This window comes from Oceanobacillus sp. NCCP-135, from assembly GCF_059698015.1.
On sequence record NZ_BAAKSZ010000004.1, the window covers coordinates 1 to 57,671 of the forward strand.

At 36.7% G+C, this 57,671-nt stretch carries 55 protein-coding genes, 1 pseudogene and 2 riboswitches (1 of these 58 running past the window's edge); of the genes and pseudogenes, 25 read left to right on the forward strand and 31 right to left on the reverse strand.

Annotation, left to right across the window (positions count from 1 at the left end; genetic code table 11):
- Positions 1-70: 70 nt before the first annotated feature.
- Positions 71-556, forward strand: a pseudogene (locus AC6HVZ_RS03860) (EcsC family protein); the annotation flags it as partial.
- 290 nt (positions 557-846) lie between these two features.
- Here the strand turns inward: AC6HVZ_RS03860 and AC6HVZ_RS03865 are convergent.
- Positions 847-2,013, reverse strand: a complete 1,167-nt coding sequence (locus tag AC6HVZ_RS03865; protein ID WP_497556823.1) for a pyridoxal phosphate-dependent aminotransferase — start codon at positions 2,011-2,013, stop codon at positions 847-849.
- A 119-nt stretch (positions 2,014-2,132) separates the two neighbouring features.
- On the opposite strand from AC6HVZ_RS03865, the gene AC6HVZ_RS03870 reads away from it, so the two are divergent.
- On the forward strand, positions 2,133-2,912 hold the full coding sequence (locus AC6HVZ_RS03870; RefSeq protein ID WP_497556824.1) for a carbon-nitrogen family hydrolase: 780 nt from the start codon (positions 2,133-2,135) through the stop codon (positions 2,910-2,912).
- Positions 2,913-3,415: 503 nt separating this feature from the next.
- On the opposite strand, the gene AC6HVZ_RS03875 is transcribed toward AC6HVZ_RS03870, so the two are convergent.
- Positions 3,416-4,078: a GntR family transcriptional regulator gene (locus AC6HVZ_RS03875; protein WP_497556825.1), complete on the reverse strand. Its 663-nt coding sequence runs from the start codon at positions 4,076-4,078 to the stop codon at positions 3,416-3,418.
- 211 nt (positions 4,079-4,289) lie between these two features.
- On the opposite strand from AC6HVZ_RS03875, the gene AC6HVZ_RS03880 reads away from it, so the two are divergent.
- Entirely contained in the window at positions 4,290-4,592 is a 303-nt protein-coding gene (locus tag AC6HVZ_RS03880) for an iron-sulfur cluster assembly accessory protein (RefSeq protein WP_497556826.1), read from the forward strand.
- Positions 4,593-4,697: 105 nt separating this feature from the next.
- Here AC6HVZ_RS03880 and AC6HVZ_RS03885 read toward each other — a convergent pair whose 3' ends face one another.
- A complete protein-coding gene (locus AC6HVZ_RS03885) occupies positions 4,698-6,302 on the reverse strand; it encodes a catalase (protein ID WP_497556827.1) in 1,605 nt (534 codons plus the stop codon).
- Between the two features lie 195 nt (positions 6,303-6,497).
- On the opposite strand from AC6HVZ_RS03885, the gene AC6HVZ_RS03890 reads away from it, so the two are divergent.
- Positions 6,498-7,088, forward strand: a complete 591-nt coding sequence (locus AC6HVZ_RS03890) for a lysophospholipid acyltransferase family protein (protein ID WP_497556828.1) — start codon at positions 6,498-6,500, stop codon at positions 7,086-7,088.
- A gap of 229 nt (positions 7,089-7,317) precedes the next feature.
- Positions 7,318-7,467, forward strand: a complete 150-nt coding sequence (locus tag AC6HVZ_RS03895) for a hypothetical protein (protein ID WP_497556829.1) — start codon at positions 7,318-7,320, stop codon at positions 7,465-7,467.
- Between the two features lie 124 nt (positions 7,468-7,591).
- Here the strand turns inward: AC6HVZ_RS03895 and AC6HVZ_RS03900 are convergent, their stop codons facing one another.
- Positions 7,592-8,362, reverse strand: a complete 771-nt coding sequence (locus AC6HVZ_RS03900; RefSeq protein ID WP_497556830.1) for a DUF3891 family protein — start codon at positions 8,360-8,362, stop codon at positions 7,592-7,594.
- A 283-nt stretch (positions 8,363-8,645) separates the two neighbouring features.
- The gene (locus AC6HVZ_RS03905) at positions 8,646-9,128 is read right to left on the reverse strand and encodes a QueT transporter family protein (RefSeq protein ID WP_497556831.1); all 483 of its coding nucleotides are present in this window, start codon (positions 9,126-9,128) and stop codon (positions 8,646-8,648) included.
- A gap of 7 nt (positions 9,129-9,135) precedes the next feature.
- Positions 9,136-9,180, reverse strand: a riboswitch (PreQ1 riboswitch).
- Positions 9,181-9,358: 178 nt separating this feature from the next.
- On the opposite strand from AC6HVZ_RS03905, the gene AC6HVZ_RS03910 reads away from it, so the two are divergent.
- The 4 genes from AC6HVZ_RS03910 (at position 9,359) to AC6HVZ_RS03925 (ending at position 14,519) form a co-directional block, all read left to right on the forward strand.
- A complete protein-coding gene (locus tag AC6HVZ_RS03910; protein WP_497556832.1) occupies positions 9,359-10,210 on the forward strand; it encodes a VOC family protein in 852 nt (283 codons plus the stop codon).
- 376 nt (positions 10,211-10,586) lie between these two features.
- Positions 10,587-12,095 (forward strand): BCCT family transporter, encoded by a 1,509-nt coding sequence (locus AC6HVZ_RS03915; protein ID WP_497556833.1) that lies wholly within the window; start codon positions 10,587-10,589, stop codon positions 12,093-12,095.
- A gap of 802 nt (positions 12,096-12,897) precedes the next feature.
- The gene (locus AC6HVZ_RS03920; protein ID WP_497556834.1) at positions 12,898-13,257 is read left to right on the forward strand and encodes a hypothetical protein; all 360 of its coding nucleotides are present in this window, start codon (positions 12,898-12,900) and stop codon (positions 13,255-13,257) included.
- Between the two features lie 308 nt (positions 13,258-13,565).
- Complete coding sequence (locus AC6HVZ_RS03925) at positions 13,566-14,519, forward strand: calcium/sodium antiporter (RefSeq protein ID WP_497556835.1); 954 nt, start codon at positions 13,566-13,568, stop codon at positions 14,517-14,519.
- Positions 14,520-14,561: 42 nt separating this feature from the next.
- Here AC6HVZ_RS03925 and AC6HVZ_RS03930 read toward each other — a convergent pair whose 3' ends face one another.
- The 5 genes from AC6HVZ_RS03930 to AC6HVZ_RS03950 form a co-directional block, all read right to left on the reverse strand.
- Positions 14,562-15,164 (reverse strand): alpha/beta hydrolase, encoded by a 603-nt coding sequence (locus AC6HVZ_RS03930; protein WP_497556836.1) that lies wholly within the window; start codon positions 15,162-15,164, stop codon positions 14,562-14,564.
- Positions 15,165-15,214: 50 nt separating this feature from the next.
- The gene (locus tag AC6HVZ_RS03935) at positions 15,215-15,643 is read right to left on the reverse strand and encodes a MarR family winged helix-turn-helix transcriptional regulator (protein ID WP_497556837.1); all 429 of its coding nucleotides are present in this window, start codon (positions 15,641-15,643) and stop codon (positions 15,215-15,217) included.
- Between the two features lie 180 nt (positions 15,644-15,823).
- A complete protein-coding gene (locus AC6HVZ_RS03940; RefSeq protein ID WP_497556838.1) occupies positions 15,824-16,585 on the reverse strand; it encodes an ABC transporter permease in 762 nt (253 codons plus the stop codon).
- Positions 16,582-17,313 (reverse strand): ABC transporter ATP-binding protein, encoded by a 732-nt coding sequence (locus tag AC6HVZ_RS03945; RefSeq protein ID WP_497556839.1) that lies wholly within the window; start codon positions 17,311-17,313, stop codon positions 16,582-16,584. Before AC6HVZ_RS03945 ends, AC6HVZ_RS03940 begins: the two co-directional genes overlap by 4 nt.
- 161 nt (positions 17,314-17,474) lie before the next feature.
- Complete coding sequence (locus tag AC6HVZ_RS03950; RefSeq protein ID WP_497556840.1) at positions 17,475-19,052, reverse strand: Vga family ABC-F type ribosomal protection protein; 1,578 nt, start codon at positions 19,050-19,052, stop codon at positions 17,475-17,477.
- A 559-nt stretch (positions 19,053-19,611) separates the two neighbouring features.
- Here AC6HVZ_RS03950 and AC6HVZ_RS03955 point away from each other — a divergent pair.
- The 4 genes from AC6HVZ_RS03955 (at position 19,612) to uppS (ending at position 22,873) form a co-directional block, all read left to right on the forward strand.
- Complete coding sequence (locus AC6HVZ_RS03955) at positions 19,612-19,944, forward strand: PadR family transcriptional regulator (protein ID WP_497556841.1); 333 nt, start codon at positions 19,612-19,614, stop codon at positions 19,942-19,944.
- Positions 19,941-20,573: an HAAS signaling domain-containing protein gene (locus AC6HVZ_RS03960; protein ID WP_497556842.1), complete on the forward strand. Its 633-nt coding sequence runs from the start codon at positions 19,941-19,943 to the stop codon at positions 20,571-20,573. Before AC6HVZ_RS03955 ends, AC6HVZ_RS03960 begins: the two co-directional genes overlap by 4 nt.
- 111 nt (positions 20,574-20,684) lie before the next feature.
- Entirely contained in the window at positions 20,685-22,148 is a 1,464-nt protein-coding gene (locus AC6HVZ_RS03965; RefSeq protein WP_497556843.1) for a DUF4153 domain-containing protein, read from the forward strand.
- A gap of 29 nt (positions 22,149-22,177) precedes the next feature.
- A complete protein-coding gene (gene uppS, locus AC6HVZ_RS03970) occupies positions 22,178-22,873 on the forward strand; it encodes an undecaprenyl pyrophosphate synthase (protein ID WP_497556844.1) in 696 nt (231 codons plus the stop codon).
- Positions 22,874-22,991: 118 nt separating this feature from the next.
- Here uppS and AC6HVZ_RS03975 read toward each other — a convergent pair whose 3' ends face one another.
- The gene (locus AC6HVZ_RS03975) at positions 22,992-23,378 is read right to left on the reverse strand and encodes an aspartyl protease family protein (RefSeq protein ID WP_497556845.1); all 387 of its coding nucleotides are present in this window, start codon (positions 23,376-23,378) and stop codon (positions 22,992-22,994) included.
- Positions 23,378-23,635 carry a hypothetical protein gene (locus tag AC6HVZ_RS03980; protein ID WP_497556846.1) on the reverse strand — a complete coding sequence of 86 codons (258 nt, stop codon included), beginning with the start codon at positions 23,633-23,635 and terminating at the stop codon, positions 23,378-23,380. Before AC6HVZ_RS03980 ends, AC6HVZ_RS03975 begins: the two co-directional genes overlap by 1 nt.
- Positions 23,636-23,999: 364 nt before the next feature.
- Between AC6HVZ_RS03980 and AC6HVZ_RS03985 the strand changes: the two genes are divergently transcribed.
- Complete coding sequence (locus AC6HVZ_RS03985; protein ID WP_497556847.1) at positions 24,000-25,352, forward strand: hypothetical protein; 1,353 nt, start codon at positions 24,000-24,002, stop codon at positions 25,350-25,352.
- Positions 25,345-25,833: a hypothetical protein gene (locus AC6HVZ_RS03990; RefSeq protein WP_497556848.1), complete on the forward strand. Its 489-nt coding sequence runs from the start codon at positions 25,345-25,347 to the stop codon at positions 25,831-25,833. The genes AC6HVZ_RS03985 and AC6HVZ_RS03990 overlap by 8 nt, the downstream gene beginning before the upstream one ends.
- A 269-nt stretch (positions 25,834-26,102) precedes the next feature.
- Here AC6HVZ_RS03990 and AC6HVZ_RS03995 read toward each other — a convergent pair whose 3' ends face one another.
- The 3 genes from AC6HVZ_RS03995 to AC6HVZ_RS04005 form a co-directional block, all read right to left on the reverse strand.
- Positions 26,103-26,291 carry a hypothetical protein gene (locus AC6HVZ_RS03995; protein ID WP_497556849.1) on the reverse strand — a complete coding sequence of 63 codons (189 nt, stop codon included), beginning with the start codon at positions 26,289-26,291 and terminating at the stop codon, positions 26,103-26,105.
- Positions 26,292-26,299: 8 nt separating this feature from the next.
- Entirely contained in the window at positions 26,300-26,893 is a 594-nt protein-coding gene (locus tag AC6HVZ_RS04000; protein WP_497556850.1) for a hypothetical protein, read from the reverse strand.
- A gap of 306 nt (positions 26,894-27,199) precedes the next feature.
- Entirely contained in the window at positions 27,200-27,781 is a 582-nt protein-coding gene (locus tag AC6HVZ_RS04005) for a Uma2 family endonuclease (protein WP_497556851.1), read from the reverse strand.
- Between the two features lie 157 nt (positions 27,782-27,938).
- Here AC6HVZ_RS04005 and AC6HVZ_RS04010 point away from each other — a divergent pair, with 157 nt between their 5' ends.
- A complete protein-coding gene (locus tag AC6HVZ_RS04010; RefSeq protein WP_497556852.1) occupies positions 27,939-28,175 on the forward strand; it encodes a hypothetical protein in 237 nt (78 codons plus the stop codon).
- Between the two features lie 42 nt (positions 28,176-28,217).
- Here AC6HVZ_RS04010 and AC6HVZ_RS04015 read toward each other — a convergent pair whose 3' ends face one another.
- The 3 genes from AC6HVZ_RS04015 to AC6HVZ_RS04025 form a co-directional block, all read right to left on the reverse strand.
- A complete protein-coding gene (locus AC6HVZ_RS04015; RefSeq protein ID WP_497556853.1) occupies positions 28,218-29,351 on the reverse strand; it encodes a conserved virulence factor C family protein in 1,134 nt (377 codons plus the stop codon).
- Between the two features lie 479 nt (positions 29,352-29,830).
- A complete protein-coding gene (locus AC6HVZ_RS04020) occupies positions 29,831-31,942 on the reverse strand; it encodes an MMPL family transporter (protein ID WP_497556854.1) in 2,112 nt (703 codons plus the stop codon).
- A 92-nt stretch (positions 31,943-32,034) separates the two neighbouring features.
- Complete coding sequence (locus AC6HVZ_RS04025; RefSeq protein WP_497556855.1) at positions 32,035-32,601, reverse strand: TetR/AcrR family transcriptional regulator; 567 nt, start codon at positions 32,599-32,601, stop codon at positions 32,035-32,037.
- Between the two features lie 118 nt (positions 32,602-32,719).
- A riboswitch (cobalamin riboswitch) is annotated at positions 32,720-32,904 on the forward strand.
- A gap of 126 nt (positions 32,905-33,030) precedes the next feature.
- Between AC6HVZ_RS04025 and AC6HVZ_RS04030 the strand changes: the two genes are divergently transcribed.
- Positions 33,031-33,525 carry an acyl-CoA thioesterase gene (locus tag AC6HVZ_RS04030; protein WP_497556856.1) on the forward strand — a complete coding sequence of 165 codons (495 nt, stop codon included), beginning with the start codon at positions 33,031-33,033 and terminating at the stop codon, positions 33,523-33,525.
- Between the two features lie 105 nt (positions 33,526-33,630).
- Here the strand turns inward: AC6HVZ_RS04030 and AC6HVZ_RS04035 are convergent, their stop codons facing one another.
- Positions 33,631-34,545 (reverse strand): DsbA family protein, encoded by a 915-nt coding sequence (locus tag AC6HVZ_RS04035; protein WP_497556857.1) that lies wholly within the window; start codon positions 34,543-34,545, stop codon positions 33,631-33,633.
- Positions 34,546-34,884, reverse strand: a complete 339-nt coding sequence (locus tag AC6HVZ_RS04040) for a winged helix-turn-helix transcriptional regulator (protein WP_497557028.1) — start codon at positions 34,882-34,884, stop codon at positions 34,546-34,548.
- 140 nt (positions 34,885-35,024) lie between these two features.
- Here AC6HVZ_RS04040 and AC6HVZ_RS04045 point away from each other — a divergent pair, with 140 nt between their 5' ends.
- Complete coding sequence (locus tag AC6HVZ_RS04045; RefSeq protein WP_497556858.1) at positions 35,025-36,437, forward strand: glycoside hydrolase family 18 protein; 1,413 nt, start codon at positions 35,025-35,027, stop codon at positions 36,435-36,437.
- A gap of 16 nt (positions 36,438-36,453) precedes the next feature.
- Here AC6HVZ_RS04045 and AC6HVZ_RS04050 read toward each other — a convergent pair whose 3' ends face one another.
- The 8 genes from AC6HVZ_RS04050 to AC6HVZ_RS04085 form a co-directional block, all read right to left on the reverse strand.
- Positions 36,454-36,897 carry a YaiI/YqxD family protein gene (locus AC6HVZ_RS04050; protein ID WP_497556859.1) on the reverse strand — a complete coding sequence of 148 codons (444 nt, stop codon included), beginning with the start codon at positions 36,895-36,897 and terminating at the stop codon, positions 36,454-36,456.
- A gap of 31 nt (positions 36,898-36,928) precedes the next feature.
- A complete protein-coding gene (locus tag AC6HVZ_RS04055) occupies positions 36,929-37,180 on the reverse strand; it encodes a type II toxin-antitoxin system Phd/YefM family antitoxin (protein WP_497556860.1) in 252 nt (83 codons plus the stop codon).
- Between the two features lie 282 nt (positions 37,181-37,462).
- On the reverse strand, positions 37,463-38,359 hold the full coding sequence (nikC, locus tag AC6HVZ_RS04060) for a nickel transporter permease (protein WP_497556861.1): 897 nt from the start codon (positions 38,357-38,359) through the stop codon (positions 37,463-37,465).
- A gap of 15 nt (positions 38,360-38,374) precedes the next feature.
- Positions 38,375-39,379: an ABC transporter permease gene (locus AC6HVZ_RS04065; RefSeq protein ID WP_497556862.1), complete on the reverse strand. Its 1,005-nt coding sequence runs from the start codon at positions 39,377-39,379 to the stop codon at positions 38,375-38,377.
- A 408-nt stretch (positions 39,380-39,787) separates the two neighbouring features.
- A complete protein-coding gene (locus AC6HVZ_RS04070; RefSeq protein WP_497556863.1) occupies positions 39,788-41,455 on the reverse strand; it encodes an ABC transporter substrate-binding protein in 1,668 nt (555 codons plus the stop codon).
- 18 nt (positions 41,456-41,473) lie between these two features.
- Complete coding sequence (locus AC6HVZ_RS04075) at positions 41,474-42,469, reverse strand: ABC transporter ATP-binding protein (protein WP_497556864.1); 996 nt, start codon at positions 42,467-42,469, stop codon at positions 41,474-41,476.
- On the reverse strand, positions 42,441-43,463 hold the full coding sequence (locus tag AC6HVZ_RS04080; RefSeq protein ID WP_497556865.1) for an ABC transporter ATP-binding protein: 1,023 nt from the start codon (positions 43,461-43,463) through the stop codon (positions 42,441-42,443). The genes AC6HVZ_RS04075 and AC6HVZ_RS04080 overlap by 29 nt, the downstream gene beginning before the upstream one ends.
- A 1,529-nt stretch (positions 43,464-44,992) precedes the next feature.
- Complete coding sequence (locus tag AC6HVZ_RS04085) at positions 44,993-46,099, reverse strand: M24 family metallopeptidase (RefSeq protein ID WP_497556866.1); 1,107 nt, start codon at positions 46,097-46,099, stop codon at positions 44,993-44,995.
- Between the two features lie 124 nt (positions 46,100-46,223).
- Here AC6HVZ_RS04085 and AC6HVZ_RS04090 point away from each other — a divergent pair, with 124 nt between their 5' ends.
- Positions 46,224-47,258, forward strand: coding sequence for a proline racemase family protein (locus AC6HVZ_RS04090; protein WP_497556867.1), 1,035 nt, complete (start codon positions 46,224-46,226; stop codon positions 47,256-47,258).
- Positions 47,242-48,213: an ornithine cyclodeaminase family protein gene (locus AC6HVZ_RS04095; protein WP_497556868.1), complete on the forward strand. Its 972-nt coding sequence runs from the start codon at positions 47,242-47,244 to the stop codon at positions 48,211-48,213. The genes AC6HVZ_RS04090 and AC6HVZ_RS04095 overlap by 17 nt, the downstream gene beginning before the upstream one ends.
- Positions 48,214-48,930: 717 nt before the next feature.
- Here AC6HVZ_RS04095 and AC6HVZ_RS04100 read toward each other — a convergent pair.
- The gene (locus AC6HVZ_RS04100) at positions 48,931-49,296 is read right to left on the reverse strand and encodes a DUF3899 domain-containing protein (RefSeq protein ID WP_497556869.1); all 366 of its coding nucleotides are present in this window, start codon (positions 49,294-49,296) and stop codon (positions 48,931-48,933) included.
- A 120-nt stretch (positions 49,297-49,416) separates the two neighbouring features.
- On the reverse strand, positions 49,417-51,123 hold the full coding sequence (locus AC6HVZ_RS04105) for a peptide ABC transporter substrate-binding protein (RefSeq protein WP_497556870.1): 1,707 nt from the start codon (positions 51,121-51,123) through the stop codon (positions 49,417-49,419).
- A 339-nt stretch (positions 51,124-51,462) separates the two neighbouring features.
- Between AC6HVZ_RS04105 and AC6HVZ_RS04110 the strand changes: the two genes are divergently transcribed.
- Genes AC6HVZ_RS04110 through AC6HVZ_RS04130 form a run of 5 tightly spaced genes read left to right on the forward strand, consistent with a single transcriptional unit; the run spans position 51,463 to position 56,527 of the window.
- Positions 51,463-52,392 (forward strand): ABC transporter permease, encoded by a 930-nt coding sequence (locus AC6HVZ_RS04110; RefSeq protein WP_497556871.1) that lies wholly within the window; start codon positions 51,463-51,465, stop codon positions 52,390-52,392.
- Positions 52,393-52,394: 2 nt separating this feature from the next.
- Positions 52,395-53,411 carry an oligopeptide ABC transporter permease gene (opp3C, locus tag AC6HVZ_RS04115; RefSeq protein WP_497557029.1) on the forward strand — a complete coding sequence of 339 codons (1,017 nt, stop codon included), beginning with the start codon at positions 52,395-52,397 and terminating at the stop codon, positions 53,409-53,411.
- Positions 53,412-53,443: 32 nt separating this feature from the next.
- Positions 53,444-54,463 (forward strand): ABC transporter ATP-binding protein, encoded by a 1,020-nt coding sequence (locus AC6HVZ_RS04120; protein ID WP_497556872.1) that lies wholly within the window; start codon positions 53,444-53,446, stop codon positions 54,461-54,463.
- Between the two features lies 1 nt (position 54,464).
- On the forward strand, positions 54,465-55,421 hold the full coding sequence (locus tag AC6HVZ_RS04125; protein ID WP_497556873.1) for an ABC transporter ATP-binding protein: 957 nt from the start codon (positions 54,465-54,467) through the stop codon (positions 55,419-55,421).
- A gap of 44 nt (positions 55,422-55,465) precedes the next feature.
- Positions 55,466-56,527 carry a M24 family metallopeptidase gene (locus AC6HVZ_RS04130; protein WP_497556874.1) on the forward strand — a complete coding sequence of 354 codons (1,062 nt, stop codon included), beginning with the start codon at positions 55,466-55,468 and terminating at the stop codon, positions 56,525-56,527.
- A 316-nt stretch (positions 56,528-56,843) separates the two neighbouring features.
- On the opposite strand, the gene AC6HVZ_RS04135 is transcribed toward AC6HVZ_RS04130, so the two are convergent.
- A protein-coding gene (locus AC6HVZ_RS04135; RefSeq protein WP_497556875.1) for an NAD(P)/FAD-dependent oxidoreductase crosses the window boundary here: on the reverse strand, positions 56,844-57,671 show its 3' portion. It continues 378 nt past the right edge of the window; the window shows 828 of its 1,206 coding nt (coding positions 379-1,206); its start codon lies beyond the right edge, outside the window; its stop codon occupies positions 56,844-56,846.

Here is a 57,671-nt window from a genome sequence, read left to right on the forward strand (position 1 = left end):
TAGATTAAAATAATATGTCAACTATTGATGATAGACATAATCGTTAACATATTATAGGGAACTAAATTGACGAGATGAATTTCTTAAGGAGAAACTGGCTTCTTATCGGAAAACCGCAGTAGTTGAAGGTGCTGGAACAGGTGCGGGTGGTATCTTCCTCGGACTGGCCGATTTTCCACTGCTTTTATCCATAAAAATGAAATTTTTGTTCGAAGCAGCAACGGTTTATGGATATGATACGAATGAATATGAAGAGCGTTTATTTATTCTTCATGTGTTCCAACTTGCTTTTTCCAGCGATGAAAAACGGAAGGAAACATTTTATATCATTGAAAACTGGGATAAGGAAAAGGAGAAACTTGTTGATATGGATTGGCATGTGTTTCAACAAGAGTACCGGGATTATATTGACTTGGTGAAAATGCTGCAACTCATTCCTGGATTTGGTGCTATTGTGGGAGCATATGCAAACCATAATCTCATGGATACACTTGGGGAAACGGCGATGAACGCCTATCGATTAAGGTTTCTAATGGTATCGCCAAGGGATTATTAAATGGAAAAACCATCCACTGTGCTTACATAGGATGTTTTTTTAGCCTTACAGCGGAGAGACATTCGCTCGAAGTTGAGAGAAAGCATTGTAAAGTTGAGAGATCCGCATCCAAAGTTGAGACATAAGACCGGAAACTATCATTATCTCTCAACTTTAAGGAAGTTTCTCTCAACTTTTTAGACTATCTCTCAATTTTAAGGAAGTTTCTCTCGACTTTTTAAACCCCACTTTATTTCTTATCCTGCAACTGTTCATTTATTGAAGCTTAAATTTTTTAAATGTAGTTATATTCAAGAAAAAATAGATAGTTTCTCAATCCGTTCGATAGCCTCCACTAAGCGTTCACCATCAACTAAAAGCCCAACTCGCACATAGCCTTCTCCGTGTTTCCCAAACCCATTTCCCGCAGCTACGGCTACATCAGCCTTTTCCAATAAGAGATCAGCAAATTCCTCACTTGTATATTCCTTTGGAACCGACAGCCAGGCGAAAAAAGAACCCTTTGGTGCCTTAACTTCCCAGCCAATTCGTTTACATTCCGTAACGAGTACGTTTCGACGGCTTTCATAAAGGTTAGTAAATTCAGCTACACATGATTGGCTATCCGTCAGAGCTGTTGCTGCCGCATGCTGTACCGCAGGAAACAAGCTGACAAAAAGATGATCTTGTATTAGATTAATTGCTTCTATCATATATTTATTCCCAACAGCAAATCCAACCCGCCATCCAGCCATATTATACGTCTTGGATAAGGTATAAAACTCTATACCGACTGCTTTTGCCCCTTCCGCCTGCATAAAGCTAACTGGCTTTGAATCATCGAAACCAATCGCCCCATAGGCAAAATCGTGAGCAATCATAATTTCTGATTCTTTGGCGAGCTCCACCGTTTCTTCAAAAAATTTGCGGGAGGCCGTTGCACCTGTAGGGTTATTTGGGTAGTTTAAATACATTAACTTCGCTTGTTGTTTCTGCTCTATGGTGAGTTTACGGTAATCAGGCAGGAAGTCATTCTCTTCCAATAATGGCATTGTTACATGATTTACGCCCGCAAGACTTGCCCCAGACAAATAATCTGGATATCCTGGATCTGGAAGAAGCATTAATTCTTTTTCGTTCAGTAATGCAAGAGGCAGTTCAACCAGTCCTGTTTTAGCCCCAAATAAAACTGCTACTTCGGTGTCGGGATCGATTGTCACATTGAATTCTTTTTTATAAAAGTCACTGGCAGCCTGTCTAAGTTCAACTGTCCCACGAAAAGGAGAATACTTATGTGTTTCCGGATTTTCAGCAGCTTTCTGCAGTGCTTTTATAATATGTAATGGTGTTGGTTGGTCTGGATTTCCTTGCCCAAGGTTAATAATATCTCGACCCTCACTGACAGCACCCGCTACTTTTTGAGCAAGAGAAGCGAAAAACTGTGGAGGTAGATTTTTCAATCGATCAGAAAAGATCATAATTAATGAAGCCTCCTTAAATTCACATGTGTATTTCTGAAAGTTTAAACTCATTCTAATTTAAAGTATAATACAATATAAGATTAAATTATATAATAATATCTACAGGTGGTGAAAGAATGAAAATTGCAGCTGTACAAATAGATGTAAGCTATGGAGAACCCAAGAAAAATTTCTCGCATGTAGAAGAAAAAATTAATGAAGCGGCTATGCTAGGTGCAGATATTGTTGTTCTACCCGAGATGTGGAATACAGGCTATGATTTAGCCCGTCTTGAAGAAAGCGCAGATGTGGAAGGGGAGCAAACCAAACAATTATTGACCAGATTATCAAAAAAGTTAGGTATTCACATCGTTGGTGGATCGGTTTCGACAAAGAAAGGAACTGACTTCTTCAACACAATGTATGTAGCAGATAAATATGGAGAAATTATTGCTGAATATGATAAAGCGCATTTATTTAAGCTAATGGATGAACATCACTATTTACAGCCAGGGAATCAATTAAATGTGTTCTCATTGGAAGGTGTCCAAATGGGTGGGATTATTTGCTATGATATACGTTTTCCTGAGTGGCTTAGGAAGCATGTGCTGGAGGGAAGCAGAATACTATTCATTCCTGCACAATGGCCGGCAGCTCGGATTGATCATTGGCGCATTTTATTACAGGCACGAGCAATTGAAAATCAATGCTTTATCGTTGCCGTGAATCGTGTCGGAGCAGATCCAAATAATGCATTTAATGGAAACTCCATGGTTATTGCTCCCTGGGGAGAAGTAAAATGGACTGGTTTAAATGAGGAAACAATAGGAATAGTAGATTTGCAATTGGAGGAAGTAGACGAGGTTCGAAAACAAATTCCTGTTTTTCAGGATCGACGAGAAGACTTGTATAAATAGACTTTTCGCAGTCTCTCTCTACCACAGAAGTGTTTTAATAAGGGCAGGGTGCTTTATTCTCTACCATCTCAAAACCACCAATAAATCATTTATACTATATTGCTTTTCACAAAAAAATAATAATCAGATAGATCTTACTGATATATTGCGTATAACGCATAACCTGATTTAGTAAATCTACTTCAAGTTGAAATTACATATCCAAGAGAATTATCCTATGAAGGAGAAGCTATCATTATTTTGATTTCCAATTCTTGATGATTTGAAACCGATATGTATATTGTTGGCAATGGATTATATCAGTTGGATGATAGCAATCATTTTCGTCTATGAACAGGAGTTGCTGTTTTATTGTCGGAACATGGGTGGTTTAATCCTGCCTTGGTAGTTATTGCTATCACCGGAGTAGTACTCTGGGTGCAGAAGCTATCTGCAGTAAAAGCATAGTTGTAAACATAATAACAGTCGGTTTCATTATTCATTTACGAAACCGACTTTCGTTATTATTTTGTTTTTAATGAGCGAAATTCCTCAATCGCCCGTAGCCAATTTTCCTTCATTATGGATGATGCGTCTGATGCAACCCCATTTTTCATTAAGCTGATAATTGCAGTATGCTCATCGATGGACTTTTTTGTTAAGACAATCGAATTGTGGAAAAATAATCTTCTAACATGTGCTTGCAAGGATGCAATCATCGAATGAATATATGAATTGTCTGCGGTGTTGACGATGATTTGATGAAACTCTTCATCAATTTTTAAGGCGGAATAATAATTTTCTGAATGGATAGCATCTGCAAACCGCTCATTTGTATTTTCCAGCATGCTAATAACTTCATCCGTCAGATTAGCAATAGCTAGTTCAGCAGATAAAGCTTGTAATACTGCTAGAGGTGGAAGCAGATCATTAATTGATTCTTTTTCTACTTCGGTTACTTGCGTTGCTTTACCAGGGTACATTTTCACAAAACCCTGTACTTCAAGGAGCTGCAGAGATTCACGGACGGGTGTTCTACTAACTCCCAATGCATGAGCAAGTTCTGTATCATTTAATTTTTCTCCAGGTTGAAGTGTCCCGTCGATAATCCATTGTTGCAGCTGATTGAATGCGCTTTCCTTTGCGGATTGACGAATTGGTTTTGAGTGATCAGCTGGTATTGGCATTTCAAATCCCCCTTCTTATTTATTACAAGTATGCCCTTTTTAATTAGTATACTATAAAACTCGCTGAATTTATATATACAATATATTGCTTGGATAAGGTTTTTTGAATCATTTTTGGGGATTATTTCCATATTTATTTGTGAAATTTGCAAATCGACTTAAGAACTGGAATAATATAGAAATAAATAACTTGGATAGGAGCTAAGTCAATATGCAATGTAAAATAAATCGTAACGCAGCAAAAGTGTTAAAAAAGATGCTGGAAAGTGAAGAAGCAGAAGGCAAAATGATTCGTGTTTATGTAACCCATCTTCACGGAGACCATGCACACTATGATATAAAATTAGACATTCCTACAGAAAATGATGAAGTTGTCAAAACAGATAAGGGTATTGATATTATTCTTGAAAAAGGTGACGGCTTTTTAGATGGTGTATGGATTCAATATTTTTACGTGCCAAAGGAAGAAATGTATATAACAAATCCTTCTATAAGCAAAGGGCATCACCACTAAAGCATCCAGCTTATGATTATAGAAGTACCCCTTTCTGTAATGGAAAGGGGCTTAATATTATTTATTAGAGTCTTTTATCATTTAAGGCAATGTGCTGTACGCCTATTAATACGGCTCTGCGTCATGCCCTTTATCCACAGCTTGTTCTGGTGCTTTTTCCGCATCCTTATTTCCAAGTGGATTTTTACTTGTGCCGTCTTTTCCTGTATGTCGGAGCCCCTCTCTTAAACGTCGACCGTATTCGTCATCTGCCTCCTCAGCAAGTGCTATCATTTTGTCCTGGAGTCTTTGATCACATCGTGAAAGATCCCCAACAAGATTTGAAATCAATTCATCCTTTTCCCAATCTTCAAAACGACGATAGGTTTCACCAGCCTGTTTTGTGTTATCATTGCGGTCAATCGATTCACGTACAAGGTTTCCTTCAACCTTTGGTGTATATTCCTTTCCGAGTTGCTCCGCTTCTTTTAAACCACCTAAAATAGAAGGTTCGTAGTTCACATGTGGATTTTGCCGAGGTGCTTTATCATTTTCGTAGCGCAGTTGCCCGCCTTCCTGGTTTGTGGCCACACGCTTCTTTGCTGCATTGACCGGTACTTGTAAATAATTCGCACCAACACGATGACGTTGCGTGTCGGAATAGGAAAATGTACGACCTTGTAGCATTTTATCATCTGAGAAATCTAGACCATCAACAAGAACACCTGTACCAAAGGCCGCTTGCTCTACTTCTGCAAAATAATTTTCCGGATTTTTATTTAAAATTAACCTTCCAACTGGCAACCATGGAAACTGATCTTCTGGCCATAATTTTGTATCGTCAAGTGGATCAAAATCGAGTTCGGGATGGGGACCGTCCTTCATAATTTGCACATACAGCTCCCATTCCGGATAATCACCAGCTTCAATGGCATCATATAAATCTTGTGTGGCGTGGTTAAAGTTTGTGGCCTGTATTTCATTCGCTTCTTTAGTGGTCAGGTTTTTAATGCCCTGCTTTGGCTCCCAGTGGTACTTCACCAGTACTGCTTCACCATCCTTGTTCACCCATTTATATGTGTTCACACCAGATCCCTGCATCATCCGATAATTTGCAGGAATTCCCCAAGGAGAATAAATAAATGTAACCATATGGAAGGACTCCGGCGAGTTTGCACAAAAATCGAAAAAACGCTCACTATCCTGTATATTGGTCACAGGATCTGGTCTAAATGCATGAATCATATCAGGGAACTTCATAGCGTCACGGATAAAAAAGATTTTTATATTGTTTCCAACTAAATCCCAGTTGCCATCTTCTGTGTAAAATTTAATCGCAAATCCACGTGGGTCCCGAAGTGTTTCTGGTGAATGCGTCCCATGTACAACCGTTGAAAAACGGACAAAAACAGGAGTCTGCTTGCCTTTTTCCTGAAAGACTTTAGCCCGTGTATATGTTGAAACAGGTTCATCGCCAACTGTTCCATATGTCTCAAAATAACCATGCGCACCAGCCCCACGTGCATGTACAATACGCTCAGGTACTTTCTCGCGATCAAAGTGGCTGATCTTTTCAATGTAGTCATAGTTTTCCAGCATTGCTGGACCACGATTCCCAACTGTTCTTAAGTTCTGATTGTTAGTAACCGGTTGTCCTTGTCTTGTGGTTAATGTGTCTTCATTTTCTATGTGTGTTTCGTTGTTTTTGTTATTTGCTTGATCTTTGTCCATTTTATTTCCCATCCTTTATAATTGATTCCTGAGCACACAGGGTATGAGTTTTCTTCCACTATGTTTAAGTGTGCCCAATTAGAACATAATAATGATAAAAAATTATAGATGCGTAATAATAATTTGGTACCAGATCTTAATACTATATGCTAAAATAGAGTTAATGTTATTTATCGATAGAAGAGGGGACCTAAGATGTATTATTTTGCAGCATATTTATTGAAGATAATTTTAAGTTTGTTTGGCAGAATAAAAATCTATCAAAAAGAAAATCTGCCCAAATCAGGCGGTTATATAATTGCGTGTACCCATACAGGCTGGGTTGATATATTATGGCTTGGTGTTTCTGTATTACCCACAAAAATATTTTATATGGCAAAAAAAGAACTATTTGAATCACGTTTTCTCAAATGGCTAATGGTAAAGCTACATGCATTTCCAGTGGATCGAAAAAATCCTGGACCAAGTACAATAAAAATTCCCCGAAGATTGTTAAAAGAAGATAAAGTAGTGGGGATATTCCCCAGTGGAACAAGAACGAGTGAGGAAGCACCATTAAAAAGAGGGGCAGTAACCATTGCGGCACATTCGAAGGTTCCGATTGTACCTGTCGCTTACACTGGACCAAATAATTTTAAAGAATTATTTAAACGAAAAAGACCAAAGATTATTTTCGGGGAACCAATAAATTTATCGGAAAGCCACCCGAAAAAGGAAGCCATGGAAATCATGATGGATGAGCTTAATACAGAATTACACAGGTTACAGAAGGAATTACAAAATTAAATCCACTTTAAAGCGGCTGCGTTTTCAATAATGCGGCTGCTTTTTTATTTGGAGTTTTTAACCATAAAAATACTCACCAATGAGCTCATCCATCCAAAGACGTAGACACCCTAATTTTAAAGGAGGGTATTTTTGCTGTGATATTTCAGTCGCCATGCCGAAGACTGGGGAGGTAATTACATATAGTATAAACATTATAAGAAATATAAAAACGAAGGGAAGAAGATAAATGATGAATTATCATTATAATGTTTATAAAGAGTTAGCAGAGGCACGGATGAAAGATTTGCAAAAGATTACCTTTGAAAAGAAACAATATGAAAAGGTAAAACGTATGAGTCCGGTAAAAAAAGAGTGCGTTCCATCTTTCAGAAAATAAAAGTTGGTGGGTTAAGAAGTAAGCTTGCAGTTCACAAGACGGCTCGTTGCAATGGGTAAGGAGGCAAAAGTGTGCGAGCTTTAAGTAGATACACTGTTTGTTTTGGCAAAAAACTGCAGGTATTTCAATCATCTGGGATTAATCGCACGGATATCTCTTCATAGGGTGTTTCTTCATAACCTTTACGTAATCCTTTATCAGCTATAAGCTTTTTTGTTACTATTTTCTGTTTCAAAGTGACAAGAACTTCATGCTCAAAAGGGAATTCACTCATAGCAATGGTCTTCCTATCCATCCAATATAGTTCTACTTTTTGTTGATTAAATCCAACTAATGATTCAGAGAGGGGTATTCCATTTTTAAAAAAGGGGTGTTCATTTTCCTTGGTAGCTCCAGGCTCATTTAAACAAATATAAAGGGATAGGTTATCACCAAGCTGAATAAGGCTATAGTGGTGGTTAAACAAACGTTTGTTTAACTTGCTTAAGCTATTGAAAATTCGTTTTTGCCTTAATTCTTCTGCTTTAACAAAAGATTGTGCTTCCATTGAAGTATGATTGAATAAAAAACGTTTATAATGCTCACTGCATAATAGTGCCGCATAAGCATCAACCTTCTCAACTTCATCGATGCCATTTTTATAAAGTACTATTTTGGGTGGTGTAGGAAAATCAATGAAGGTATATGGTGCTTGGCGTTCATCATTCCAAAAAGGCTGCTTGTCAAATGGCTCCCATCCACAGTCATGTTTGTAGATCGCATACTCAACAGATTTTTTAAAATCCTGTCCCTTAAATAATGAATTCTTCCAGTTGGACATTATATCTCCTGATACCTTAGCATGGTTGCCCTGCTCGATCAGGACAAAATCATCTGAGCGCTCTCTAACAATCATCGTAAATCATCCTTTCATTTTCTTTAGCTTATCGAAACTGATTATAATTGTAAACAAAAAATAAAGGTCAATCCAAACAAGGGATTGAGCTTTAAATGGAACAGATTAGATTTTTGTAGTTATCTATCTTTTTCCTTACTATCTAGTCCTGAAACCATTCATATTCCCATAAATGTAAAATCAAATAAAAAGTTACAACTATAAAAACTATTTAGGCCATCCCGAGTCCTGTACTTACAAAAACCGTTTCAATAAGGATACTTTCCCTCTGAAACGGTTTTACTTATACAAGCGTCTTAAATTGTAATCGTTTATTCAATGCATACATAATCGGTATTCCAATAGCTAACACTACTAATTCACCAGCAGCGGTTGTCCACCATGTAAGCATAAATGGAAATCCTAATGCTAAATTCAATTCAAATGCAATAATAAACATGTTGAATGAGAAAACGAGTGTGTTAGCAACAAGCAGAACCCATATGTTTTTGATGAATCTTGCCAATAAAATGGTAATGAGTAATGAAATAGCGGAATGGGATACACCAAAAACAAGGTCATATACACCAAGTGGTGAGAAAATATTGGTTATAAACACACCTAGTATGATGCCGAAAAAGTATTTCTTGCTAAACACGATGAGGTGGTTAAACATTTCCGGGATCCGAAACTGGATGCTTGAAAATGCAAGCGGCTCAATGGCTAGCGAAACGGCAATATAAAGCGACGCGATTAATCCATTAACTACCAATGTTTTTGATTTCATTATAATATCCTCCCTAGTTTTTTATCGTGGGATGGTTGCGAACCACGTGTTCTGAGGGATTTCTCAGAGACTATTATATTATAAAGGTTTGTGGTGCAAAATCAAGGGCGAAAAAATAATTTATTCGATTGACAAAATAGAGGTATATTATTATAATTATTTTACTTACATTTAGTAACTAAGTATATAATTGTAATAAAAATGTGCAATAGTAGGAGAGGGAGTTTAAAATGGAAAAGCAATTTTTCGAAAAACCAACTGTATATGTTGGTGAGGTTAATATAAATGTATCTGATCTGGAAAGGTCTCTTTCCTTTTATCAGACTATAATTGGCTTCACAGTGCTGAAGAAAACGGATAGAAAAGCAGTTTTAACCGTTGATGGCAATACACCTTTGCTGACGCTGGAACAGCCTGCTGATGTATTGCCAAAAGAGGAAAGAACAACAGGGTTATATCATTTTGCCATACTTTTACCCTCCCGCAGTGATCTTTCTGCATTCTTAAAATATATGGTTCAGACAAAAACCCGTATTGGTGCATCGGATCATTATGTGAGTGAAGCACTCTATCTTTCTGATCCGGATGGAAATGGAATTGAAGTATACCGTGACCGCCTTGCTTCTGAATGGAGCTGGACTGATGGGAAGGTTGCTATGGCAACAGAACCTCTTGACGGGGATGGACTGCTCGCAGAAAGCCAAAACGAGTGGGTGGGTCTTCCGAAAGCAACGGTGATGGGGCACATTCACTTACATGTTGCAGATTTAGAAAAGACGGAGGAATTTTACATTACTGGTCTTGGTTTTAAGGTTGTGACAAATTATCCTGGGGCACTTTTTACATCAACTGGTGGCTATCATCACCATATTGGACTGAATGTATGGAACGGTGTGGGAGCTAAATCTCCATCGAAGAACAGTGTTGGTCTAAACTGGTTCACACTAATTTTTTCGGATGAAATTACAAGGAATGAAGCAGTCAATCGCTTGGAGGAAATTGGTGCTAAAGTAAAAAAGGAAAATGATTATGTAGTGACAGAAGACCCGTCTGGAAATGTTATTCAGTTGAGAATTAAGTAAAGTTAGGGTGTAGAATAGATATGACAAGTAAAAAGCGAGGATATCAGATCTTCGCTTTTTATATTTCTCTGCGGTTTTTTCTAGTGAATAGTTTGTACTTGTCTTTGTTCCGCTTCACAAATAATCCTAGTACAGAACTAAAATTTCATGGAATATCCATCATCTTTTGTTTAGTAAAGTTTAGGTTTGGGTAAGATACTGTATAGCATTATTTTTGATTCACTTAGGCTACATAGTAAGCACTAAAAAATTGTATCTTTCACAAAGTACGGGGAAATTAATAGTTTTGTTTCTATAAAAACACATTATACCGGTTCCAAATAAACCAACTGAACCAACCTTCCCCGCAAAATGTGATTGAACCAAAAAAATTAGAATGGAAAGGATCATTATGAAGAAAAAAGAGTCTTATAAGAATCCAGTGTTTTTTATTTCAGCAATTATCGTTGGGTTATTAGTCATCATCGGAGCATTCATGCCAGAACAATTTGGTGCAGTCGCCCAGACACTTTTCGATTTCACAACAATTAATTTCGGGTGGTTTTATTTATTTGCAGTATTTATTATTATCCTGTTCCTTGTTGGCATTTCCATCAGTAAATACGGGAAAACGCGGCTCGGATCATCTGATTCACGTCCGGAATATCCATTTTTCACATGGATTGGCATGTTGTTTTCAGCCGGCTTTGGGGTGTCTCTTGTTTTCTGGAGTGTTGCAGAACCAATGAGTCATTTTTTTGTCCCTCCATTTCCTGACTTGGAAACTCAGACTGAGGAAACAGCAAGAGTCGCAATGGGCTATTCCTTTTTCCACTGGGGGATCAGTCAGTGGGCCGTCTTTGCAGTCGCAGGGCTGGCAATCGCATTTCTTCAGTTTAGAAAAAACAGAAGTGGACTTGTTTCTGCTGCAATAGAACCAGTAGTAGGTAAAAATAAGGCAGTAGCAAACACGGTTAATATTTTGGCTGTAATAGCTACTGTCATGGGGGTTGCGACAACTGTCGGTCTCTCATTTATTCAGCTAAACGGAGGGTTGTCATCAGTATTTAATGTGCCAAATAATATTGGCGTACAAGTCATTATTGCGCTTGTCATGCTGGCTGCATATATGACTTCCAGTGTTACAGGGCTGGACAAAGGAATTAAGTGGCTGAGCAATATCAATTTGGGGCTGGCCCTACTTGTGATGGTAATTGTATTTTTCCTAGGACCAACCGTATTTATTTTAAATTCCTTTGTACTTGGCATGGGTGATTATATTTCTAATTTTATACAGTACAGCTTGCGTCTGTCACCATATACCGGCGGTGATTGGGTTTACCAGTGGACCATTTTCTACTGGGCATGGGCAATTGCCTGGTCTCCATTTGTAGGAGCATTTGTTGCACGTGTATCCAGAGGCAGAACCGTCCGTGAATTTGTCGCTGGTGTGATGGTCGTACCACCAGCAATTGCCTGTGTCTGGATTGCAGTATTTGGTGGTACGGCAATATATAGTGACTTAAATAATGGAACACAAATTGCCGAGGCTGTTAACGATGATGTAACGGTAGCCCTCTTTGAAGCTTTAGGTGTTGTGCCGTTCACAGATATTCTATCGATTATATCTATTCTGCTTATTTTCACATTCATGGTAACATCTGCGGACTCTGCTTCCTATATTTTGGGCAGTATGACATCCAAGGGAACACTAAATCCAGCGCTGATAACGAAAGTCATCTGGGGAGTCCTTATAACTGCAATTGCCCTTGTATTATTATTTACAGGGGGACTAGATGCACTGCAAACGGCATCATTAACAGCAGCATTGCCATTTACAGTAATTCTTCTGATTATGATTGTTTCGATAGTTAAAGAGCTTAAAAGTAAAAAGACCGAAAAGTAGGATAGGAGCAGTTAAAAGATAATTCTTTTAGCTGCTGTTTTTTTGTTTAATTTGATTCCGAATGTTTTGCTATACTGTGTACATGCCGTACTCAGAAAAGAAGAATCTGCGTTTAAATTTTATTCCACAAAGGGTCAGTTAATGGAATAAGACTTTCCTTTATTGTTACAGAAAACCTTTAGACAATGGGAAATCCAAGGGGATAAAGCTTCCTATCTATTCTGTAAACATCCCACATAGAAATAAAACCCTTTAACTCGCAAGCCCTGCGAATTATATGTGAGAACTGTACCGTTTCCTCTTCTATAATTAAACTTACCGTGAACACTTTGTCCACCAATACTTTTGTATTTTTTATAAAATTCATACAATATACCTAGATGATTAACTAATTTACGTTTGATATAATCAGGAGCTTTGTACTATATACAGGGATGTAACTAAAAGCTAACTAGCTGTAAAATCACTAATTAATATCCGTCTGAGGGAGCAGGAATTTGTGGAGAAATGCAGAAGTGATTTTAGCAATTGTTATGGTGATAATTTAACAATATTGTAAAATGGCAGCTACCGATAACCTGTCTATAAACATTTTGCTTCTTATTAAAATTATTTTGGAGATCAAAATATTGTATATATTTCATTATTATAATATGATTTTGAATATTAATTAGACTATTTTTGAAAAGGTTATTTTTAGAAAATAGTAAATTTCATAGTGATATTTCCATATAAAAGTAATTAATAAGGATTTTGAATAAAGATTGAAAAAAATTAAAAATGTTTGAAAGGGATGTTGTAAATGAATTTTAGTAAAGTTAAACGTTTGATAATTTTGCTTGGCATTTCGCTTTTATTTGCTTGTTCACAGAACCCTCTTATATTTTTTGGGGAAAGTGACAACTGGAGTGTACATTATGAAGTCAATGAAAATGATGATTGTCGAGTAACCAGTGGAAACATTAAATATATTGGTGATGGATCTGTTCCAGAAGAGTTAGAGTACTCTATTTATCATTCAACGGGATCGGTTCCATTAGAGGAAAATGGAGTTTTTACGTTACCTCAGAGTGGATGTAGTAACATAAGTGAGAATTCGGACATTGAGGCAATAATAAAATGGGATAATAATTCAGAAACAATATCCTTAATTGTAAAATGATTACTATTTTATATGGAATATATGTAGAGTTTATATAACCGAGATTTTATAATTCCATGAAAGCAAAGAAGGATAGAAACGACGTTGAAATTGGTTAAATCAAAAGTTATTTTGATTTGGCTCTTAGGTATATGCCTTAGAAAAGCTTTATCTTTGAACAGTTCACATAATCCTGAGCACTAATACAATCTTTTGAAACTTAATTCCGAATCCATACGTAATATCTTATAATACATCATCAGAATTATTACACAGAAAATAGGGTATGGATATGGTAATGACTTTACTAAGAAAAGGAAGAACTATTTATGGCTTATGTATTTTTGCTCATTGGTTTTGGGTTATTAATTAAAGGAGCAGACTATTTTGTTGAGGCATCATCCAACATTGCAAGTTTGCTACGAGTCCCATCAATTTTGATCGGGTTAACTATTGTGTCGCTTGGAACCAGTTCTCCGGAAGCAACGGTCAGTATCATTGCTGCATTAGAAGGAAGTGCTGATGTTTCGCTGGGGAATGTGGTCGGAAGTAATGTTTTTAATATTACATTGGTTGTAGGGATAGCAGCGGTTCTGTATCCATTAAAAGTAGAAAATGAAACAATCAAGAAAGAAGTTCCATTTACATTGCTCGCAAGTGGTGTATTACTTGTGCTGATGAGTGATGTGGCGTTACAGGGATCTGGGAGTAATTTACTTACTCGTAGTGATGGGTTCATTTTTTTATTGTTTCTATCCATTTTTATGTATTATGTTATTGAAGTTGGGTTAAAAAGTCGTAAGGAATCAGCCGATGAATCAGTTCCAGATGATATAACCTGGGGTAAAAATATCGTGTTCACTGTGCTTGGTCTTGCGGCAATCATATTTGGTGGTGACCTGGTAGTAGATAATGGAACAAAAATTGCTTATTCGCTTGGAATGAGTGAAACACTGGTAGGGCTGACGATTATTGCTATTGGAACATCGCTTCCGGAGCTGGTGACTTCCATAACCGCTGCCCTTAAGAAGGAAAGTGAAATTGCACTGGGAAATATTGTAGGAAGTAATATTTTTAATATATTATTTGTGCTTGGTGCCTCATCTGTAATAACCCCACTGGCTGTTAATGGGAAGGTTTTTATCGATGTTGTCATAATGATATTCCTAACCATTTTATTATTGGTCTTTTCGAGAACTAGTTTTAAAATTGGTAAGACTGAGGGAATTATTTTTGTAGTTGGATATATCATTTATCTTGTATATATTATTTTGCGAAACTAAAAGAAAACCGTTCTGCAAATGTCTGCAGAGCGGTTTTTAATGTTATATGGATTTATACCATTTCTCAGCTGCTACCACTTCATCAAACGTTAGCTGATGGCCTTTGTTTTCCCAATGCAATACTACATTAGCGGCAGCATTTTCCAGTAGTGATTTAAGCTCTTCAGATTCCTGTGCCGAACAGATTGGGTCATTTTTTCCTGCTGCAATAAATATATCTTTACCTGAAAGCCCCGGTAAATCAATTCCTCTTCTAGGTACCATTGGGTGATGTAGGATTGCTCCTTTTAAGGCATCTTTATAATGAAATAGTAAGCTGGCAGCGATATTAGCCCCATTTGAATAGCCAATTGCTATGATGTTGTTTCGATCAAATTCATAATTCTCGGCTGCTTCATCAAGAAATTCGTTTAAGTCCTTTGTGCGGTTAATTAAATCTTCTTCGTCAAATACACCTTCAGCCAATCTACGGAAAAACCTTGGCATTCCATTCTCAAGTACATTTCCCCGTACACTTAGGACATTTGCAGCTGCATCAACTTTATCTGCCAGTGGCAGGAGATCCTGTTCCGTTCCCCCGGTTCCGTGAAGCAATAGGAGTGTTGGTTTTGATGGATTATTTCCTTTTTGAAAAATATGTTTCATTCGTTAATCTCCTTTCTTTATTTCGGATGTTCAATAGAAATACATCTTGATTAATTCTCTACTTTTTTCCCGATCCTTTTTAGCACATCAATAATTGTTTTCTTTTCCTCTGTTGAAATACCTTCAAAGATCTCTTCAATTACCTTTTGGTGCTTGGGAAAAATTTCATCCATAAGCTGCTTTCCCTGTTCGGTAATTTGAATATAAACAACCCGTCTGTCTTCTTTGCATGCACTTCGTTCCAGCAAGCCTTTGGTCTCTAATTTGTCGATTACATAGGTTATCGATCCAGTATTAATGAGAACTGCTTCTGAAATCTGCCGAACTGTTTGTCTGCCTTTGTGGTATATAGCTTCTAAAATAGTAAAGTCTGATGTTTTCATATCATAACTGCTGATATCTTTTTTTACCTGTTCCTGGATTGACTTTGAGGATTTCATTAACACAACAAAAGCTTTTAATGATAAATTTTCACTCATATTTACCATCCTTATCATTTAAATTTGTATTGAATAATCTTATTATGAATTAATTTATTTTGAATTCATGTTAATTGTATAATAATAATTCATAGAAGTCAAATTTCCGGATAACATTATTAAGAAAAGGTATCACATGGGGACTTTCTTCCAGTGATACCTTCTTTGCACATTTACAGTTTAGCTGTCCATATCAAGCTTCAGCATCTGCATTTGTTTATTGAACAATGTCGGGTATGATAGAAAACCGAGCATAATACTAGTTACTGCAGCAGTTGTTAAAAGCAGGAATAAGATTAGCAATTGAAATTGTACTGCCTGAACTGGATCTGCACCGGCTATAATCTGTCCGCTCATCATCCCTGGCAGCTGTACAAGCCCGATTGTTTTTTGGCTTTCAATTGTCGGTATCATACTTGCTTTAATCGAAGTAATCAATGACAGATGAATTGCCTGTTTTGGCGTACCTCCAAGAGATAGAATCAATTCGGTTTCATTCTGTCGTACCTCCACTTCCGATGTGAACCGATTGAGAAAGAGAATGGAAAGAACCATGGAATTACCAATGACCATCCCACTAATTGGAATAATGTACTGGGCGGTAGGTGGTGTAATATTGAATCCGAGTAGTATCGCTTGGGTAAGTATTTCGACAACTACAAAAGTACCTATCAGCTTCCATGTGATCCCTTGAATGGATGCTCCCTTTTTTCTTGCGTTTTGGGTAGCTGCACCAATCATGAGTACAACCATAAGCACAATATAAATAAAATTTTCTGCATCAAATACAAATGTAAGAATATATCCAACCGCAAGCAGCTGGATAATCGAGCGAACCGTTGCGATGATTGTGTCTTTTTCCAAACCCAGCTTTAAGGTTTTGGATAAAAGAATAGGAATTAAAACGAAAATCAGGGATAAAGCTAATGTTAGAAAGCTCAATTAATCTCCCCCTTAACAAATAGTTTTACTTTGTCATTTTGAGGATTATCAAGCAGACTGCTCTCACCTGACTCGATCAGTTGGCCATCCATCATAACCCACGTATAGTCCCCAATGGATAATGCCTGCTGCAGATCGTGGGTAATCCAAATGATGGTAACACCGTGCTGCTTGTTGATGTTTCTAATGAGTGTTTCGATCTCCTGCTGGGATACCCGGTCAAGCGATGATGTAATCTCATCGAGTAATAATATTTTCGGTTTATTTACTAACGTTCTGGCAATGGAAACCTTTTGCCGTTGCCCACCGGACAAATCCTTTACAGCCCGGTTTAAAAATTCTCCACCAAGTCCCACATCTTTTAATAAATTCTTTGCTTCCCCCTCTGGTAGCCTCTTTTCCTGAAGAGTTAATGGCATGGAAATATTTTTATAAACGCTGCCACTTAGCATTGTTGCACTTTGGAGGGCGAGACCAACAATACGTCTCAATTCTGTCGGTTCATAGCCCCTGATATCTTTACCATGTACTATGATATCTCCTGATTGAGCGGATATTAATCTGTTACATAATTTGAAAATAGTTGTCTTTCCTGCACCAGATGGACCTACTAGTGTGGTGATTTTACCATCAGGAAATGTACCGGAGATGTCTTTTATAATCTGTAAATCTCCATCTGAATACGATACATGTTTAAATTCTAATGCTATTTTGTGGCTTGCTGGCATTTATATGACTTCCTTGTTTTTGGACAAATTCCTATTTTATGTCCTTTATTTTTTCAAATGGAATATCTCTTTATAAGTTTACCAAATTCGGCTAAACCATGTAAAAATAGAAGCGGTTTGTTTATTCAGCAGGAAGAAAATGCAACGGCCAAGTCTTTTAACTATTTCATATTACTTTCGATTTCTCTTTTTCTTTTCAAAAGGTTTTGAAATTCCTGATCCAGTTTATCGGATGGTTCAATACTCAGCTTGCTTAGAATTTCGGTGATTTTTGTTTCCACTACAAGCAGTTCCTGTCCCAGTGAATTTGCCGCTTGTTTTGGGACATCGTTTTTAAACGCCTCATAGGTACCTTCAAATATTGTAATTTCCCTATCTTTGATTACTAAAATACGGTTAGCTATATTTTGGATAAACTGGCGGTCATGGGAAACGAGCAATACCGTTCCTTCATACTCTGTGAGAAGTTCCTCCAATGCTTCAACTGCCTCGATATCAAGGAAGTTTGTTGGTTCATCTAAAATTAGCGTGTTAATGTCGCTGACGAATAACTTGGCAAATGCAACTTTTACCCGTTCGCCACCACTTAGTACTTCTACTTTCTTGTATACGTTGTCCCGGCGAAAGTGCAACCTGGCAAGAACAGTTCGAATTAAAGTCTCATCCTGCCGTGAAGTAGAACTCACATTTGCCAAAATAGAGCGATCTGAATCGAGTACATCCAGGTGTTGACTAAAATATCCTATTTTCATTGCAGGAGAGATGCGAATTCCTTCGTCTTTTTTGATCATTTTTTTCAATAATGTAGTTTTACCACTTCCGTTTTTTCCGAGGATAGCCAGTTTGTCACCACCTTTAATGTGAAAACTGACCTCATTCCAAAGTATACGATTTTCTACCATTCCATTGACATGATCAACCCGTAAAATAATTCTCCCTTTGAATGCTTCTTCGTTTGGAAGATTCATCTTAATAGGTGCTGTTTCTTTTACTTTTTCTACTTCTTCCAGTTTTTCTATTCGGTTTTCAATGGCTTTAGCGGCTTTTCGCAGCTTCTTTTGTTTATTTGCAAAGTAAGGCTTTGCGCCTTTTATTCTTGCTTCAGATGAGCTTACATTTTTCGGCTTTTTAGTTGCCCTTTGTGCTTTTTGCTCTTTTAATTCCAATGCCTGTTCCAATTGCTTTTTCTTTTGGATGTATTGATCATAGGCATTTTCCTGTTGCCTTATTTCGAGTTCTTTTTGTGAGTCATAATCGGAATAATTTCCTTTGTATTCTTTCAGTTTTCCATCATTTATTTCCCATATAGTTTTGCATTGAGAATCCAGAAACGCACGATCATGTGAAACGATAACAATGGCTCCCTGCCATCTTGTTAGCTGATGCTCCAGTTTTTCAATATGCTCGGTATCAAGATTCGTTGTTGGCTCATCTGCAAATAGGATATCTGATTTTTTTGCCAAAGAACGATTGATATAGGTTTGTGTTACTTCACCGCCACTCTTGGTTGTAGTTGTACTTTTTAACTGTGGAAGCAGTTCAACTGTGGCATCTGATTTAACAATTCCTTCATCAGGCTGTTTCTTTCCTGCAAGTATTTCTAATAATGTCGTCTTCCCGTTGCCATTTATTCCTACTAATCCGATCCGGTCTTTATCCTGAATTTGCAGGTTTTCGATATCAATCAGCAGGCGGTCTTTTACGTAAATTTTTAAATTATTGGCTTCCAATAGAATCATACATTTCATCCCCTGTTTCATTCATATTTTGGAGACAAAAAAGCTTCCTGTTCATTTTCAGAATAGGAGGCATAGTTTGTGTGTGGTGATGAAAAAGAGACTACTCCCTTAATCAAGAACATTCAAAGCCAAATCCTATTCTGAAAAGATCAGTTACAGCATGACGAAAAGAGCAGATAAAATCCGCTGTTTGCCATACCTTTACTTGAATGTTTTCTAGAAAAATAGGATTAGTTTCGCATGTTCCCTTGGTTCACTCTTTACGTTTTTAGTTAATTTTAGTATAAATGAAATATATTTTTCTGTCTAGAGTCTTTTCTTGCATAGGCAAGCGTCTATGTGCCCAAACCGCCCGAAAACAAGAGCCACCCGGTCACATAGAGAGCTTTCTATCAAATTGCTGCCTGACAACCGATCAAAAATCAGAAAGTCGATGGATCGGCTGCGAGTTAGATTAAACGAAATTTGCATCTTCAAATAAAAATTCACAAAGCCCCTTTACAAATTAAAATAATTTATATATAGTAAGGATACCTAATAATTCTAGGTAGGTGAGAAAATGTTTAATCGTGAGCTTGTAAAAGGGAGCACATCACTGCTTGTACTGCAGTTATTAAATGAGCGTGATATGTATGGCTATGAACTGGTTAAAGAAATGGATCGGCGAAGTGACCATCATTTACAGATGAAAGAGGGGACACTGTACCCGGCACTCCATAAACTTGAAAAACAGGAGTACATTGAATTTTACTGGCAAAACCAGGAAAAAGGCCCGGCCCGAAAATATTATAAAATAACAGAACAAGGGAAAAGTATTCTCCAGGAACGAACGAGTGAATGGCATCGATATGTTCAGGTCATGAACAATTTAATCGGGAGAAACGAATCATGAGTCCTGAGGCTCAACGATTTCTCCAGGAATTGGATAAGGAAATCGGGGGTCTCCCTGATAAGAAAGATATTATGGCAGAGTATGAGCTGCATGCTTATGAGCTCTTAAACGAATCGTCTGTGGACGACGAAAATGTATATGATGAATTGGTCAGAAGACTAGGATCACCCAAAGAAATTGCTCAACTATGGGAACAGGAAAAAGCGATTACTCCAAAGAAAACACAATGGTTATTCGTAATCATTAATATTCTTCTGTTTACAGGAGGTGTTATTCTCACAGTCAGCTATAATATTTTCAAGTGGGATTGGGTTGCAATACTGTGGGAAGGTTTAACAGAGGTTACTTCCATCATTATTGTGGTATATATGTTATTCTGGGGTCTTTTAGGCTATGAAATTGGAAGGGAATTTGGAGATGGTGGACGAAAACTCTTAAGGAAAACCTTTTTATTATCCATCATTCCGAACCTGGTATTAATGTACTTAATAATTTTTAAGCTGATTCCCTATGAGTGGTTTCAACCATTTCTAAGTGTCCGTTTTATTATAATCTGTATTATTTGTACAGGATTTTTATATCCTGTAAGCTGGCTAGGATTTAGATGGGGCAGAAAGGACTCGGTATAATAGGGGAGTGAAGGTGATCTTCACATAATTTAGCCCCTGTTAATGTATTTTTTTGTCTATATACATAGAAATTCTATGTATATAGACTAAGTGTGTACTGGAGGGATTGTATTGAAAATTAACATTGGTCAGAAGGACTGGTTGTTCCTGCTTGTTTGTTTGGGTTTAGGGATGTTGGCAGAAGTGAGCTTTTTCCATGGAGAGATTGGACTATCCTATCTTGTTTTTATTGCAGGCTTTTATCTTGTTCTGTTTCTTCGTTACCGGCTGGCTTTTCAGCACCGAAGAATCGGTTTGCTAATCATGGTGGCGATATGGATACTGGCAGGGAGCTATGCATTCTATGACAATATCTTATTTTATAATTTTAATTTAATCATCATTCCAATTTTGGTTTATTTTCATATCGTGCTCATAACCAGGCCAACCCAGTTAAATTGGGCAGCCCCTGAATTTGTAAAAATTTCAGGAATGAAACTCAGCGAAGGCAAAAGCTATTGCGCAGCTTTTTTTAATAAAGGATTTAGGAAGCTTTTTAAAAATATGGATGAAGAATTGTTTCAAATAATGAAGCGAGTGCTAATAGGATTGGTAATTGGTGCACCATTACTACTTATTATTATAGGACTGCTTATGTCAGCAGATGCCGTTTTTCAGGATGTGATTTTACGTTTGCCGGAGTTTATTTTAAGTCTTAATTTTTTGGAAGGCTCCTGGCGAATTGTAGTTGTATTGTTTTTTACCCTTCTCTTTTTTGGTATCTTTCAGGTTTTGCATGTAAAGTCAGAACCGGAAGAAAGCTTTAGACCAATAAAAAAAGCTAGAACAGGTTGGAATAGTATAACGCCCATCACCATTTTAATCATGCTGAATGCAGTCTATGTATTATTTGCAGCTATCCAGTTTCAATATTTCTTTGGTGAAGGACTACAGGAGGGCTATACATTTGCTGAGTATGCACGAAGAGGTTTCTTTGAGCTTATTGTCGTTACATTAATGAACTGGTCCATCTTAATTATGATCTTAAAATTTGTTAAGGATTCACACAACATGACACGTTTGGCTTTGAAGATAATGTATTCACTGCTTATTTTGGTAAGTGGTGTTATGCTCGCCTCAGCTTATCAGCGATTGAGTATGTATGAAGCTGCCTATGGATTTACATTGGATCGCCTTTTAGCGCATGCATTCATGATTTTTCTGATGGTGATATTTGCTTACACTTTTATTCGGGTATGGATTGACCGTCTATCAATCCTGCATTTTTATATAATAGCAGGCCTGTTATTTTATACGGGAGTACATGCCATTAATATGGAACAGATAGTTGTGGATAATAATCTCAAGAGATATGAGCAATCTGGAAAAATTGATATTTATTACCTTAACTCACTTTCATACACAGGATTAACTGGATTAATTGAGCTGTATAAAATAGAACCGGGTTATCCGGAATTGAAAAGAGTATTGAATGACAGACAGCAAAGGATAAATAAACAGCCTGAGAACTCTTGGCAATCCTTTAATTTTACGGAACAAGAGGCAAAAGAGAGACTCAAGGAGCTTGAACTTTAGAGAACTAAAAAATGAAAGGATGTAAGCTGATGAATATTCCAGAGCATGTGGCAATTATGATGGATGGTAATGGTCGGTGGGGGAAAAGAAAAGGCCTCACAAGAAGCCAGGGGCATTTTGCAGGTGCAAAGGCGATGGAGAAAATTATTGATGCGAGTATGGATATTGGCATCCATTTTTTAACACTCTATGCCTTTTCCTCAGAGAATTGGAAAAGACCTGAGGATGAAGTGAACTATCTCATGCATTTACCGGTAAAGTTTTTTAAGCAAAAGCTTCCGGAGTTTATGAAGCGGAACATAAGAATACTTGTTTCAGGAAATGTTACAGCTCTTCCTGAACCTACAAAAAATGCACTTATAAAAGCAGTTGAGAAAACAGCAGATAATACGGGACTTACGGTCAATTTTGCTTTTAACTATGGTGGCAGGGATGATATTCTGCAGGCTGTTTGCAAAGTGATTGGTGAGGTGCAACGCAATAACATAGATTTTGATGAGCTAAATGAAGGAATGTTTCATAAGTTTTTATATACAAAAGACCTGCCGGATCCTGAACTGGTCATCCGAACTGGTGGTGAGAAGCGGGTGAGTAATTTCCTCCTGTGGCAATCCTGCATGTCAGATCTGTACTTTACGGATGTGTATTTTCCTGATTTTGATAAGGAATTGCTTATAGAAGCAGTAAGCGAATTGCAGAGGAGAAATATAATAAGGGCTATTTAATGACCATTGAAAAAACAGTCCTCATTTTGAGTTTATGATTAATAAAACCATTCATCCCATATAGTTGAATAATCTATAAAAAATAGCAAGTATAGATGCTCTTCTACTATACTTGCTATTAATTATTTGACTCTAATATTAATTCGTCTATATTAATAATCGCTTTCAATTGCTGTAACAAGTCCAAGCCAATAATACCATCCAAATCAAAATCATAATCCATTGCACCAATTTCCAATGCAAAATCTTTTGTCTGCATATCTCCTATTTTTACTAAGTCAACCGTTTTCGAATATACAAACTCTGATCCTCCAACTCCACTAATACGATATATTATGTCATTCACTTCTGCTACAATCCCTATTGATTCAGCCAAGTCTGTTGATACAACTGTACTCCCTGAGCCAGTATCAACTAATACACGTTGTAAATGAAGCAGTTTTCCATTAAATGTTAGTTCTAAATCCGCAAGTAATAAACCATCCTCAATAATTAACCTTTTCACTATCTCCTAACACCTACCCATTTTTTCTCAATGATATTAGGCTTTTTACGGCTAGTATGAAGAACATATAATTCTCTATTAGGATCTTCTCGATGAATTTCCTGATATACTTTCATCGCCTCTGGAGAATTAGAAAACTTTTTCAAAGGGGCAATCTCCTCTAAAATACGCTCACTTTGCTCATTTGTATGAGCTCGAATCGTTTCTATCAAAACCCACTGTTCAGGAAACGCTTGGCACACATCTTCCCACTTCATTTAAGTCACCTCCAGAAAATTTAATTATATTATATTATATCATGATATAATAAAGATGTAATACACGTTTATTTTTTGTGCTCTTTTTTTAACTCTATTAATTACTAGTGCTTGTAATAATGAAGTTCTAAATTATAAGGTTGAATATTTTAATGAATTAGATAAAAATGACATACCTACAGACTATATATTAAATTATCAAATTATTGAAGAACTACATAATAAAGGTGAGTTCTATTCAAAAGAAATTCCACACAGGGAACAAGGAAGCTTATATTCAACGTATTATTCATATAATACTCTTGAGATATTAAACTATGACAGATTTGATGATAAAAAAATAGAAAGGTTTATTATTGACGAAATGATGCTTTTAAATGAGAATTCTATTCAATTAAATGATAATTTATACTTTGGTACAAAACTTTTAACTTCTATAGATGCAGAGATAAGTGAAGAAACTTCAGATCAAATTATTAAACTACTAAAGTCATTGATTAATGAAGAAGGTAGAGTCTTGCTAAGTCAAGATTTAAAGGAATATAATCATTTAATTTTAGAATATCAGGCTATGTACGTTTTTAATGAACTAAATCATGAAATACCGGAATCATTAATAGATTGGTATAATGATCAAGATTATAATACTATGGACTTTTTTGAGCTTGTCCAAGCTATAAAAATTGATAGAATTATTAATGAGAAGAATATAGAACTTCAAAGTGAGCTAAGCAAACATTTGGCTTCCTTTGATAGGTTACATAATAAAGATATTACTGAATTGAATTCAATTTATGATACCTGTAAGTATTTGGACTTTTCTCAGTGCAAAATGAATATAGTTAATCACATAAATGAAATAAAAAATGAAGATGGGGGTTGGGGAGTTACAGAAGCTGATCCCTCCGATATTTTAAGTGCTAATTTCGCAATTAATACTATTAAGGATTTTGCTGGTAAAGATTTTGATTCTCAAATTTACACAAGCACTCTAAGTTTAGTGAATAATAATGCAACTACTGGTGGCTATACTGACTTAATTTTAGGCTTGCCAAATATTATTACAAATTTCCACTTTTCCGCTATGAATAAACTATTTGGCATTGGGAATTCTCTTAGTATAATAAATCAATTAGAAGATCTTAAATCAGGAGAAACGGATGGAATGAGTGGTTATGAATTATATTTACTTCTAGAAACAGCTAAACTCAATGACATACCGATCGATTCAGAACTTCTAAACAGTGTCCAAAATTATATTGATGAATATAAAAATGATACAACTATAATACACATAATTTATTTGAGCAAAATCGTAAATAATTATGATTTGAATGGTAACAATATTGTAGTTCTATTGCAAGATGAGAAAGGTCGAATCTCGAATAATTTAAGCGCTGAGGAACAGGACTTGCTAAGCTTTTTAACTGATATTATAGAGAGTAACACATACCGGGAAACCACTCCAAAAATAAGCGATTATAATACCGATTATATCATTACACATTTAAAAAATGATAGTGACTTACTCATTGCTATATTAAGTGATACTGAATGGAACAATGATCAAAAACAAATAGATTTTTTTGATGATATAATTATGAATTATGAAGATACATTAAATAATAATTTTTTTACTAGTAAAGTTTTTTTTGAATACTTGACATTGAAAAATCAGAAAAAGTCCATGGAAAATATCTATGATTGGAATGAATAAATTGAAAAAAGTATGTTTTATATGTATAATGCTAGGTTTCATTCTTACCGCTTGTAGTCAACAACATGATATTACAGAAATCCAAGAAAGCCCGCCAATTCTCGATATCGAGGCGCAGGGTATGTCTGAGCAGATTGCCCAAAGCACAGGTGTGGTATGCTGGAATAACTGTTCCAACGACGACCTAAGCTTTAATTTTGATAGTATTGATGACAGGACTATGAGTTCTTTACCAATAAATAGTATCAAAGAAGATGAACAGTTCTTAATAACTCATCAAGGGTCTAAAGCAGATAAGTACGGTTACTTTACTATTGTAGACAAAGATGATAGTACCGCAGGCTATAACACCGAATTAGATTCCAATGAATTCCAAGCCTTTGGAGATGATGCAACGTATTTAGTTATCGCACAATGGCTTGACGATAGCGGGGAATTAATAGGATATATTTACTCTATATACAAGGTGGAAATTAAATAAAACACCGCAGGGCTCACTGCATGTCTAAAGCGCAACTCAGGACTGAAATGCAACCAAAATAAACCTTCAAGAGCAAGGTATGGTCAATAATAAAGCACAAATCTACATTTTATGGAAAACCCAAAGAATCCATTTTGAAAAAGATTGATTACTTCATTAATCCTTATTTACCAAAGAGTAACCATTTTAAATAGAGTAGTCTTTCCAGGTACTTTTCCTGAACGGGATTGATCTGCCATATAAAATCGATCGAAAATGCGATCGGCATCTTATTCAGTTAATGCATGTGTATCATTTTTAACCATTAGTCTAGCCAAGGGACCTTTTTCCTCAGGATTGATGATCATATCCCCATCTGAGTATGTAATGGCATTGGAAATCAAATTTTCAATCATTCCTTTTACGGCTGATTCATCAGAGTTAATGAATATATCGTTTTCTGGTGTATTTTCTGCCACTTAATAAGTCATACATTCAAGCAGATGCCATCCATAGCTGGAGAACCAATCATACTTATATTGTGTTGATCCGTTGTTTCTCTATTATAATCCATAAGCTTGCCCTGATACACTAATTCGAAGTTTTCTGCTGTCTGTAAGTCATGTGGTGTTACAAGTGAAAGCGGCTTATTGAAATCGATGCTGTTACTTTGCTTCAGTACGGATGCAACGAATTGGGAGCAGAAAAAGGCATTTTCTCTTTTTAGTTGCTTATTAAAAATAATCGCAAATAATCCGATTAGATTGTACCGATAGTTTTCTTTTAAAGATTCTATTCGCTTTATATAATTATTCATTTTATTGAACTCAGTTTCATTAACCGACCAACAGTAAACTGCACATGTTGCGTTTTTAAATAATCCTTCATTTATATTTTCACTAACAAATCCCCCAATAAACGGATTTCCTGACCTCTTTCTCCCAAAGCTGTAAACCTGTGATAAATTTTCATCAAAGGCTATGGATGCATGGTTATATGGTTTCCTTGTATATAGTTTTATTGTTTTTGTAAATAATGTACCTGTATCCGTTAATAGTACATATACCTTCTTTTCAGTCAAAACAAATCTCCCCTTGTCTTTCATGTAACTTCTTATCTCCAATATATAAATAAATCAATAAGAAATAGTTAAATGAACCTTAAGAAAGTCTTAAGATTGCATTTGAAATCACTTTTCTACTTTCATAATAATGAAGTTTGTTAGTTTATATAAGCAACCCAGGAAATATTTGGGTATAGGGCTGGAGGCGTATTTTTAACGGAGAACGTCTGGCAGCAAGTGAGAAAAAATGAAGAAAGTAGGATAGCAAGTTTCGGGATAATAAAAAAGCTGTTAAGTCTCATTAGAGATTTAACGGCCTTTAGCTTAGTCCAAAAAAGAAAAAATATCTTCTACTGAGAAGCTAATGTCCGGAAAGAGGGTGGAATGAAAAAGTTGATTTTCAAGGTCGAAAATCTCTTCTAAATGATAGGAATCTGAATGTAGTACATATTTTTCAATGTTCTTGTTGAGAGGGTCGATAATTAAATATTCTTTAACGCCAGCCTTTTCATAATAATTTCGTTTCAATAATCGATCGTTTCGAGCTGTGCTTGGGGATAAAACTTCAACGATAAGATCTGGAGCGCCATAGCATCTCTTATTGCGCAATTTATTTTTATCACATACAACAGAAATATCAGGGAGAACAGTTACATCTTTGTTTCCTTTTTTGTCATCTTTAAAAGAAAAGATAACTTGAAGATTACTCCCAAATACCTGGCAAGTCTTTCCTTTAAGTGCATTACTGAATTCTCCAATTAAATTAGCAACAACACCTTCGTGTTCATAAGAGGCAGGCGCCATAAAAACAGGAGATCCTTCATAGAGTTCCGCCCTTTCCTCTTCCTTTACGTAATCTAAGAATTCTTCCAGTGAATAGTATTTATTTTTCTCAAGCTGAGACATTAAATCTACTCCTTTCCAAGAATGTTCTTTATTAATATTTTAGCTAGTATTACACAAAGGTGCAAGAATATTTACAAAATATTTGAAGCGGTTTATCCAAAAGAGAATCCAATCATGTTAGAATTGAATAAAAATAGGAAAAGGGAAGGTGCTTTACATGGGGAAATGTAACATCGACCATTCGCGTGAAGATGTTGTGAAAAAGCTGAAGAGCCAGGAGGAATTTTTACCAGAAGAGTTAAACAAAAAAATACATCACTTTCTAGAGAAGGAACATTCCCAGGAAATATTAAACGAACTTTTCCATCTATTGAAGAAATATGATCTTGCCGAAAAATCGGAGCAAGAAAACAGGAATGAAAAATTTAGTGCACTTATTGGTGGAAGGCTATAAAGAAGACTCCCATTTTAAACAAATGGGAGACTTTAACATGTACTATTTCTGTTTCGTAGCCTGTGTCATTTGATGCCAAATGGATCCTTCTGCTTTTTTGCCACCTTCAATTCGGGCCAGGGCCATCTTCACCTGCATACGAACTTCAAATTCTGGATCATCCATCGCCTGTTGCAATGCAGGTATTGCTGTTTCATCTCCAATTTCATATAAAAACATGGCTGCACGCCAGCGTACGAGACGGTTTTTATCTGTTAATGTATGGATCATTTCAGGCATTGCTTCTTTAAATCCAAGATCTGATAGACAGTCACCAGCAGTGCGTCGAACGTTAACTGCTTTATCCTTCAATGCTTTATACAGATACGGCAGCGTTTCCGGTTCTTCGATCACTCCTAAATAGGCAGTGGCAAGCCTGCGAATCGAAGCTTTTTCGTCATCCAATGCTTTGTCCAAAACTGGAAAATCAGCTTCTGTTGGATCCATTCTGTCCAATGCTGCATAACGATCTTTCCAGTTAGGCTGATCCAGCATATTGAGTGTTACCTTTTTGCCTTTTCTTTTCTCTTCCACGGGTTCATTTGAAAAAGCAAGTTTTACTAGATCTGATAGACGATCAGAATCATAGGTTGCTGCCAATTCTTCCGCAACATCCTGGCCAATTTCTTGAACCTCCCCGTACCGAGGGCTTTGTTCCACCCATTTTCTTTCCATCAAATAGTTATCAGAGGCACCTGATGCTTCCATTACAGCGGTCATAAATCTCTCAGGAAGTCCGAAACGTTCTTCGTTCTCGCCTTCCTGTAATTTCACTTGTGTAGGAATGTTGCGAAACATTTGAATGAATACTTTCACTTCTCCAAATGCGTCTTCCATGTCAGTATTCTCACCGGAAAATAAATCAGTAGTTTCCACGGAAGAACCTAAAACATTCTTTACTTCAGGAAGGATTTCTTCCCAGGGAACCCGGGCATTACGTTCAAGGGCTATAAAATCTATTACACGATAAAGGCCTTTCACTCCATTAATTGCAAATAGATCTTTTATAAATTCAGGAGCAGTATCCAGATTATCATTCAGCTTATAATTTTCAGTTATTCCATCAGCTAATTGCTCATCAACATTGATTTTCATTGAATATGGGCTTGGTGTCGGTTCGATCGATATAATTTTCAATTTAGATTCCCCCTTCGACATAACACTATATAAATGTTAACAAAGAAATTAGGAATTATCTATTGAGGTGTGCTGGCGGGACCTCAGCTGGCTTTTGACATGTTAGCCTGCTTTCTTTATTAAATCCCTTTTTTCTTTAATCGGATCGACCTGTATAAATAAGATGGAATAGACTATTGTAAAGAATAATCCCTACAATGAAGCTTAATGTCCTTGGGTCGAATACTTCCAATAGATATGAAGTATTGGGTACCATTGTCTTCTAGCCGGGTTGCCATAAATGCTGAAGTTCACAGTAATAAGTAAGAAGTTCACAATGACATGATGAGAAGTTCACTAGAACATGGTCAGAAGTTCACAAAAAATTGGCTGAAGTTCACAAATTGATGGCAATTTATAACAATATTTCTAGAGGTTCGCAGTGGAATGGCTTCAAAAAGAAGAGCGTCCATACTAGCTAGACGCTCTTTCATTTAAACCTATTTACTTTCCTTGTTTTTACCAGCCTTATCCTTTTCAAACAAAACAAGTAACCCTGGTAACAATCCACCTCGAATCAGGAAGGTATCCAGTAAAATACCAACTGCAACAATGAAGCCAAAGACGAATAAAAACTCAATCGGCTGTGTCATCAGTACTGCAAAGGTTGCTGCCAGAATAAGTCCAGCAGAGGATATTACCCCTCCAGTATTGGCGACAGCAATTTCAACTGCCTGTTTGACAGGATGCTTTTGCCGTTCTTCCATAAACCGTGAAATTAGAATGATGTTATAATCAATTCCCAGAGCAACTAGGAAAACAAAAGCATACATCGGCACCCTGTTGCTTATGTTCTCGATATCAAAGAATAAATTGGTTAAGAACATCCCCAGTCCCAGTGCCGCAACATAGGAAACAAGAATGGTACCCATCATATATACAGGCATTCTAAATGACTTGGTCAGGAAAATCAGCATGACAAAGATTAATAGTGTTTCTATTGTTATTACAACAGCAAGATCCCGGTTATTGACAGATCTGTCATCTATTGCAGTAGCTGTTTCTCCAGCAAAGTAAAGCTTGCCACTAAGATTACTGTTATCTGCAATTTGCTCGGAATTATTCATGATTTCTTCAAGAGCATTCATTGTTTCATTTGAGTATGGACTCATATCAAATGTCATGCTGTAAGCAATAACCGTTTCATCCGCAGTAATTCCATCCATTCGAACATTGCTTACATGCTCCTGATCAGACAGGTCACTCATTAATTCATTTCTTTTTTCTTCACTGATAACTTCTTCTGATTCAAACAGGACGGTGGTTGGAGCTAAATCTCCAGCCTCAAACTTTTTCTCCAAAATTTCATAGCCCACACGAGAAGGCATATCATCAGGGAAGGACTTCAAATTATCAAATTCATAGCTTGTATTTAGTACGTTTGTTGCAGAAATAAGAAGCAAAATACCAATCATAGCAACCGCAGTGATTGGTTTTCCTGTTACAAAACGACCAACCTTACTCCAAAAGGAACTGGATTTAATATGCTGATCCCCAACACGTGGAATGATTGGCCAAAAAGACTTTCTGCCAAAAATCGTAAATAATGCAGGGACAAGTGTGACAGATGCAAGAATAACAACCGCCATTGTTGTTCCAAAAATGGGAGCAAAGTTTCTAGAGTCCTCATATTGGGCAAAGAACAAAACAAGCATTGCCGCTAAAACAGTTGCTCCTGAATAGAACACAGGAACTCCAACGCCTCTCATTGCAATCTTCATTGCATCATGTTTATTTTCACGGGTTTTCAGTTCTTCTCTATAACGTGAAAAAACAAATAAAGAATAATCAATCACAGCAGCAAATAATAATATACTCATGATGGACAAGGATTGGCTGCTTAATAGCACACCGCTTTTACCTACTAAACCGAGCAGCTGGTTCACTGCGCCATAAACAAATCCAGCTGCCAACAATGGGATTAATGCGAGTGCAGGTGACCTGTAAAGAACAATCAGCAGTACTAATATAATTCCTACCGTTGACAGGATAAGAACAAGGTCTGCACGAGAAAATAGATCATTTGTATCTGATGTTATTCCGGCCGGACCTGTAACATATAAGGAAAGGTCAGTTTGTTCCACTATATTATAAATTTGTTCCAATGAATCCTGAATATCAGTAGTCTCATAAGATGGATCAAAATTTAGTGGAACAATTGCAGTGGTGCCATCCTCAGAGAAAAATCCTGCAGTTGCTTGTGGGGGAAGTTCACTTAAAGGAACGATTGATTCGATTCCTTTTACATCTTCTTCACTAATACTTGAAACAATATCTGTTACATCCGACAGTTCAAGCTCATTTTCATCTGTTTGGAACACTAAAATTGCAGGAATCCCATCATTATTTTTAAAGTATTTGTCCACCTTATCTTGGGCAATAACAGATTGCGCATCTTCCGGCAGCGAATCAAGACTGGATACTTTATAATCCTTTGCACCTGGAGCAAATACCATTAATAACAGGATTGCAATAAGCCAGATGCTGACCGTAATCCACATACCTTTTTTAGATGTAACGCGATCGGTTATAAAATGCAGTAAATTTTTCATAGTTATTTCCCTTCTGTATGGGTTAGAAACAATAATGACACTTATGTCACCTTACAATTATCATTCAAAGTAACACAAGTGTCAATTAATTTTTATGTGAACATTCCGTGACTTATAATTTCTTTAATGGATACTGTCCATTCATGCTCTGGCACTCCAAAATGATTGGGAATATCAATTGTTTGGAAAATAAGTGCTAAGACTAGGCTGTCGGGAAGGCTTTGTTTTAACTTCTTTTCCTCTCTTCCTAACTCAACAAAACCCTGCAGATGCTTATACATATCCTGATGAAGCATTTCTAATTGCTCTTTATTTTTTCTGACATCTTCGGTAACTGTAGGAATATGAAAGGCTATACCACGAATCTGATGGATCTCACTATCTTCAAAGATAATATCGATTACGTAATTAAATTGTTCCTGAAAACCTTGGATTTCATCAATTCTTTGCAATTTAATCAGAAACTGTTCCATTTCATATACCATATATTCGGTAATTAATTCTTCTCTTTTCTTAAAGTATTTATAAATAGTCCCTCTAGAAACGTCTAATCGTTTGGCGACTTTGCTAAAGGTAAACCCATCATAACCATGATTGAGAAGGATCTCTTTCGTTGTTTTATATAAATCCTTTTTGGAAAATTTTCTTGCCCGTACCATCAAGCTCACCTCCGTTTTTATTATATGCTAAAATTGCCTTTAAACAAAAGTCCATGCGTTCCCGGGCTTACCTAAATGGAGAACGACAGTCTTGCATAAAAATGGTATACTAATTAAAATTGAATAGCTTGCCAATGGTGACTTATGATATAAGTTGAAAAGGGAAGTTGGTGAAATTCCAACGCGGTCCCGCCACTGTAATGAGGAGAGTTCTTTTACAGCCACTGTTTCAAAATAGAAATGGGAAGGGAAAAGAGCTTGATGATTCTAAGCCAGGATACCTGCCATTTGGAAGAACATTATAATCCTACGGGAGATAGGAGGATGTTGCGATCTAATGTTTTCATGATTTATGAAATTTATTTTATTGTGTTTTTTAACATCTTCTAATTAAGAGGGTGTTTTTTAATTTTCAGGAGGTATTTAGCAATGGAAAAAGTATCAATTCAAAGTTCAAAAACAATTCAAACCCGCCTGGTACTTCCGCCAGACACGAATCATTTAGATACGATTTTTGGCGGAAAAGTGCTTGCCTATATTGATGAAATTGCAGCATTAACAGCGATGAAGCATGCGAAGAGTGCAGTTGTTACAGCATCCATTGATTCGGTGGATTTCCTATCTTCTGCAAAGGTTGGAGATTCATTAATATTGGAGTCATTTGTGACGTATACAGGTACAAGTTCGATGGAAGTATATGTAAAGGTTACAGCCAATGATTTAATTAAAGATGTGGTGAAGCTAACGACAGAGTCTTTTCTCACAATGGTTGCTGTCAATGAAGAGGGAAGACCGGTTCCTGTTCCGAAGGTGTATCCTGAGACGGAAGAGGAAAGGCAATTACATATGACAGCCCCTTCGAGAAAAAGAAATCGAGAAAATCGAGCAGCTATAAGACAGAGGGGATTTTCTGAAATCAATTAGAAAACTTGGTATTCGCCAAGCCTTTATGGAGTTGTACTCATACAGTATGTTTTCTGGTAAAAAAAGAAGTATCCGCATGCATTTACAACGGATACTTCTTTCGGGTTATTTTTTTTCAATATAAGCTTCACCAAGGATTTCCTTCTGCTCGTAACTGTCAAACAAAAGCTTTTCTTGAACAAATGCTTCAACCTGACTTTCCTCAAGATCATACATTATTTCAATCTCCTTGGAAAATAACAGTCCCTCTTTTTCAAAAAGTGCTGGTAGTTCAGGACGAGTTTTTGGTTGGATTTCTGTATCACCCATAACCTGCTTCAGTCCATTAGCATAGTCCGGTAATGAACGCGCACCAACAATTTTAACGCCTTTATTTTCCTCGTTTACCATGATGATTGTCGGGAATCCTCTTGCACCAAGCTGGCCGGCAAGTGCAAAGTCCTGATTTAACAGATCCTGTCCGCTTGAGTGACTGGCTTCCTTCATTATCTCTTTTCCATCAAGGCCAAGTCCATTTACAATCTCCGTTAACACCTGTTCATCCCCGATGTTTCTGTTGAAGGCAAAAACAGCTTCCCTTGCTTTCCGTAGAAATACAGACGCAGTTTTTTCATCCTGTTTTTGAATAACTTTAAAAACGCGGGATGGCGGAAAGGAGGATTGAACCGGGTCATCATACCATAATGTCCCATCAATCGGCATGCGGGAATGTTCGCCCACTTCTCTCCAGTGTCCAGCAACGTCAGCAGGGCCACTAATTCCGTTTTGTACATCAGCAAAACCATCGCCCCATTTTTCCAGCAAGCCACCCATTACTGTTTTAAAGTTAAAATAATGACCATATTGTTCAATAAAGCGACGAAGTACAGGTTCGAGTGCCCAGCAATGTGAACAGATAGGATCCGTTACATAATAAAGATCAATCGTTTTTTTAGGATTTAGATCAATTATTTCCATTGTTTCGTCACCAGCTTCCCCGCAAATTCCTGTTTCCAGATCACAAATCATTTTACTATTCATTTAATTTTCCCCCTTCGATGAAATAACATCATTTAAATATTCCTGTGCCCATTCCTGAATCGGCTTCAGTGCATTTGCCAGGGCCTTGCCTTTTTCTGTGAGTTCATAGGAAATTGTAACAGCAGCTTCACTTGTTACTTGCTTATCTAATAATCCAAATTCAATAAGCTCAGTTAGTTTCAGTGAGAGTGATCTTGATGTTATACCAGTAAAATCTTTTTTTATTTCGGAAAAATGTGCACGGTTCTCCTTGCAAAGGGATAAGTAATGGATAATTTGGCCATTCCACTTTCTGCCTAATATTTGAAATGAAGATTCCATATATGGACAAATATTAATCACGAGCACCTCCAGTCATTATTAAATATATCAGATATAAAAAATATATCAAGTATAAAAATTATATTAAACTTATTATCACAGACAATAATTGGGTGAATATCATGAATTGTAACGATAGATCAATGGAGGGGAAAACTGTGCAAATCCATGTAGTAGAAAGTGGAGATACGCTATGGAGAATAGCAAATCTTTATTATACGGATATCAATCAGATCATATTAGTCAATCAGCTGGAAAATCCGGATGTGCTTGTTGTAGGGCAGGCACTTGTTATCCCTGAACTGGGTCAGGAATTCGTTGTTCAGCCAGGAGATAATTTATGGGCAATTGCCGGGAGGTTTGGGGTGACAGTAGAAAAACTGGCAGCAGCCAATAATATAACGAATCCGGCTTTAATATATGTAGGTCAGATGCTGCAATCACCTTATATGCAGCACACTGTACGACCAGGTGAAACACTTTGGCAGATAGCGGCGAATTTTGGAGTTACCACTAATCAGCTTATTCAGGTAAATACTATACCAAATCCGGCGATGATCTACGTGGGACAGATGATTCGAATACCAACGATGAATAAACCTATTACTGAGGTAAATGCGTTTACCACCCAGTTGGATGAAGCAGGGAGAGAGGAAGTACTTTTCTTAGGGAAAAATTTAACGTATCTAACACCATTCACCTACAGTATCCGAACAGATGGTTCCATTACTGATTTGGCGGATTCGCTGGTATTAGATGCTGCTCAGGCAACGAATGTGGCACCCCTGCTTGTTCTGACCAATTTTGTTGAGGGAAGTTTCGATTCAGATATTGTTGCAGCTGTTTTACGAGATGCGGATTTACAGGAAACATTGATAACCAATTTATTGAACACAATGCGAGAAAAGGGCTATGCAGGTATCAATTTTGATTTTGAATATGTTTATCCAGAGGATCGTGAAAACTATAATAATTTCCTTAGGCGGGTTGTTGCTAGATTACATCCAGAAGGATACATTGTTTCCACAGCCCTTGCGCCTAAAATAAGTGCTGATCAGCAGGGACTACTTTATGAAGCACATGATTATCAGGCACATGGTGAAATAGTTGATTTTGTTGTGCCCATGACATATGAATGGGGCTGGGCTGGTGGCGAACCTTGGGCGATTGCACCAATTAATGAGGTGCGAAGGGTTCTGGATTATGCTGTGACAGTGATTTCACGGGATAAAATAATGATGGGAATTCCGCTTTATGGTCGAGATTGGAGAATACCTTGGGAAGAAGGCACTACCGCTCGTACCGTAAGTCCTCAGGAAGCAGTGAATTTGGCTGCCCAATATGGTGCTGCCATACAATACGATGAAACCTATCAATCGCCATTCTTCCGTTACACAGATGAAACCGGACAGCAGCATGAAGTCTGGTTTGAAGATGCCAGAAGCATGCAGGCTAAGTATGATACGGTGAAGGAATATGGACTCAGGGGCGTAAGTTATTGGGTTTTAGGCAGTCCTTTTCCGCAAAACTGGCCTGTGCTGCAGGATAATTTTACTGTGCGAAAGTATTAATCATCACGGTGAGTTTTTATAGGTGCTCAAGTTTTTCCTTAAAAAGCTCACCGAATTTCTTCTTATCTTCCTCTGTAAAAGGCTTCGGTCCTTTCGTTCGCTTTCCGCTTTTCCTTGCCATCGCACTGGCGTATCGGGACTGCAAAAGCTGATCGATATTATCATTCGTATAAGTAAAACCTTTATGATGAAGTACCGTGCAACCCTTTGCCAAACCTAATGATGCAAGCCCATAATCCTGTGTCACAATTAGATCTCCCTTTTGAGCAAGCTTCATAATTCGATAATCCGCTGCTTCAGCACCTGTATCAACATAGATCGTTTCAACGCCAGGTGGTTGTTCTTCATTGGAGAAATGAGAAAAGCTGGTAACGAGAATGACAGGGATTTCTGCAATTGCAGCTTCTGAAATAATAATATTTTTTACTGGACAAGCATCTGCATCAACGTAAATTTTCATTATCATTTGCAAACCCTTCTTAAATGGTTATTTATTGCATATCCCAATCAATATCACCCAAACCCTCTGTTTCTTCACTTTCAAAGTGTTTAATTCTATCAAGAACCCCAACGCTTTGTAAATAAAGTGTTTCCTGCATGGCATTCCAGTCTTTTTTGCTAACAAGAACAGCGCCATCATCATTTTTTGCGCTAGTTATTTCAATCGGTATATTATCGTCATTAACTTGTTTAATCAATTGGTAAAGGTTTTTTCTTGCATTTGTTGGGGTGAAACTTAACATGACAATCCCCCCTAATTCAATCGGGAGATGAATCGCTTTTTCTTTCTATCTTATACGCAAATTAAAATTGATGAAGTAAAGGAATTTGATTGGGCTATCGCACTATATCCATTTTCAAGTGTGATTCCTAATTTGGAAAACTCCTAACGACAGGTAAATCTGAAAAAGCGTGATCTCCTTGTCGTTAGGATAGATAAATCTCAGTGTAGGCTATTCATAATAAAATGAATCACATTGTATGTAATCTCCAATAATTGAGTTCCACATAATGAAAGAGTTTAGTTAGCTTTTCATCTTAGGATCCATTGCATCACGCAATCCATCCCCCATTAGGTTGAATCCGAGCACGGTTAGCATGATTGCAAGTCCAGGGAAAATCATTGTCCATGGAGCAGATTTTAAGTAGTCTTTGGAGTCTGCAAGCATCTTACCCCATTCAGGATCAGGCGGCTGTGCACCTAATCCTAAGAAACCAAGTGCTGCTGCTTCAAGAATTGCTGTTGCAATCGCAAGGGTTCCTTGAACAATCACAGGTGCCATTGAATTTGGTAAAATATGGGAGAACAATATTCGGATATCACGCATCCCTATTCCTTTTGCTGCAGAAATATATTCATCTTCTTTAATACTAAGCACCTTTGATCTAATTAGCCTTCCGAAATTAGGCACATTGATAATGGCAATTGCAATAAGTGCGTTTCTAAGGGATGGTCCAAGTACGGCAACAATCGCAATCGCAAGTAAAATGGATGGAAAGGCAAGCATAATATCGAAAAATCGCGAAATAATCGTATCAACCCATCTTCCATAATACCCTGCAATAATCCCTAATATACTACCAACGATGACAGAACCAATAACAGCAGAAAACCCTACCCATAGGGAAATTCGAGCACCGTAGATAATACGGGACAAGATATCACGGCCGAAATCATCTGTTCCCAGCCAATATTCAGCAGAAGGAGGTAATAATCTATCAGCTGTATTTTGCGCATTAATCCCTTCCTTTGCAATCCACGGTGCAAAGATTGCCAGTAAAATAAAGAAAAGGACAATACAAAAGCCAACGACGGCAATTTTATTCTTTTTAAACTCATACCAAGCTTCTCGCCAAGGACCTTGAGTTTGCTTTGGGTCTGTTGTTTCTAACTCGCCTATATTTTTGGCTGGATTTGACATACAGATTCCACCACCTTAATCATATTTAATTCTTGGATCAATAAAGCTGTATAACAAGTCAACAATTAAATTAATCATGACAAAGATAAAGGCAACAACTAATATACCTGACTGGATTACTGGATAATCTCGGAATCCGATGGCGTCATAAATATAACGTCCGATACCAGGCCAAGCAAAGATCGTTTCCGTTAAAATCGCTCCACCTAAAAGCAAACCTAATTGTAGGCCAATAATCGTTAATACGGGGATAAAGGCATTCTTCAATGCATGTTTATAAATAACGAAAAACATTTTCTGTCCTTTTGCCCTTGCAGTCCTGATATAGTCAGAACGCATTACTTCCAACATGCTTGATCTAGTCATTCGAGCAATGATTGCCATTGGAATGGTAGCCAGGGAAAGTCCTGGCAGGATTAAATGTCTAATGACTTCCTTTAATTGCCCCCATTCACCTTGTATGATGGTATCGATGATGTAAAAGTTTGTGATGGCATTGACGGGATCACGAACTGATTCTCTCCCGGTTGTCGGCAACCAATTCAATTCTAAAGCAAATCCCCATTGTCCTAATAGACCAAGCCAAAAAATAGGCATGGAAACACCAACAAGTGCGAGTATCATTGCACTATAATCAAACCATGAATTTTGAAACCATGCGGAAACAATTCCTGCGTTAATTCCGATGAAGATTGCGATAATCATCGCAAAAACTGCAAGTTCAACAGTAGCTGCGAGATACGGCCAAATTTCTTCTGCAACAGGTGCATGGGTTCTAAATGATTCTCCCAAATCCCCTGTAAAAATCCCTGTTAAATAATCAAAGTATTGAGTATACCAGGGTTTATCCAATCCGAGTTTTTCAGTTAAGGCCTGTACCGCTTCCTCTGTTGCTTGTTGTCCTAGAATGACTTGTGCGGGATTTCCAGGGATTGCCCGGATCAGCATCGAGACAATGAAAGTCATTCCCAGTAATACAGGGATTAACTGAAATATTCTTTTTATCGTGTAGTTGAGCATGTTGATTCACCTCTCCAACTATATGTATTGCTCCAGCATTTATATATTTTGTTAGAAAAGATATAGATTAATCGTTTCTTATCGTATCAGTACAACTATGATATTCATTTAACCTGTTAGGATAAGTAAAAGTAGCTTATGTGTTTACACTGACAGGAAAGTAAAACTTTTTAAGGAAATCAGTATAAGTGTAGGCTCCTGTGCTTTCGCCATCTAAGGCTTGCACTCCAAAGTATAAGTGTTTCTAAGAAAGCAACAAACACTTTCAAAGAATCCCTTTAACGATAAGCCAAGTTTTCTAAAAAGGAAAAAGGGAGAAATCTGAGAGTTGATTTCTCCCCCTAGCTTATATTTTCTATATAGGTCTTTCGTTTGAAGAAAGCAGTTGTAAACTTTCTTCCAATATGATTACTCTCTGTCTACTTCAACATTTGATAATAGATCAGATCCTGTTGGATGCGGAACTAAGCCAGATAGTCCTTCGACTGCACCAAGTAATGGTGTAGAGTGTGCAATTGGTACCCATGGTGCTTCTTCATTAATTATTTCTTGTGTTTCTTTATAAAGCTCGTTACGCTCTGACTGATCAGTTACTGTCTGTGCTTCAATGAATAAATCATGCATTGTATCATTCTTGAAGTACGTATAGTTGTTACTTCCAATATTGTCTTCATCTAAAAGTACGTATAGGAAGTTATCGGGATCTCCATTATCACCAGTCCAACCAAGAAGGAATGCGTCTGCATCACCTTTGCTGGCAAGGTCTAAATAAGTTGCCCACTCATGAGAAACAATTTCGGCTGTTATACCAATGTCTGCCAAATTCTTCTGCATAAGTTCTGCTACTTTTTGGCCGTCTGGCATATATGGGCGTGGTACAGGCATTGCCCATAATTCCATTTCAAATCCATCCCCATAACCCGCTTCTTCTAATAATTCTTTTGCTTTCTCGGGATTATATTCATATCCTTCAATTTCGTCATTATACCCCTCGATGGAAGGCGGCATCGGGTTAACTGCAGGTGTTGCATAACCTTCAAAAAACGTATCGATAATAGCTTGTTTATCGATGGCATAGTTCATTGCCTGGCGTACTAGTTTATTATCAAATGGTTCACGTGTAACAGTTAATCCTAGATATCCAACATTCATAGATGGACGTTCAATTAATTGTAAGTCAGCACTGTCTTCAATTGCAGTTGCATCTGATGGATTAATTCCATCAACAAGGTCAACTTCACCAGCTAATAATGCATTCAGTCTTGCAGAGTTATCTGGAATAGAACGGAAAACAACTTTATCCATCTTAGGTAATCCATCTACCCAGTAGTCATCATAGCGCTCAACAGTAATGGAATCATTTGGTTTCCATTCCACAAATTTGAATGGCCCAGTACCTACTGGATTTCTTTCAAAATCATCATCCCCATGTTCTTCAATTGCAGTGGGACTTGCAATTGCAAACATATCCATTGCAAGGTTCTTTAGGAATGGAGCTTGTGGTCGCTTAAGTTTAAATACAACGGTATAGTCATCTTCTGCCGTAACAGATTCAATAACATGACCTTCATCCCCTTCAAATCCGCCAAACATGGAATTATAGTATGGGAACGTATCTGCATCTCCAGCTGCCCAGCGTTCAAAGTTTTTCACAACAGCATCAGCATTAAAATCTGTGCCATCATGGAAAGTAACTCCTTCTTCTAAAAAGAAAGTGTACGTTAAACTATCCTCAGAAATTTCCCAGTCATGGGCTAACTTTGGCACAATCTCTGTACCACCTTCTTCAAAGGTAACAATTGATTCATATATGTTCTTTGTGACTTTGAATGTTTCCCCTTCTGTTGTTCTAGACGGATCAAGTGATGTAGAATCACCACCACGACCAAATACTAATATTCCCCCACTTTCCCCATCTGATGAAGCTTCTTCTGCACTTTCTCCTCCATCACTATCATTCGCATCATCGCTTGCACTATCTGCACTATCATCATCGCCACCTGAGCATGCAGCAAGAACTAATGCAACAAAGAGAAGAAGCATCATTAATAATGATTTGGTATTCTTCAACTTCATGTTAACTCCCCCTTAATTTTATATATCATTGCTGATTGCCTCATTATATAAGTGACAAGCAGCATAATGACCTGGTTTATGTTCCTTTAATTCAGGAACGGCTTTTGTACAGATATCCATTTTAAATGGACATCTGGTGTGAAAGGAACATCCTGTAGGTGGATTTGCTGGACTCGGCATATCCCCTTCCAGTACAATCCCATCTTTATCTTCATGATGTGGATCTGGAATTGGCACCGCAGATAAAAGTGCCTGTGTATAAGGATGCATCGGATTTTGATGTAATTCATCACTATCAGTTATTTCAACAATTTTACCTAAATACATAACTGCAATTCGGTCACTAATATGACGAACTACCCCTAAGTCATGAGCAATAAAAATATAGGTTAAATTAAAATCTTTTTGTAAATCCTGCATCAAATTCAGTACTTGTGCCTGAATAGACACATCGAGTGCTGAAACAGGTTCATCTGCAATAATTAATTTCGGATTTGTCATTAATGCTCTAGCGATACCTATCCGCTGTCTTTGCCCACCACTAAATTGGTGTGGGTAGCGCTTGGCATGAAAAGCATTTAGCCCAACAATTTCAAGAAATTCATAAATTTTTTCTTTTCGTTTTTTGGCATCATTCATTCCATGCACGATTAAAGGCTCTGCAAGAATCTTTTCAATGGTATGTCGCGGATTAAGTGATGCATAAGGATCCTGAAAGACCATTTGTATATTGCGTCTGACTTTCCGCATGTCATTAGCGGATAATTTAGTTATATCTTGCCCATCAAAACTCACTTTTCCTTCTGTTGGTTCCAATAACCTGACTAATGTTCGGCCTGTTGTCGATTTACCACAGCCGGACTCCCCAACAATTCCGAGTGTTTCTCCTTCTTTTACATAGAATGAAACATCGTTTACTGCCTTTAGAGTTCCAACTGTCTTACTGAAAAGTCCCTTTTTAATTGGGAAATGTTTTTTAAGTCCTTCAACTTCTAGTAAGTAGTGTTTCGTCATGTTCAGTTGCCCCTTCTTTGTCATATAAAAAACATCTTGCCTTTTGATCATCAGAAGTTTGATAGAATTCCGGGTTTTCAGTAAAACAACGATCAAAAACAAATTTACAGCGGTCAGCAAAGCGGCACCCTTTATGTATGGAACCAGGAAGCGGCACATTTCCTTCGATAGAACGGAGTCGATCCTGTTTTTCCCGGATATCTGGCACTGATTGAATTAACCCTTGTGTATACGGATGTTTTGGTGAATCAAATAGTTTATCAACGGGCGCCTCTTCAATAACCTGACCAGAATACATGACAATCACACGTTCACAGGTTTTAGCGACTACTCCTAGATCATGTGTAATCAATAATACAGCTGTATTTAAACGATCATTTAATTCTTTGATTAGTTTTAGAATTTGTGATTGGGTTGTCACATCTAGTGCAGTAGTCGGTTCATCTGCAATAAGTACTTTTGGGTCACAAATCAGTGCCATAGCAATCATTACTCTTTGACGCATGCCACCAGATAATTGGTGTGGGTATTCATCCATTAAATCCTTAGCACGGGGAAGCCTGACAAGTTCCAGCATTTCAATACATCTGTTTTTTGCATATTTTTTTCCTTTCTTTTTATGATGAATTAATACGGCCTCCATCATTTGATGTCCGATTGTAAACAATGGGTTTAATGATGTCATCGGTTCCTGAAAGATCATTGCAATATCATTACCACGGACTTGTCGCATTTCCCGTTCAGATAAATCCAGTAAATTTTCACCTTCAAAGTGGATATCCCCGCCGACTACTTTACCAGGAGGGTTTGGGACTAGTCCCATGATAGAAAGAGACGTAACGCTTTTGCCGCAACCCGACTCTCCAACAATCCCGAGTACCTCTCCATCATGTACATGGAAACTGACATGATCCACCGCAGGGATATCTCCTGAATCTGTAAAAAAAGTAGTTTGTAAATCATTCACTTTTAATGTGATTTTATTATTTTCCATTGCGTCATCCCTTTTTTCTGACTATACTTTCTATTTTAAATTATACTGCTAGTTGTAATAAATGCAATAGTTTTTTATGCCGCCTTTTACATAAAACGGTTATGAAGTGCATTCAAATAGAGCTGAATATGGTTTTGGGAAAAATGACTGTAAAATAGGTATCAGTGATTCAGGAATATCTTCAAAAATATGTTTTGGCATGGCATATGGTCAAATTCCACCGTTAGGTTAATAAGAGATGGAGTGACTTCAAGATATGTTATTTCCAGTTTTTTTATCGTAATGATACAAAAGTATAAAATTTACTAGTATTTTTGCCGAAATCAGGCAACGTTGAGAAAGGTTTATGAAGTTGAGAGAAGTGTGCAATAAGTTGAGAGATAAGCCTATGAAGTTGGGAGATGTATGCAATAAGTTGAGAAGTAAGCCTATAAAGTTGAGAGATAATTGTAAATTCCCTTGTTTTCTCTCAATTTTTACTTAATTTCTCAACTTTCGCACCAATAAAATAAGCTCAAACAGTTAACTTTAATCAACCCAAAATGTTTCTAATTGTTGGCTTGACAATCTTGATAAACATAAAAGATCGTTGTACACACAAGTATAAAATGTGCAATTACTGCCGCATTTGATTTCCGCTGCGGGCAGTTGCTTTCCGCGGGCACGGCCTCAGCCTCCTCGGAAGAAAACCACTTCCTGCGGGGTCTTCAGACTCGTGCTTTTCCCGCAGGAGTCAACTGCCCTCCGCTCCAATCAAATGCTGGTACAGTGCAACATCGATTGTTAAGCATTGCATTACAGTGAATACGAAAGAAAAAATTAAAAATCAGCGGAGGAAATACATGGAGACTCCTGTGGGAGCAGAGGCCTGGATGAGACCCCACAGAGCGTTAGCTCGAGGAGGCTCATCAGCCGCCCACGGAAAGCGACATGTATTTCCTCAGCGGCATTATAGCACATTTCTGCCTTCTAACTTGTTACACATCTTATAGCAATTACTAACCGTTAAACCAAAGTCAACTCGAGTAGTGTATTTTCAGCCTTCCTTATTCCTTCAAGACTTATGTGTTAATTTTACGCTGCGAAAGTTGAGTTAATTTCTTTCAACTTTGCCGTTTTATCTCTCAACTTTCACCTCTAATTAGAATGACCATTTCTATATCACTTCATCATTTGTAGCTAACGCTCTCGATCCCATTCTTAACGTATATTAAGTGTATTAATTAATGTTCTTTTTTTAGTAATATGTGATTTCCGTAGTATAGTGGGTACGAAGCTTTTAAGGAAGTGGTTTCTGCTAATAAAGGAGACTGAAGCCATGCCCGATTAAAAGAGGTGATCGTAGTGGAAAAGCAAGTCAACTAGAATCATCATTGTGTCATCTTCACCATACTTTTTGAACAATTAAAAAAACGTTTATCCACACTAGTGCATAAACGTTTTTTAAATAGTAATTATCCCTAATATCGAATCTGCTTCCCCTTTATGGCAAGGTATTAAACGTTTTATTGTTGTGCAATGTACTTACTTCATAAGATCTGCAATTCGCTAGGGAACGAAGTCAATACTTCAGCTTCACCATCCTCATTAATGTAAACTTCATCTTCAATACGAACCCCGCCATAATCAGGTATGTATATCCCAGGCTCGATTGTAAATAGTAAGCCATTTTCAGCTAGTTGATCATTATTTTCGTGGATGGATGGCTCTTCATGTACTTCGATACCAAGGCCGTGCCCGACACGATTGTTAAAATAGGCCCCATAGCCATTTCTGTTTATAACATTCCTTGCTTCGATATCAAATGTTTTGAGTGGGACTTCTGCCTTTACAGCATTAACGCCAGCCTGATTAGATTCAAGCACAATGTTATAGATTTCTTTCTGTTTATCTGACGCTTCTCCAATAATAAAAGTCCTGGTAATATCTGAACAATATCCTTCTCTTGTTATGACACCAAAATCAATTAATAAAAAGTCACCATTTTTAAATGCACGTTCTCCAGGAGTTCCATGGGGCAATGCAGCCTTTTCACCGGCTAGGACAATGGTTGAAAAAGCTGGACCAACTGCACCGAATTTCTTCATTAAGTACTCTAGTTCTGCAGCTAATTCTGACTCAGTCATGCCTACATGAACTTTTTTAATCCCCTCTGTCAGCACTTTCTCAATAATATCCACAGCTTGTTGTAAATATATAATTTCATTTCTTGATTTTTTAAGTCGTTGCTTATTGATAGCTGGTTGAATGTCATCATACGAAGCGTCTGGGAAGACCGCTTGTAATTGATTATGCCGGAAAATGCTGACCACATTCATCTCCAAACCGATACGCTTCACATTTGAACCAAGCTCGTTTTTAAGTTTGGCAAATGGACTCTCTTCATCAGAAATTGAAATGATATTTTTCACAAATGAATCGGTATCAGCTATTTCTTTGTCCAATGCCGGAACAAACAAAGTAAATTCCTTGCTGCGATTATCAATGATTAATGCCATAAAACGTTCATGTGGATCCGAATTGAACCCAGTAAAGTAGAAAACGTTTGCTGGTGAAGTGATCATTCCGATATCAATATTATTTTCGTTTAGGTAATCTAGTAGATTTTTTAGTCTTCTTTCATAGTTGATAGTCATCGTTTAAACCTCCTTTTCGTTTCTTATCTAAATCTATATGCAATAATTGTGCCGATTTAAATAATTTAAAATTGTGGCATAGAAGTTGCAGTATCATAAAAAGATAGAGTGAGGAGGGGAGATTATGAATTTTAATAAACTAATTTCTACAGTTGATTTACATGTTGCTGGGGAGCCATTAAGAATTATAACCGGGGGACTTCCAGAAATAAAAGGGGAAACACAACCGGAAAGAAGAGCCTACTGTATGGAAAACCTGGATCACATCCGTAAAACTCTGATGCATGAACCAAGAGGACACCATGGTATGTATGGCTGCATTATAACGCCACCAGCCAGGAAAGAAGCAGATTTTGGCGTGCTTTTTATGCATAATGAGGGCTGGAGTACGATGTGTGGTCATGGAATTATTGCTGTGATTACAATGGGAATTGAAACAGGCAAATTTGAAGTAAAAGATAATGAGCGCAGGTTTATTATTGATAGTCCGGCAGGGGAAGTAGTTGCATATGCAACATGCAACGGTCAGGAAGTAATCGAAGTAGCTTTTGAAAATGTACCCTCTTTTATATATAAGCGGGATTACCCTGTGAAAATTGACGACAAGGAATTCACTGTTGACATCGCATTTGGTGGAGCATTTTATGCGATTTTAGATAGTAAGGTATTGAATTTAAAAGTAAATCACAAATGTTTACCAGACCTGCAGGATTGGGGTAGGAAAATAAAATACTATATAGAAGAAAATATAAATGTTCAGCACCCACATCAAGCTGATTTAAAGGATATTTATGGTGTGATATTTTCAGATGATCCTCAAACGGAACATGCCAATTTACGAAATGTAACCATTTTCGCAGACCGGCAGATTGACCGATCACCATGTGGTACCGGAACAAGTGCGAGGGTTGCCACACTATATGATAGAGGAATATTGAAGGAAGGGGATCCCTTTTCACATGAAAGCATCACAAATGGTGTATTTCAAAGTGAGATTTTATCACATACAAAAGTTGGGGATTTTCATGCCGTTGTACCAAGGGTCTCCGGCACAGCACTGATAACTGGTTTTCATCAGTTTGTAGTAGATGTAAGGGATGAATTGCCAGAAGGGTTTTTGTTGGAGGAGGTGGAAGACAAAAGTGCTTGTCATAAGTAAGGAAGAGCAAAAAAGTTTAATCGATATGAAAGAGGTTATATCCTATGTAGAAAAAGCACTCATTGCTTTTTCTAATGATGAGACACAAACACCTATACGTACAGCACTGCTTTTTAATGAAGAAAAAAATACTGCTTTATTTATGCCATCTGTTTCAGATAAACTAAAAAGCCTTGGGATAAAAGTTGTAAATGTTGTACCTGAGAATAAATTAAGAAATAAAAAAACAATTAATGGCACCGTTATGCTATTTGATGTAAAAACAGGAGTACCAAAAGCGTTATTGGAAGCTTCCTTTATCACACAGATTCGCACAGGGGCACTCTCAGGAGTTGCAACGAAGTATTTAGCAAGAAAAGAAGCCAAAGTTCTTGGGATAATTGGAACAGGAGAACAAGCTATAGGTCTATGTAAAGCTATTTGTACAGTGCGGGAAATCGAACAAGTAATCCTTTATAATCGCACTCAGGATAAAGCAAAGGAGTTTGCTAGCTATATTGAAAAAAAGTATGGAATAGTAGCGGAGGTTGTATCAAATGCAAATAAAGTGGTTGATCAATCGGACATCCTTGTAACAGCAACAAATGCCAAAGATCCAGTTTATTCTACTGACTTAAAGAAAGGAATGCACGTTAACGCTGTTGGATCATTCCGACCAAGCATGCAAGAGATTCCTTCGAGTTCGATTGCTAATGCTGATAAGGTCATTGTTGAATCAAAAGAAGCTGCCATAGAAGAAACAGGAGATTTGCAAAAGCCAGTTAAAGGGGGGTTTTCTAAAGAAAAATTAATAGAAATTGGTGATATATTAAGAGGTTTTCAGGAAGGCCGCGTTAATGAAGAAGAAATTACTATTTTTAAATCTGTGGGTTTGGCGGTTGTAGATATTGTGGTTGGACAGTACGTTTTGGAGAAGGCAATAAAAAGAGGGTTAGGTAGAGAAGTTAGTTTGTAATAGGTTCTGATGTATTAGTTTTTTGAATAACTCCAGATTAAGCCCCACGCAGGTGCGTGGGAGAACCTAAAAGGAAGTGCCTTTAAGCACGATAAAAAAGTCTTCCTCTGCTATAATGACTTTTACACAATAAAAAGCCTTTACAATGTAAAGTACAGAATTCCTGTCCAAATCCTGTAGCAAACGACATCCGATATGGACGAGAATACTGAAATCATTATTTTAAAAAGATACATCCTTAAACACAAAAAAATTTGAACATGTTGAAAAATTAAATAAGTTTACCATGCAAAAAAGCTTACAACAGAAACATATATAAAGCAGTTGTTACTTTCGTGACTACAAGAATCTGTAGGCAATGAGAGATGCACTAATTAATGATAAGCCTCAAAAAAAGATAAGTATAAATTAATTAGTGCATCCCATCTATCTAGGAGGAACAAATGAAGTCAATCCAGTTATTCCTTCTCATTTATTCTTGTATTTTGTGTAAAAAAATAAAAGGAATTCACTTTTTGGCAGAATATAAATACAATGGTGATACAATGCAAAATATGAAGGTTCATTAGAGTTATAAATATAAAATGGTGAAAGTAAATTAAACATCATACAGTAGCAATTGTGCTGATTTATAATAGTATTCCCTCGATAATAAAACGTCTCTACGCCTCATTCCTTTCCACACGCTTTTCTGTTTTTTTAGTGAATAAACTAATTTCAAGCAAAATAAATAAACAGTAAAATAATTTGTATAAAAAGAAGTGTATAAAATTGATGTTTGATAATATTGTATATTAAAATATTTACTCTCTCAGAAGGCAATGGTATTGTCATTATTGCTTCATGTTCATCTAAATTAAAAAACCTATTTTTGAATCTTCTCATTCCATATGTAATGCCATCGAAAAGTTTTCCCTTGATAATAACCAAAAATAAATAGACAATCATATAAAATGATGTAATATAAAATAATGTATTTATAAAATGCTTTAATGATCTTTCATTATAAAATATACAGAAGGCTTCATGGGTAGCAAATAAATTTAAGCATAACAATAGCAAATAAAAAGATTTTTTATACATTGTAAATTCCTCTTTATCTAGTTTTAAGAATAATTATATCAAATATTCCAATTATAAATGTAAAGGTGGGGAATAAAAGAAGTAAATGTCCCTAAGGGAAATCCTTGGGACATTTAACAGTTATTCAGATATATAAGCGAAACGAAAATCTAGTGTAGGACCATAGTTTCTTGGAATTAGGTCCTGAACATTTGGTTTCTTAAGGTAAGCTCGTGCATTTTGGAAGACAGGCACAACAGATGCATCTTCAAATAGGAATTTTTCAGCCTCCTGTAAAACATCCCATCTTTCTTCTGGTTTATCACCTAAATTATTAGCTTTTTCAATTAGACCGTTATATTCTTCACTTGTAAAACCAGTCCTATTAAAGGGCCCATCTGATACCCATATATCTAAATAAGTAATTGGATCTAAGAAATCAGGTAGCCAACCCCAGTAAGAAATATCATATTTTCTTTCACCTTCAAGTTTAAGGTGCTGACCATATGGTTGTTTATCAAGATTAATAGTTAATCCTGGTAAATTCTCCTCCAATTGGGATTGTAAATAGGTTACTACTTTTTCGTTTGTATCACTTTCCCCAAACATAATATCAATTGTTACTTCCGTTTGGTTTATTTCTTCAAGTCCTTTTTCCCATAGCTCTCGCGCTTCCTCCGCTGACTTGTTATTTATTTCCGGGTATTTTTTCCGGAAGTCATCACCTTTCTTATCGAATGCCCAGTTGCTTGGTACAACAAACCTTGCAGGTGCGGCACCATTTTGCAGTAGGGAATCAACTAATGTTTGTCTATCGAAAGCATTATATATTGCGTTGCGGATATTTTTGTTCTGTAAAGCTTCATGTTTTTGATTCAAGCGCATAAATTTCATATCTGAAGTTAATTCACCGGTTGTTAACTCATCATTATCTTTAAATTGGGTAATAAATTGTGCATTGACTTCAGCATAGTCCAGTTGCCCAGTTTGGTACAAATTAACTCTTGTAGCTGCATCCTTGACCAATTTGTAATTAACTTGCTCTATTTTTACATCATCAGCATTCCAATATGTTTCGTTCTTTTCAAATGTCCAGCCTTCACCAATATTCCAATCAGTTAATTTAAATGCCCCATTAAATAATAAATTATCTACCGAAGTAGCATAATCATCACCAAGTCCTTCTACAAAATCTTCGTTTAATGGATAGAATGGTGGGAATGACATTAATGTTAGGAAATAAGGAGTTGGTTTTTCCAACGTAATTTGCAACGTTTTGTCATCAACTGCTTCAATTCCTAGTTCGTCGACTTTTCCAAACATGTCGCTATCAGGATTCATAATTTCTGCGGCATTTAGAATTTCAGCAGAACCATAGATAAATGCATATTCTGCTGCGGTATCCGGGTTTACAGCTCTTTTCCATGAATATACAAAATCATGGGCAGTAATTGGATCACCATTCGACCATGTTGCATCATCTCGGATTGTGAATGTGTATATAGTTTGATCATCGTTGATTTCTGGTTCATCTGCTGCTAGATCAGGGATGAAGTCACCTTCTTTATTAAAGCCAATTAAGCCCGAACCAATTTGATAAAGCGCATCAAATGACGGAGCGTCTGATGCATGGTGGATATCTAATGATGTAAAATCAGCAGTCGCAGATAAATTTAATACTTGTTCTACATCTGTTCCGCTTTCATCTCCCTCTTTCCCAACATTGTTTTCCTCTTCGTTATTACCATCACTACTTTCACTCTGGCTTGTTTCACTGCATGCGGCAAGGGCAAAGCAGATAAAAATAGCCAACAATGTTATCAGAAATTTTCTGTTTTGCGATAACATATACTAACCCCTCCTTTTACTCATTCCTAATAAATGCAATATTTGTGCCAATATTTATAATTGTCATTAATTAGTTAGTTTAATATTTTCGAAGATAAATTATTTATAGTTGTTTATATTTTATAGACACATATACGATATCGCGTCTATAAAGTTGGACACTTTATATTCCTGTTATTATAAAATTATTTAAATTGCCTTAATTTAAATAAATGTAATAATGGCATGATTATTGCATCTAAAAATGTGATTAAGAGCCTTTTAACTTTCTATATAAGGGGGCATTTTACTAATAGATTATGACTATAATAAAAACTACTATAAAAATAGGAGGCTAAAATGAAACGTTACATTATACAAAGAATTGGTTACATAATAATTACCTTTTTTTTAATTATGACAATCACATTTATAACAATGAAGCTACTTCCTGGCTCTCCCTTTAAAAATCAAGACAAACTTACCGAACAGCAACTAGAAGTAATTATGGAACAGTACCAATTAAATGATCCTATTCCAGTTCAGTTTTTTCACTATGTAATAGACTTTTTCCGCGGGGACTTAGGAATGTCATTTCAATTTAAGAATCAAGAGGTTACAGAAATAATATTAGATCGAATACAGCCTTCAGCCATATTAGGATTGGAAGCCTTGGTAATTGGTATTGTATTAGGTTTGACTCTAGGGATAATATCCGGGATGAAACACAATACGTTTTGGGATTATGGAACAACTACCTTATCCGTAATTGGAATTTCTGTTCCTTCCTTTGTTTTTGCTGGTTTTATGCAATATTTTATAGCTGTTAAGCTAGGGTGGCTGCCAGTAGCTTACTGGGAAGGGTGGAAGCACCATATTATGCCAGCGCTTTCCTTGTCGTTTGTAGTTACTTCTACTATAGCAAGATTCGTTAGAATGGAAATGATAGAAGTTCTTGGTCAGGACTATATGAAAACAGCTAAATCCAAAGGATTATTAAATAAAACAATCATTATCAGGCATGGTCTAAGAAACACACTAATACCTGTTATTACCATTTTAGGTCCGCTAGCGATATCGATTTTGACAGGTTCACTCGTTATTGAAAAAATTTTTGCAATACCCGGCATTGGGGAACAGTTTGTAGTTTCTATTACTACGAATGATTATCCGATGATAATGGGGTTAACCCTTCTTTATGCAGCCTTTTTTATTATTATTGTTTTTATTATAGATTTGCTATATAGCGTAATCGATCCTCGGATTAAGTTAGGGGGCGAAAACAAATGAACATGGATAAAGAAGTATCAAATGATGAAGATTTATTTGAAAAAATTAATTATGGAGCTGTTGTTTCAAAAGATTCAACTATTACGCACAATCAGGAAAATTATTGGAAAAAGGCTTTAAAAACATTATTGAGAAATAAGTGGGCAATGCTTAGTTTAATATGTATTCTCTATTTCATCGTTATGGCTTTGATAGGACCGAAAATGAATGAGTATAATTATGAGGAACAGGATTTAACAAGATCATTTTTACCACCAAAGATACCATTAATAGCGGATATTCATTGGTTACCATTCGATGGATATGCAAATGGTATTGATCAATATGAAGTAAAAGGAGTTGAAGAAGCATTTTGGTTCGGTACCGATCAATTTGGTAGGGATTTATGGACAAGAGTGTGGTATGGAACGATGATTTCCTTACTCATTGCTTTTATAGCTGCTATTATTGATTTTCTTATCGGGGTTATCTATGGTGGGGTATCCGGTTATTTTGGTGGGAAAGTGGATAACATCATGCAGCGTATTATCGAAGTTTTAGTTGGTATCCCAAATCTAGTAATTATCATTTTAGCAATTATCATTTTAAAACCAGGATTACTTTCCATAATTTGTGCAATTGTTCTTACTGGATGGGTAGGAATGGCACGGATTGTGCGCAGCCAGGTTTTGAAACTAAAAGGATTAGAATATGTCTTGGCCTCTAAGACATTGGGTCTAACACATAAAAAAATCCTTACCAAGGACATATTACCTAACTCAATAGCTCAAATCATAATTACAACGATGTTCACTATTCCTAGTGCGATTTTTTTTGAAGCTTTTTTAAGCTTTATTGGCCTTGGTCTCCCAGCACCAATGGCGTCCTTGGGAACAGTTATAAACGATGGATTCGAATCTTTGCAAGTATTTCCTTACTTAGTAATCTTCCCGAGTATCATTATTAGTCTATTATTAATTAGCTTTAATCTATTAGGTGATGGACTTAGAGATGCATTGGATCCGAAGATGAAGCATTAGTTGAAAAAAATAATTCAAAAGGATGGGGAATTATGAATAACGAAAATATACTTAAAGTTGATGATCTTCAAGTATCTTTTAAGTCAAATAATAGAGAGGTACATGCTGTTAGAGGTGTTGATTTCCAACTAAATAAATGTGAGACCCTTGCAATTGTTGGTGAGTCAGGTTCAGGTAAAAGTGTTACGGCACAGTCAATTATGATGTTAATCTCACAACCACCTGGGGAAATCAAAAGTGGTTCTATCATTTATAAAGATGAAGATTTAATAACCAAATCCGAAAAATATATGAGTTCTATTCGGGGGAAAGAAATTAGTATGATTTTTCAAGATCCAATGAGTTCGCTGAATCCAACTTTAACAGTGGGACTTCAAATTGCTGAAGCTATTATAAAACACGAAAATATAGGAAGGAATGAAGCGTTTAAAAGAGCAAGGGAACTTTTGGATTTGGTTGGAATTCCGAATCCGGATAAAAGAATAAATCAATATCCACATGAATTTTCTGGCGGTATGCGTCAACGCGTTATGATAGCAATTGCACTATCGTGTAATCCGAAAGTATTGATAGCCGACGAACCAACCACTGCTTTAGATGTTACTATTCAAGCGCAAATTATTGAATTGTTAAAAGAATTACAAGAAAAATTAAATATGTCTACAATAATTATAACTCATGATCTCGGGGTAGTGGCTAATATGGCACATAGAGTTGCTGTAATGTATGGAGGTAAAATTGTTGAAACCGGAACAGTTGATGAGATTTTTTTTAGTCCAAAACATCCATACACTTGGGGATTATTAGCGTCGATTCCAAAGTTGGAATCTAAAGTTGAAAAGCTAATAGCAATTGATGGATCACCACCGAATTTGGACAATCCTCCTAAAGGATGTCCATTTGCACCCCGATGTTCTCATGTAATGAAAATATGTATTGAAAATATGCCAGAATCTATTCATACAACCGAAACTCAAAAAACAGCTTGCTGGCTTTTAGACGAACGATCTCCAAGTGTGAGAGTGCCTGAAACTTCAAGAATTGGGGGATAAAATGGAAAAAGTATTACAGGTTAATAACCTGAAAAAACATTTTACTATTGATCGAAAAACAAAATTAAAGGCTGTAGATGGTATTACTTTGGATATATATAGAGGTGAGATCTTCGGGCTTGTAGGTGAATCAGGTTGCGGTAAATCAACTGCAGGAAGGACTATTATACGTTTATATGAACCAACCTCAGGTGAAGTACTATTTAATGGTAAAAATATAAAAGAGTACTTAAATAAAGAAGATCTATTGAGATTTAAACAGAAAATACAAATGATTTTTCAAGATCCGTATGCATCTTTGAATCCGAGAATGAATGTTAGAGAGATTATTGCTGCAGGTCTAGATGTTCACAACACTGTCCCTAAAAGGGAATTTAATAATTATATTAATGAACTTTTAGATATAGTCGGATTAAATAGCGAGCATATAAATCGATATCCACATGAATTTAGTGGCGGGCAACGTCAACGGATTGGTATTGCGAGAGCTTTATCGGTAAAGCCAGATTTTATTATTGCGGATGAACCAATATCTGCTCTTGATGTTTCTATACAAGCTCAGGTAGTAAATTTGATGAAGGAATTACAACATTCACATGATTTAACGTATTTATTTATTGCGCATGATCTATCAATGGTTAAACATATTAGCGACAGAATAGGTGTAATGTATCTTGGAAATATGATGGAAGTTGCAACATCAGATGAACTTTATTCTAATCCATTACATCCTTATACAGTGGCTTTACTTTCTGCAATTCCAATAGCAAATCCTAGGCTCGAAAGAAATCGAGAACGAATTATTTTAAAGGGAGACGTACCTAGTCCTATATCACCTCCAAGTGGTTGTCCTTTCCGGACCCGTTGCGTGAGTGCAATGGATATTTGTTCCGAATTAAAGCCAGAGTGGAAGGAGACTTCTCCAAATCATTGGGTTGCTTGTCATCTTTATAATTAAAAACATAGTTTGACTTTTTTAAAATTATATAGGAGATGGTATCTATGAATACTATAGAAAAAATTAGAGCAAAGTTAGAGCAACGTAATATAGAAGGATTGATAGTGGATAGTCCTTTTAATCGTAGTTATCTTACTGGATTTACTGGTACATTCGGGCTTGTCTTAATAACACTAACAGAGGCTATATTTATTACTGATTTCAGGTACACGGAGCAAGCTAAAAAACAAGCAAATAATTATAAAGTAATTGAAAACAGAGATGTCTTGAAGGAAGCAGCACATCAAATAAAACTTATGAATTTAACAACATTAGGGTTTGAAGAAGAACATGTTAGTTTTAAGAAATATAATCAAATTAGAAAAGAAATCAATGACGCGGAACTTGTACCTGTTTCAGGCATAATCGAAGACTTGCGTAAGATTAAAACAATCGAAGAAATAGATAACATAAAAACAGCAGCATTAATAGGCGACAATGCATTCAAAAAGATACTAGAAGTTATACGGCCAGGTATTTCAGAAATAGATATAAAAAATCAATTGGAAATGTATATACGTGATGAGGGAGCAATCTCATCGAGTTTTGATATGATTATAGCATCGGGTTATCGCTCTGCTATGCCCCATGGTGTTGCAAGTGATAAAATAGTAGAAAATGGGGATATGGTTACACTAGACTTTGGTGCTTTATACAAAGGTTATTGTTCAGATATGACGAGAACGATTGCAGTTGGTGAACCGGATGATCAGTTGAAGAAAATTTATACTATTGTTAAAGATTCGCTGCAAATTGGTATCGATAAAATCAAAAGTGAAGTTACGTGTAAACAAGTCGATTCAGTAGTACGTAACAATATAACAAGTAAAGGCTATGGAGAAAATTTCGGTCATGGTACCGGTCATAGCTTTGGCCTTGAAATACATGAAAGTCCATATTTTAGCCAAAAATCTGATGATATTTTAGAAACTGGAATGGTTATGACCGTCGAACCGGGAATATATATTACAGATTTAGGTGGAGTTCGTATTGAAGATGACGTGCTTGTGACTGAAAATGGGTGCGAATTATTAACTAATTCTCCGAAAGAATTAATTGTTTTATGAAGGTATGTATAGTTGAAAATTGTTAGGAGTAAAAATAACATACCACTTGTGTTTCGCACTTGAAAAACAGGTCTAACCATCTGTTCCTAGTGCCTAAATTCTATGATATTACTGGATTTAGGCATTATTATTTTTGCATTCTTAAGTAACATTGTTACCTAAAAAAATGATGGCGTCTATTAAATGGAAGCATAACCAGAAAGAAGATTATTATCATAGAATATCATATTTCTTTTTGAATAATAATTGATAATAACCAGTATCGAATTCTAAATAGATACTGGTTATTATCTTTTATCTTAAACAGGTAGTTTTTTCATAGAACTATTGTATTATCCCATCGTTCCTGCATTACCTGCTTCCCCTTCTTCACATCCGGATGAAATTGAATATACGCATTATCCCTCGTATCTTCAATGGATTGGATGGAGTCTTGAATCTCCTTCTCCAAACCACCATCCCCGGAATTGCTTGCTATTGCTAAGCCGGCAGTTCGCCCCTGAGCAGCCGCAACCTTTGCTCCCTCTATGCCTGTAATATTACCAGCAACATATAAGCCTTCTAACGTAGTTTCCATCCGCTCATTATGTAATGGCACATAGCCTCCTAATTCTTCAATTAAATAAAAGGCACATCCTGCAACTGCGGCAAGTTCTGCTAATGGATAAAGTCCTCCTGCAATACAGACGAAATCTGCGGCTATTTTTTCCTCTGTACCGGAAATGACCTCTCCTTTTGCAGTTATTGTTGCAATTTTTACACCTTCTACTTCTTTCTCACCATAAATTTCGATTACTGCTTTTCGTAACTGAATTGGTATATCCCACATTTTTACACCATTTTTGGGGTAGAAGGTTACTCCAAGATTTTTCATAAAATCATTTTTCATAAATTTACTGCCTAATTTAACAAATTTGGATGGAGCCATGTGTGAAACGTGGAGCAGGGAATCCAATACTTTCTTCGGATGTGCGCTCTCCTTCGTTATCTGGTTATTCTTTGGCAGGGTTATGGCTGCTACTTCAACACCGGCAAGCTTTAGTTCCATGGCAATGGCAGCAGATAGAACATTTACTCCTATAATTACGCCTCTTTTTCCTGGTTTGACTCGATGAACATTTGTCATCACCTGTGCTGCACCAAC

Excerpts from the sequence above, each read along its gene's own strand:
- AC6HVZ_RS04065 (WP_497556862.1), bottom strand. The coding sequence starts at position 39,379 with ATGCTCAACTACACGATAAAAAGAATATTTCAGTTAATCCCTGTATTA.
- AC6HVZ_RS04080 (WP_497556865.1), bottom strand. The coding sequence starts at position 43,463 with ATGGAAAATAATAAAATCACATTAAAAGTGAATGATTTACAAACTACT.
- AC6HVZ_RS03935 (WP_497556837.1), bottom strand. The coding sequence starts at position 15,643 with ATGAGTGAAAATTTATCATTAAAAGCTTTTGTTGTGTTAATGAAATCC.
- AC6HVZ_RS04120 (WP_497556872.1), top strand. The coding sequence starts at position 53,444 with ATGAATAACGAAAATATACTTAAAGTTGATGATCTTCAAGTATCTTTT.
- AC6HVZ_RS03885 (WP_497556827.1), bottom strand. The coding sequence starts at position 6,302 with ATGGACAAAGATCAAGCAAATAACAAAAACAACGAAACACACATAGAA.
- AC6HVZ_RS03950 (WP_497556840.1), bottom strand. The coding sequence starts at position 19,052 with ATGATTCTATTGGAAGCCAATAATTTAAAAATTTACGTAAAAGACCGC.
- AC6HVZ_RS04020 (WP_497556854.1), bottom strand. The coding sequence starts at position 31,942 with ATGAAAAATTTACTGCATTTTATAACCGATCGCGTTACATCTAAAAAA.
- AC6HVZ_RS03930 (WP_497556836.1), bottom strand. The coding sequence starts at position 15,164 with ATGAAACATATTTTTCAAAAAGGAAATAATCCATCAAAACCAACACTC.
- AC6HVZ_RS03900 (WP_497556830.1), bottom strand. The coding sequence starts at position 8,362 with ATGATTGTTAGAGAGCGCTCAGATGATTTTGTCCTGATCGAGCAGGGC.
- AC6HVZ_RS04030 (WP_497556856.1), top strand. The coding sequence starts at position 33,031 with ATGGAAAAAGTATCAATTCAAAGTTCAAAAACAATTCAAACCCGCCTG.
- AC6HVZ_RS03870 (WP_497556824.1), top strand. The coding sequence starts at position 2,133 with ATGAAAATTGCAGCTGTACAAATAGATGTAAGCTATGGAGAACCCAAG.
- AC6HVZ_RS04035 (WP_497556857.1), bottom strand. The coding sequence starts at position 34,545 with ATGAATAGTAAAATGATTTGTGATCTGGAAACAGGAATTTGCGGGGAA.
- AC6HVZ_RS03905 (WP_497556831.1), bottom strand. The coding sequence starts at position 9,128 with ATGAAATCAAAAACATTGGTAGTTAATGGATTAATCGCGTCGCTTTAT.
- AC6HVZ_RS03990 (WP_497556848.1), top strand. The coding sequence starts at position 25,345 with ATGAATAAATTGAAAAAAGTATGTTTTATATGTATAATGCTAGGTTTC.
- AC6HVZ_RS03985 (WP_497556847.1), top strand. The coding sequence starts at position 24,000 with ATGATGCTTTTAAATGAGAATTCTATTCAATTAAATGATAATTTATAC.
- nikC (WP_497556861.1), bottom strand. The coding sequence starts at position 38,359 with ATGTCAAATCCAGCCAAAAATATAGGCGAGTTAGAAACAACAGACCCA.
- AC6HVZ_RS03865 (WP_497556823.1), bottom strand. The coding sequence starts at position 2,013 with ATGATCTTTTCTGATCGATTGAAAAATCTACCTCCACAGTTTTTCGCT.
- AC6HVZ_RS04100 (WP_497556869.1), bottom strand. The coding sequence starts at position 49,296 with ATGTATAAAAAATCTTTTTATTTGCTATTGTTATGCTTAAATTTATTT.
- AC6HVZ_RS03960 (WP_497556842.1), top strand. The coding sequence starts at position 19,941 with ATGAGTCCTGAGGCTCAACGATTTCTCCAGGAATTGGATAAGGAAATC.
- AC6HVZ_RS04130 (WP_497556874.1), top strand. The coding sequence starts at position 55,466 with ATGAATACTATAGAAAAAATTAGAGCAAAGTTAGAGCAACGTAATATA.
- AC6HVZ_RS03945 (WP_497556839.1), bottom strand. The coding sequence starts at position 17,313 with ATGCCAGCAAGCCACAAAATAGCATTAGAATTTAAACATGTATCGTAT.
- uppS (WP_497556844.1), top strand. The coding sequence starts at position 22,178 with ATGAATATTCCAGAGCATGTGGCAATTATGATGGATGGTAATGGTCGG.
- AC6HVZ_RS03920 (WP_497556834.1), top strand. The coding sequence starts at position 12,898 with ATGAATTTTAGTAAAGTTAAACGTTTGATAATTTTGCTTGGCATTTCG.
- AC6HVZ_RS03955 (WP_497556841.1), top strand. The coding sequence starts at position 19,612 with ATGTTTAATCGTGAGCTTGTAAAAGGGAGCACATCACTGCTTGTACTG.
- AC6HVZ_RS03915 (WP_497556833.1), top strand. The coding sequence starts at position 10,587 with ATGGAAAGGATCATTATGAAGAAAAAAGAGTCTTATAAGAATCCAGTG.
- AC6HVZ_RS04055 (WP_497556860.1), bottom strand. The coding sequence starts at position 37,180 with ATGTTAAGTTTCACCCCAACAAATGCAAGAAAAAACCTTTACCAATTG.
- AC6HVZ_RS04010 (WP_497556852.1), top strand. The coding sequence starts at position 27,939 with ATGGGGAAATGTAACATCGACCATTCGCGTGAAGATGTTGTGAAAAAG.
- AC6HVZ_RS04105 (WP_497556870.1), bottom strand. The coding sequence starts at position 51,123 with ATGTTATCGCAAAACAGAAAATTTCTGATAACATTGTTGGCTATTTTT.
- AC6HVZ_RS03880 (WP_497556826.1), top strand. The coding sequence starts at position 4,290 with ATGCAATGTAAAATAAATCGTAACGCAGCAAAAGTGTTAAAAAAGATG.
- AC6HVZ_RS04005 (WP_497556851.1), bottom strand. The coding sequence starts at position 27,781 with ATGTCTCAGCTTGAGAAAAATAAATACTATTCACTGGAAGAATTCTTA.
- AC6HVZ_RS04110 (WP_497556871.1), top strand. The coding sequence starts at position 51,463 with ATGAAACGTTACATTATACAAAGAATTGGTTACATAATAATTACCTTT.
- AC6HVZ_RS04050 (WP_497556859.1), bottom strand. The coding sequence starts at position 36,897 with ATGAAAATTTACGTTGATGCAGATGCTTGTCCAGTAAAAAATATTATT.
- AC6HVZ_RS04070 (WP_497556863.1), bottom strand. The coding sequence starts at position 41,455 with ATGAAGTTGAAGAATACCAAATCATTATTAATGATGCTTCTTCTCTTT.
- AC6HVZ_RS04125 (WP_497556873.1), top strand. The coding sequence starts at position 54,465 with ATGGAAAAAGTATTACAGGTTAATAACCTGAAAAAACATTTTACTATT.
- opp3C (WP_497557029.1), top strand. The coding sequence starts at position 52,395 with ATGGATAAAGAAGTATCAAATGATGAAGATTTATTTGAAAAAATTAAT.
- AC6HVZ_RS03980 (WP_497556846.1), bottom strand. The coding sequence starts at position 23,635 with ATGAAGTGGGAAGATGTGTGCCAAGCGTTTCCTGAACAGTGGGTTTTG.
- AC6HVZ_RS03890 (WP_497556828.1), top strand. The coding sequence starts at position 6,498 with ATGTATTATTTTGCAGCATATTTATTGAAGATAATTTTAAGTTTGTTT.
- AC6HVZ_RS03925 (WP_497556835.1), top strand. The coding sequence starts at position 13,566 with ATGGCTTATGTATTTTTGCTCATTGGTTTTGGGTTATTAATTAAAGGA.
- AC6HVZ_RS03910 (WP_497556832.1), top strand. The coding sequence starts at position 9,359 with ATGGAAAAGCAATTTTTCGAAAAACCAACTGTATATGTTGGTGAGGTT.
- AC6HVZ_RS04085 (WP_497556866.1), bottom strand. The coding sequence starts at position 46,099 with ATGACTATCAACTATGAAAGAAGACTAAAAAATCTACTAGATTACCTA.
- AC6HVZ_RS03895 (WP_497556829.1), top strand. The coding sequence starts at position 7,318 with ATGATGAATTATCATTATAATGTTTATAAAGAGTTAGCAGAGGCACGG.
- AC6HVZ_RS04090 (WP_497556867.1), top strand. The coding sequence starts at position 46,224 with ATGAATTTTAATAAACTAATTTCTACAGTTGATTTACATGTTGCTGGG.
- AC6HVZ_RS04075 (WP_497556864.1), bottom strand. The coding sequence starts at position 42,469 with ATGACGAAACACTACTTACTAGAAGTTGAAGGACTTAAAAAACATTTC.
- AC6HVZ_RS04025 (WP_497556855.1), bottom strand. The coding sequence starts at position 32,601 with ATGGTACGGGCAAGAAAATTTTCCAAAAAGGATTTATATAAAACAACG.
- AC6HVZ_RS03875 (WP_497556825.1), bottom strand. The coding sequence starts at position 4,078 with ATGCCAATACCAGCTGATCACTCAAAACCAATTCGTCAATCCGCAAAG.